Source organism: Citrobacter sp. L55, assembly GCF_002850715.1.
GTDB lineage: Bacteria > Pseudomonadota > Gammaproteobacteria > Enterobacterales > Enterobacteriaceae > Citrobacter > Citrobacter braakii.
Map to the genome: position 1 here is coordinate 230186 of NZ_KZ559401.1, position 57671 is coordinate 287856.

The following is a 57671-nucleotide window of genomic DNA, read 5'->3' on the forward strand; positions in this document are numbered from 1 at the left end:
TAAAACAACGTTTCACTTTTTCTGCATCTTATTATCAAAAGTGTAATTGCGATCACGCTAGCGCATATAAATCGCGGAAGTAATTTCAATAAAATCATTTAAAACAATTAGATAGATAAAAATAAACAAGAGTAATTCATGAAGGGTAGGGATAAGACATTGAAAATACAGCCAGCCTCACACGCCGTTCACACACCTTTTCTAACAAAGTGCGCTGTTAATCACATGAAATGAAACGCCGTTTTGATACGTTAGCAGAGTTTAGAGTGTATGTTTCTGTAACTGGCCTTGCCCTCCTGTTGGAGGGCTTTTTTATAGATGCAGGGGATATACAGCGGGAAAGGCGTTTAAGCAGAGAAAACTACGGGTGGTTAATCTCGTTCGATAGCGAGCGCCACGCCCTGACCACCGCCGATACATAACGTTGCCAGGCCCTTGTGCGCCCGACGCTTCACCATTTCATGCACCAGTGAAACCAGAATACGGCAGCCAGATGCGCCAATCGGATGACCAAGCGCAATGGCTCCGCCGTTCACATTCACCCGCCGTTCATCCCACTCCAGCATTTTCCCAACGGACAATGCCTGTGCGGCAAAGGCTTCGTTGGCCTCGATAAGATCAACATCAGCCAGTTGCCAGCCCACACGCTCAAGGCAACGGCGCGTCGCATACACCGGCGCAATTCCCATGAGCGCGGGATCGACCCCGACGCTGGCAAAGGCGCGGATGCGGGCCAGCACCGGCAAATTCAGCTCCTGGGCCTTAGCCTCGCTCATCATCATCACCGCAGCGGCGCCATCGTTGATGGATGACGCGTTGCCCGCGGTTACTGAACCGAGCCTGTCGAAGGTCGGATCCAGACGCGCCAGCCCTTCTGCGCTGGCATCGGTGCGCGGCTGTTCGTCGGTATCCACCACGAACGATTGCCCATTACGCTGCGTTACCACCGGCACGATTTCATCTTTAAAGCGCCCGGCGTCAATTGCCATCCGCGCCTTGTGCTGCGAATGCAGTGCGTAGGCATCCTGCAGTTCACGGCTGATGCCATATTCCCGCGCCAGATTTTCCGCGGTAACGCCCATATGGTAATCGTTGAAAGCGTCCCACAGGCCGTCATGCACCAGGCTGTCGACCAGTTGACTGTTGCCCAACTGCGCGCCGGTACGGCTATCAGTAAGGACATGCGGCGCACGGCTCATATTCTCTTGTCCGCCCGCAATCACAATGTCGGCTTCGCCGCACTGGATAGCCTGGGTCGCCAGATGCAGCGCTTTCAGACCCGAGCCGCAGACATCGTTAATGGTGATGGCGGAGACGGTATTGGGTAGCCCACCATTGATGGCGGACTGACGCGCCGGGTTTTGCCCGGCACCTGCGGTAAGCACCTGCCCGAGGATCACTTCATCCACAGCGTGAACGTCCACGCCCGTGCGCTCCAGTAACGCCCTGACTACCATGCTACCTAATTCAACGGCAGAGTGGCGCGCCAGCGTCCCCTGGAAGCAGCCGATTGGTGTCCGTAACGCCCCGACTATCACAACCTCTTTCATCACCACCTCAGCGCAAAATAACACCGCAATAGTAGATGATTGTTAAAAAGAGTTATCAAGGTTGTTTAAAAACGGTGATTTTTATCACAAAGGAAATTCGTATCATTTATTGGTCATCTGAACGCCACTCTGCTGTAAATGGTCGCGCAGCCAACTTCCCGCCACGCCAGGCGGTGATTTCTTATTCCACAGCAGATCGATAGAGATAGCCTTTGGCCAGCCGGGCAGCATCAATTGGACCAGCGGTTTTTCTGCCGCAAACTCCTCCACCAGCGCACAAGGGAGCGCGCACCAGCCGAATCCCTGCACCGCCATACTCAGCAGCAACAAATAGTTAGGCGCCGACCAGACGGGGCCGCGCGCCACGTTGGTGCCGCTCTCCAGATAGGTATTCAGCCGCAGCTCTCGCCAGGTATGTAGCTGTTCCCACTGCAGTTTTTCTTGAGTCGCCAGTGGATGTGATGCCGCAACGTATAATCCCATCCAGGTTTGCATCGGCAGACGCGTGACGCCCATGTCGGTCGGGTAATCCTCCCGCGCTTCGATCAACCCAACCTGAGCACGTCCTTTTTGCAGCAGATCGATAACGTCTTCATCTTCGCCAATCAGACATTCAAACTCGGTATGGGGAAACTTGTGGTCAAACTGCACCATCAATTCTTCCAGCACATCCGGGTGCAGCGTGTCAGACAAAACGAAGGTCAGACGCGCTTCCGTTTCACCCGACAGCGAAATCGCTGCCTCATCAAGACGTTCGCTGGCCGTCAAAATTGCCTGCACATAGCCCAGCACCCGCTTACCTTCTTCGGTTAGCGTCGGCTGACGTGATGAGCGGTCAAATAGCGCAAAACCAAGATCGGCTTCCAGATGCGCAATGGCCGTGCTGATGGTGGACTGACTTTTACGCAGCCGCCGGGCCGCAGCAGAAAATGAGCCGCAGGAAACGGTCTCCACAAATGCCGTTAACGCTTCAGGGGAGTAACGCATGAACTATCTACTTTATCGATGGATACTATCTTTTAGATATCACATAAAACGATAAAATTGCCACCATTCCGTTATCCGGGCATCAAAGAAGGTTTTAGATTATGCAACACGATACAGTCCAACGCCGCTCGTTACTGGAGCGAATTTTTCATGCCGTCTGCTTTGAAGGCATTGCCACCGCGATCCTCGCACCAACCACCGCATGGTTGATGCAGCGCTCGGTGCTGGAAATGGGCGGACTGACCATTCTTCTCGCCACGACGGCGATGATCTGGAATATCATTTATAACGCCCTGTTTGACCGACTGTGGCCGTCGCACCTGGTAAAACGTACGGCTAAAGTGCGGGCATTCCACGCCTTAGGCTTCGAGAGCGGTTTTATTGTCATCGGGGTGAGCATCGTGGCGTATGTGCTGAACGTCAGCCTGCTCCAGGCATTCACGTTGGAAATAGGTTTCTTCCTGTTCTTCCTGCCATACACCATGTTCTATAACTGGGCTTATGACACTTTACGCGAGCGCGTTATGAAGCGTCGCCAGCAGCGCGTTACTGCCTGATAATTCAAACAATAGCCGGAATCTTCTCGGTTCCGGCTTTTGATCCATTCACTCGCCCGCTTGTTGACACCTCCCCCAGCCCCTGCCATTTGTGGTAAATTGCGCTTCTTTTTGTTTATTTTATAGTTGATACGTTCAAATAATGTCGAAATTTTGGTCAAAAGAAGAGACTCTCTGGAGCTTCGCACTATATGGGACTGCCGTCGGCGCAGGAACCCTCTTCCTCCCCATACAGCTGGGTTCTGCAGGCGCGGTGGTACTGTTTATCACCGCACTCGTCGCCTGGCCTTTAACCTACTGGCCGCACAAGGCGCTGTGCCAGTTTATCCTGTCCTCAAAAACCTCGGCAGGTGAAGGGATCACTGGTGCAGTTACGCACTACTACGGCAAAAAGATAGGCAGCCTGATCACGACCCTCTATTTTATTGCCTTCTTTGTGGTGGTGCTGATCTACGCCGTGGCGATAACCAATTCACTCACTGAACAACTGGCAAAACATATCGCCATCGATCTGCGTGTTCGCATGCTGGTCAGTCTTGGCGTGGTGCTGGTGCTGAACCTGATTTTTCTGATGGGCCGACAAGCAACCATTCGGGTAATGGGCTTTCTGGTGTTCCCGCTCATCGCGTACTTTTTGTTCCTTTCGCTCTACCTGACCGGAAGCTGGCAGCCAACGCTACTCACCGGCCAGATGTCTTTCGATCAGCACACGCTTCATCAGGTTTGGATATCTATTCCCGTGATGGTTTTCGCTTTTAGCCATACGCCAATTATCTCGACGTTCGCCATCGACCGACGTGAGAAATATGGCGAGCAGGCCATGGGTAAATGCAAAAAAATCATGAAGGTAGCCTACATCATCATCTGCCTGAGCGTGCTGTTTTTCGTCTTCAGCTGTTTGCTTTCGATTCCGACAAACTATATCGAGGACGCGAAAAATGAAGGGGTGACCATTCTGTCAGCGCTATCGATGATGCCAAACGCACCAGCATGGCTGTCGATTTCTGGGATCATTGTCGCCGTCGTGGCGATGTCAAAATCGTTCCTCGGCACCTACTTTGGCGTGATTGAAGGGGCAACGGAGGTGGTAAAAACATCGTTGCATCAGGTGGGAGTGAAGAAAAGCCGGGCCTTTAACCGCGCCCTGTCCATTATGCTGGTTTCGACCATTACGTTTATCATTTGCTGCATTAACCCTAATGCAATTTCAATGATTTACGCGATTAGCGGGCCGCTGATTGCCATGATTCTGTTTATCATGCCGACATTATCTACCTATCTGATCCCGGCGCTAAAGCCGTACCGTTCAGTGGGTAATCTGATCACACTGATTGTCGGTCTGCTGTGCGTATCTGTGATGTTTTTTGGCTAGAACGTGTTTTTAACGGCTCATTCATCAGTATGTGGATGAGCCGTTAAACTGACTTATTTGATGTACGAATCGAGTACTTTCAAAACCACATCCAAATCTTCTTCGCGCTTAATTTCATCGCCCTGATGCACAATGTGCTCGGTCAGATGACCTTTAATCACCTCGCGCATTAACCCGTTTACCGCACCGCGGATCGCCGCTATTTGCTGCAATACCGCCGCGCATTCATGCGGTTCATCCAGCATGGTTTTCAACGCCGCTACTTGCCCCTGAATCTTGCTGGCTCGGGCTTTCAGCTTTTGTTTGTCGCGGATCGTATGTGACATAGCAATACCTTTTCAACGTCTGGCTGTAGCGACAATACCATCGTCATTCTACTGGGGGGTAGTATTTAATACTGGGGGGGAGTAGAATCTGGCAAAATTAAACAACTAAGAATCATTCTCATGGGTGAGTTTTCTACGCTTCTTCAGCAAGGCAACGCCTGGTTTTTCATTCCCAGCGCGATTCTATTAGGAGTGTTACACGGTCTGGAACCGGGGCATTCCAAGACGATGATGGCGGCCTTTATTATTGCCATTAAGGGGACCATCAAACAGGCGGTGATGCTGGGGCTGGCGGCAACGCTGTCGCATACCGCAGTGGTATGGCTGATTGCGCTCGGCGGGATGTATATCAGCAAAGCCTTTACTGCCCAGGCCGTTGAGCCCTGGCTGCAGTTTGTCTCGGCGATTATTATTCTCGGGACCGCATTCTGGATGTTCTGGCGAACCTGGCAGGGAGAACAGAACTGGCTGACCCAGACGCATCATGACCACGATCATGAGCATCACCATGATCATGATGACCATCACCACCATCATAACCACGGTGAAGCTCACCATCATCATCACGAACACGACTACGATCATAACCATGCTGCGTTAGCAGGGCTGAGCGAGGGTTCGAAAGCGTATCAGGACGCGCACGAGCGGGCACATGCTAACGATATTCAGCGCCGCTTTGCAGGCAAAGAGGTCACCAACGGCCAAATATTATTGTTTGGTCTGACCGGCGGGTTGATCCCCTGCCCTGCCGCCATTACGGTACTGCTGATTTGCATCCAGCTCAAAGCCTTCACGCTGGGTGCCACCATGGTGCTGTGCTTCAGCCTCGGGCTGGCGCTAACGCTGGTAACGGTGGGCGTGGGAGCGGCAATCAGCGTGCAGCAGGCGGCCAAACGCTGGAGCGGATTTAACACACTGGCACGCAAAGCGCCCTATTTTTCCAGCGCGCTTATCGCGATGGTCGGCTTATATATGGGGATTCACGGCTATATGGGGATCGTTGGTTAACGAGCAGAGAGCGCAGCAGCGATTGCTGCGCATCAAACCAGGCTAGCTTGCGACGTTCCCCCACACCAGTTGGCCTTTATGGAAGGTCGCGGTGCGTGGGGAGATTCGCGCGACCGCTTCCGCTGAGCAGGAGGCATCCACCAGTACAAAGCTGGCTTCATCCTGCGCCTTCGGCCAGACGCGCTCACCTTTATCGTTAAGCGGCAGCACATCGCCGGTGGCGAGGAACAGCGCTCGCGACAGGTTGAGTTCATTGGGACGAATATAGAGCTGCGCGTACAGATTCGCCTTCTCCAGCATGTCTCCAAGCCCGTACGGCGACCAATGGTCAATCACACTGTCGGTCCCGGTAATCACTTCCACACCTTTGTCACGCAGCTGCTTGAGCGGCATATGCAAGGTACCGATCGGCACCGTCGAGGCAATGGTAATCTGCTGCGCCGCCATGCGGCTCGCCAGCGCATCCACCTGTTGTTCGTTCAGGGTTGCCAGCGCAAATGCGTGACTGATGGTCAGTTTGCCCTTCAACTGCGGCGTTTTCTCCACCGTTTCCACCATGTAATTCACCGCCGCAACGCCCGCCGGGCTGGTTTCATGCAGATGGATATCCACGCCTTTATCGTAATCCAGCGCAATCTGGAACATGGTGTCGAGGGATTTTTCCATCGCCCCGTCCACGCTGGTTGGGTCCAGACCGCCGACGTAATGCGCCCCCGCCTGCATTGCTTCACGCATCAACGGTTCAGACTTCGATAACAGCAGGCCATGCTGCGGAAACGCCACGATTTCACAGGCAAAACCCGGCTGGCGACGCGCCAGCACCGCCTGCAGATTTTCCAGGTTTTTCAGCCCGGAAACCGGTTCGATATTGCAGTGGCTGCGGGCGATCGAGGTGCCTTTTGATTGCAGCAGATCGATGAGCTTTTCCGCGCGCTCCTGCGTGTAAGGCTGGAGTTCAGGCAGCAGCTTTTGCTCAAGGCGGATCATATCCTGAATGGTGGTGCCAGCCGGGCGATTCAGCGAACGCCAGGGACCGCCGTAAAAGGTTTTATCCAGATGGATGTGCATGTCGCGCATGGCGGGCAGCATCAGCTTTCCACCCGCATCGTAGTGCGGCAGCGTCGCATCCGGATGCTGCTTATTCTCACGCAGTGCAACAATTTTCCCGTCCTGAATTTCAACGGTTTGCAGCGCGGTATGGGTATGCACCACCACCGAGTTTTCGTAATCAAAACCCGCTTCCAGCAGGACGTTATCCAGGTAATAGTGCTTATCGTTAATCGTCATTGTGCTCTTCGCCCCGCAGGTGTTCCCGACAGGATTAGCAGCATACGCGACTGGAGCCACTGCGCCAAACAGCGCGGCAGCGGTGACCATTTTTCCGCTCTGACTTAAAAATTCACGGCGGCTGTTACTTTCCTTCATTCACATTTCCTCTCAGGAATGGACAATATGGGTGCCCGTTTCGCCGCGCAGTGCGGCCGGCAGGCATTCCGGCGTGGTGATGATCACTCGCTTACCGCCACGCGCCAGGAACGCCAGACTGGCAACGATTTTGGGTAACATGCTCCCCGGCGGGAAATGTCCCTCCTGCATGTAACGGGTCATCGTTGCGACATCCACCTTATCCAGCGCCTGCTGGTTGGGTTTGCCAAAATGAATACAGACCTGCTCGACGCCGGTGGTGATCACCAGAATGTCAGCGCGGATCTCCTGCGCCAGCAGAGCCGTGGAGAGATCTTTATCAATCACCGCATCCACGCTCTGATAATCCCCCTGATCGCTACGCACCACCGGGATCCCACCGCCACCCGCGCCAATCACCACAAAACCTTGCTGGGTCAGCGTTTTGATCGCCTCAGCCTCGACAATACGCTTCGGTTCCGGAGAGGCGACGACCCGGCGGTAGCCGCGTCCCGAATCTTCAACAAAGCGCCAGCCCGGATTGACCCGCTGCAGTTCATCGCGCTGCGCTTCGCTAAAGAACGCGCCGATAGGCTTGGTCGGGTTAGCGAAGCCCGGATCGTTTTTGTCGACCTCCACCTGCGTGACCACCGTAACCGCCTTCTGTTCACCGCGCCGCGCCAGGCGGTTGTTCAGCGCCTGTTGGATCAGATAGCCGATCCCGCCCTGCGTATCGGCGACGCAGTTTGCCAGCGGGGTGAGCGGCAACCCTTCACGCTCATGCGCGATTTCCGCACGCCGTAGATCCAGCCCCACCTGCGGCCCGTTTCCGTGCGTCAGCACAATGTTGTAGTCCGATGCCAACATCTCCAGCACCGTATCCGCCACAGCTTTCACCGCTTCAGCCTGGTGCTCAATCGACTGGCTGGCGTTATCTTTGATAATGCTGTTGCCGCCAATGGCAACGACCACAAGTTCTTTCATAGTGTTATCTTCCGCTTACAGGCGATTCAGGTCGTTTTCGTCGGTTCCTGCTCAGGCGCAGTCACCGCTTCACGGCTATCAAGAACATGCTTGAGGACAAACATGCCGCTCATCATCAGGTAGGCCACAACAAACATCATCGAACTGCCTTCTGCAAAGCCAACCGCCGGAGAGTGAATCACACCAAACAGCGATAACAGCGCGCCAAAAGCTGCGGCAATCGCCCCACGCAGCGGCTTATTCATAATGGCGAAGATAGCGACGCAGCCCCACAGCATACTGGCCAGCGGCGCGCCGCTTCCCAGATGCACCAGCCCATCGTAATAGACACCTTTGCTGTGCAGCAGGTCGCTGCCCAGTTTCCCCGCGGATGTTCCGGCGGCGCCCATCACGCTGTTGACGATGGTCAACGCCCAGTTAGCGATCCACGGGAACAAGCAGATAAAGATAACGGGAACCTCAACTTTGGGCGTCTCTCGCACCACCTGGTTGGCGGTCACCACGCCGATAAACACCAGAATCGGCACTATCGCAGTCATCGGAATAATCGCGAGCATAAACGCCCCCAGTCCAAACAGCGGTACCAGGAACATGGTGATGCCTGAAGCGAGGGTATAACCGATGCTGGCCCCCATCGCTTTCCAGCCCGCATGCCCAACATATACGGTCACCGGGAATGGGTTGCCCAGCATGCAGCCGAGCATGGAGGCAAAACCGTTCGCCATCATGACTTTACGGGTGTTGTACTCATCCCCCGCCGCATGCGCACTTTCAATGTTCTCAAGGTCAAAAATGTAGTTCGCCAGACCCAGAGGAACCGCAGAAGCCAGGTACGGCAGCGCGTGCGGCAAACCCTGCAGGAAGCTGTCGACATGGATTTCCGGCGGGTTGAATCCAAAGGAAGACATCGAAGATTTAATGGCTTCCGGGCTTTGCAAACCGGAGATCCACGCCAACGCTGTACCGGCAATCAGCAGCAGCAAACCGGTGGGGATGCGGGCAAAAATCGGCTTCTTACCGAACCAGTTAATGAAGATCAACAACAAGACGATGAAAGAGACGGTCGGCGCTTCGAATGCCTGCAGCATCGGGTTCATCGCCAGCAGCAACAGTCCCAGACCGGACAGACAAGAAAGTAATACCGTACGCGGGATCATCTTGCGGATGGTCTCGCCCAGGAAGGAGCCGCCGACCAGGATCAACGCTTCTACAAAGCACCACACCAGGGCTATCTGGATAGCAAAGTTGGCATCTTTGGTTTGCTGATATACCGGCATTAGCACCAGGAAGGTCACGGTAAAAATTGACGGTGCGCTCGGCCCGGACGGTAGCGCTGTCACGTCTTTGCGCCCGGTGTGCTTTGCCATCTGCAGGCCAAACCAGGCGTAGCAGACGCTGGCCACCAGCACCGCCAGACCAAAGGCAGGCGCAATGCGACCATAGACAATTTCGGTAGGGATCCCGACGACAAAAATGAGCAGCCCCATCATTGTCAGCAGGTTAGTCAGGTTGTTGGTCATCAGCCCAAAGTAAGCAGCCCAGTCACCACGTTTCCATTCTAGTTTTATGCTGTTCATGGAATATCCTTAACAGGTTAAGCATCGTTTGCGATCCCGGGGATCGCCCAGCCCTGCAGGTAAGCAACGTTTTTCGCTTCGCTACTGTGGGGCTAACAGCGTTAGCCCCGATTGTTGTTATTGGCAGTAGCGGTGGCGCCAGTTGAGGATCGCCTTTTCAAAACAGGCGAACGGCGGATGGACTATTCCGGCGCCGATCATGCCGATCCCCGCATCTTTGTGCGCAATTGCGGTGTTAATCACCGGCAGAATGCCGGTGCTACCCACGCGCGTAATGTCGATAGCGGTCGGTACGCCCATAAAACCAAGTAACGGAATGGTAACGTTGGGGTTTTCGCCGAGAGTGATTTCACGCATCTGGCGAGAGAAATCGACCGCCTCTTCAACCGTACCGCCCACCAGCGCCACGATGGCCGGTGCCGTGGCCATGGCAAAACCGCCGATGCCGTAGGTTTCGGTAATTGCGCTATCACCGATATCACGTCCGGAATCTTCGGGCTTATAGCCCGCAAACATTGGACCAATCACCTGCTGCGCCGGACCGGTAAACCACTGACCCGGTAAGCCGCTGATGCGCAGACCGAATTCAACGCCGTTACGCGCCATCGTCGTGACTACGGTGCTGTATTCGATCCCGTGTGCGGCGTCCATTGCGGCTTTACACATCGCCATCCAGGTCGGTCCGGAGAAGTAATCGCTGCTGAGGACGAACTCGAATACCTCACGCTGCTGCTCAACCGGATAGCCGGTCTGAATAATCCACGGCGTCAGTGCCTGTATCAGTAGCGCCGTCCCGGCATTGTTGCGGTTATGACACTCATCGCCCATGTGCAGCGCCTGCGCCAGCATCAGGCGCAGATCGATTTCGCCCGCCAGCTTCATGGCGTCGCGCAGCATCGGTCCCATCACATCGCGCATCCAGTTCAGGCGATCGATAACGCTCTGATCGTTCGCGCCCATGCGCAGGATCTTCGCCATCTGCTCGCTCATATTGGTATATGCGCGGTTGCCGTAGGTTTTGTTCTCGACGATGTGCATAAACATCGACGCCGACGTCACACCCGCCATCGAACCGACACAGTCATGCTCGTGGCACGGTGAGAAGATGATTTCACCCGAGGCGGCCAGGTCGGCGGCTTCATCCAGATCTTTCGCCAGTCCTTCAAACACCAAAGCCCCGGTGACCGCGCCCTTCATTGCGCCGCACATTTTTTCCCAGCAGATGGGCGGTCCGGCGTGCAGGATGGTGTTGCGGGTCATGCCCGGCACGACGTTGATCGCCTGGTCATAGCCAATCAGCACCGGATGCGACTGGATAATGCGTTCCAGCGCCTGCTGGTTAGCGGCAGCGATTTTGTCAGCCAGCGGCGAATCGGCAATTTCGTCCAGTGCGGCCACGACCTGCATGTTGCCCTGGCCCGGCGGCGTCCAGTCGAGCTGGGTCACGGGAACATTCTGCTTTTTCAGGTCATCGCTGAACATCGCGATGCCGACGTTAATCACGTTCAGCGGCTGGTTAAACAGTGTCTGGCTCATCAGGCTTCCTCCCCTTTACAGATAAATTCACGCGCCAGCAATCCGGTATTGGTGCTACTGCTCGCCCAGATCACGCCTGCATCGGTCAGCATCTGGCACTGTTTTTCCAGCGACGGCGTATCGAGATCGGTTCCCAGCACGTAGCCGAGGATCTCAAGCGGACGCCCCTCTGCGGCGGCGATCGCTTTGGCTTCGACGATCGCCTCGATCATCACGCCAACCGGATCTTCATGTGATCCATATCCAAGAACGAAGTCCATAACGATCACGCCGACTTCAGGATCGCGTGCTTCCTGCAACAGACGACTAATGCGGTTGGTTGGATCGATCATCGGGTGCGGTTTACCGTTGGTAAAATCGTCATCTCCGAAATCAAGGAAGGTATGTCCCACGCTGCGGTTGAGATCTGTCAGGCGAAAAGCCGGATCCGGATGAATGTTGCTGTAAACCTCCGCATGTTTTTCCATGGCAGCAAACATCGCCTCATCGCACAGCGTGCCGCCACAGAACAAGCCGCGAATGTACTTTTGCTGCCGGGTCAGGCGGGCGCGGACCTCTTCAATCAGCGGCCAGTTGAGCGGATGCAGATCCAGACTCTCTTTTTTCACGCCAGTCAGCAGTACCGCTTTCAGCGCCGCCTCTTTAGTGCCGCGTGCAAACAGCAGACCGTTTTCATCCGCAGGCGCGGCTTCACGTCCGAGGAAACACACCACGACGGGCTTATGGCAGGCGCGCGCACGTTCCAGCACCTTGCGCGCCACTGTTGGCGCAGGAGGTTTGGAGATAAGCGCGATGATCTCGGTTTGCGGATCGGCCTCCAGCATACCAATCGCGTCAAGCATCATCAGGCCGCCAATCTTTTCGCTCAGATCGCGTCCACCGGTGCCAATCAGTTGGGAAATCCCGCCGCCAAACTCGTGAATGCGTACGCTCAGCTCCTGGCTACCGGTACCGGAGGCGCCAACAATTCCGATGTTGCCGCGACGCACCGCATTGCCAAAACACAGCGCCGCGCCGTTAATAATGGCGGTTCCGCAATCGGGCCCCATCATCAGCAGCCCTTTTTCATGCGCCAGTTGCTTGAGCGCCAGTTCGTCTTCAAGAGAGACGTTGTCAGAGAACAGCATCACGTTGAGGTTATTTTGCAGCGCCTGACGCGCTTCACGCGCGGCAAACAGACCATTGACCGAGATCACCGCCAGGTTGCTGTCAGGAACATGCTTCTTCGCACTGGCGAGCGTGGCATAGCGCGCTTCATGCTGCCCCCCTTGCTCTTTATGCGTAAACAAATCTTCAATCGCCACCAGCGTCTGATCGTTCGCCGCCTCGCTGGCACCTTTAATGACAATCATCAGGTCGCCACTTTTCGCCTCTTCAAGTTCAGGCGTGAGCAGACCGAGATTCTTCAGTACGCCCTTATTCATTTCTGTCGCCATAGCCACGAACGCCTGCTCAACGCCATCGAGCTTATTTGCGCGTGTGGAGATAGACATCAGTGAGACAGAATCAAAATACGTGTTCTTTTTAACAACTATCCTGATCGACATAATTCCCTCCGGACCTGTGGCTCAGGGCGCAGGCATCCGCCATGCCATACAGCATGTCGCAGCCAGAACTTGAGCCGATATTTTTAATGTCAGTAATATATTGCGTAGAAACGGGTTGTTGCTCAGTAATAATATGGTTCAGCAGCCGTCCGACGCTTTCCCGATAACGTTGATGAAAGGCTTCCTCTAGCGTTATTTTGCTGAGTAGCGTGGTATTATTTCCGGCACGTTGTAAGGCTGCTAAAAAATCATCACGATATTTCCCCAGCGGATGTCCCGGAATAAATAAAATAGTGCTTAAACCCACTAAATAATCATCAGATGAAGGCGTCAGACCAATCCCCAGACCAATTAAATGGCTGACCGCTGTAGAGATATTTTCTCCTGTATGCAACGCCGCCAGTAATGTTTGTCGGCGATTAAGTAATTGGCGGGTGATTTCCAGATAAAACGGGTTATCACCCTGGTACAGAAATAATGTGTCAGCGCTTCTTAGCTGTTGGCGGATAACCTCTTCCCAGCGCAGCCAGCGGATTGCAGCAAGGCTTATTGCATCAGGCCTCCACTGTGGTATGCGCCACGGCAGACAACCGGAAGTTTCTATCCATTTATCGTTGCCAACGGCTATCCCCGATTCGGTAAAACTGACTCTCTCACCGGGGTGAAACAGCTCTTCACAATGCGTCAGCGCCAGCCGACAGCTGTTAGGCGCGTTATCACAACCTTCACTCAGTAACGTCAGCAACCGCTGCTGTTCAGGTATCAACAGGTTTACCGCGCGGGAAAAAACCTGTTCAACCCGTCCCGTTCCCCGGAAAGCCAGAAACGCGCCGTCTGCGGTTAGCGCCCGTACGCATCGCCGTGATGGCGTAGCGATAGTAGCGCTCCTCTGTCAGGCTCCGGCCGCAATCAGCAGCTCGGCAATTTCGTGGTATCCTTTCTCCCGCGCCAGCTCCAGCGGGGTTTTACCGTATTTATCCGTCATGTGCGGGTTTGCGCCATGGTCGAGCAGCAGCTTGACGATTTCCTGCTGTTTCGCGCCGCCGTCATTAAGCACGATGGCTTCCAGTAACGGCGTCCAGCCGACAAAGTTGGTATGATTAACATTGATATCGGTACGCAGCAGCAGTTCGCGCACGATCTCTACATGACCTTTTTCGCTGGCTGGCGTAATACCGACGCCGCCAAAACGGCTCAGGCAATTAAGATCGGGGTTGGCCGGTAATACGGTACGCAGCAGCGTTAAATCGTTAGTCAGACAGCTAATCAGGAATGGATTAAAACAGGTTTGATCCTGTTTATTAATATCGGCACCGGCAGCAATCAATAAAGAAACACAGTCATAATGTTTATTCAGGCTGGCAATAATTATGGCAGTGCGCCCCTGGCGGTTAGTGGCATTAATATCCACATTTTTTGCCAGGCAGGATTTTAATCCATCGGCATCACCCTGCTCTGCCGCCAGCAGAAATTCAGTAATGAGTTCTTTCTCTGACATAATCGCTCTCCTGCAGTTTTTTAGACTTTTTAAATATCCGATAAGCTGAGAATAGCAACAGAGTGCAGAGAATAATATCCGCTTAAATTTCATTCATCGTAAGCGTGTCGATTATTGAATCAAATTTAACAATGAGAACAAAACGTGCTGTAGTGCAATCTTTTCCTTATGACAGAGCCGCTTTTAGCCATTAATCAGTTGTCAGGAAAATCAGGCGTGATGCTACACGGATAGCGGCCTGCAATTAATATACAGAAGTGTGATTGCCTTCAAATCAATTGTAAAACTAGTGTTAAATTCTGTTCAAAACTGATTGCTCTGCATAAGGATTACAAATACATTCAACAATCATCGCGTCGCGGATGTGCGTTTGTCGCCGGAGGGGAGGAAGATGAATTCAATTTTTACCGAGGAAAACCTGCTGGCATTTACGATGGCAGCCCGCTACAGCAGCTTCAGCAAGGCGGCTGAGGAACTTGGCTTAACCACATCAGCAATTAGTTACACCATTAAGCGCATGGAGCTGGGGCTCGACGTGGTGCTGTTTACCCGCAGTACCCGCAGCATTGAGCTGACCGAGTCCGGACGCTATCTGTTTCGCAAGGCGACCGACCTGCTCAACGATTTCCACGCCATCAAGCGCAGTATTGATACCATTGCTCAGGGCATTGAAGCCCGGGTACGCATCTGTATTAATCAACTGTTGTATACCCCTCAACATACGGCACGACTGCTGCAGGTACTCAAGAAACAGTTTCCAACCTGCCAGATAACCGTCACCACCGAGGTGTATAACGGCGTCTGGGATTCGATCATTAACAACCTCGCCAACATCGCTATCGGCGCGCCGGATACGTTACTGGACGGCGGGGGGATTGATTACACCGAGATCGGCGCGATCCGTTGGTCGTTTGCGATTGCCCCGGATCATCCGCTGGCTTTTATGCCTGAACCGATTTCTGAGAGCCAGCTGCGCCTGTACCCGAACATCATGGTGGAAGACACCGCCCACACCATCAACAAGAAGGTCGGCTGGCTGTTACACGGACAGGAGTCGATTCTGGTTCCTGATTTTAATACCAAATGCCAGTGCCAGATCCTGGGTGAGGGCATCGGTTTTCTGCCGGACTATATGGTGCGCGAGGCGATGGAAAAGTCGTTGCTGGTCACGCGGCAGATCCACAACCCGCGTCAGGATTCACGGATGCTGCTGGCGACCCAGCATTCGGCCACCGGTCGTGTAACCCAGTGGATTAAAAAAGAGTTTGGCCCACAAGGGGTGTTGACGGGAATTTATCAGGATTTGCTGCATCGGGAGTGATGCGCCGGACGGCGGTCATGCCTTCCGGCGCACGTAAGATTATCAGGCGCGAATATCGTCGTACTCGCGGGTTTTATCAAACTCATGTTTGGCAAACGGGCACAGCGGAATAACTTTGCGGTTTTCGGCGCGCATTTTCTCCACCACCTTCGCCACCAGCAGTTTACCGACCCCCTGGCCTTTCAGACTGGGGTCGACATCGGTATGTTCAATGATGCTCAGATGCTCACCCGTCGGCACGAAGACAATCTCGGCAACCTGATTGCCTTCGGCATCGTTAACATAAAATTTGTTGTGGCCTGCAAGAATTTCCATGGTCCCCTCACTCATTTCTGGCGATATTTCAGCGCACCGCTCGGACAGGTATCAATCACTTTAATGACCGTCGCGACATCCACTTCATCCGGAATGATCCACGGTTTACGCTTCAGGTTAAAAAGCGCTGCGCTTCCCCGCACGCAGTTGCCCGAATGTTGACATATCGCCGTATTGAAGTAGACGTCAATCTTCTCACCGGTATAGGCCCGGTAACCGGCATCCAGTAGTTCCTTATCCACGACATTGCCTCGCATTTTTTTATTGTCTGGGTCTAATCATAGACCTGTGCGAGGCTGAAGGAAGCAGCTGAAAGTAGAAATATCACTCAGGCCTTTTCTGCAACAACGGCTGCGGCTCTGGCGGCAAATACTCCAGCATCGCGGGCGTCGGCGGCGGTAGACGGTTATCGGCGATGTCCCTGTCCACATCGATATGACTGATTTCACCACTTTCATGATGGTGAACCGTCAGCACCCGCGCTTTGTTCAGCTCTGTCACCAGTTCCCGGGTAATACGTAAACTTTCCGCCAGCTCATGATCTTCCAGTCCGGGCCTGCGACTGCGACGTTCCACCCGAAAACGAAACTGGTTGTACTTCGCCCACCCAATCAGCACCAGTCCGTTGACCAGCGCGACAAGGATGTAAAACGTGACCGTATCCAGCGTGGTGAAAAAGGGTCGCACGCCTATATAAGGTGAGTGCGCCAGAGCGGTGATCAGCCCTTTATAGATCAAATATAAAAAGCCAACCCAGGCAAAAAGCGTTAACAACACGTCAATGATGCGCGGCAGCAAACGCTGCTCCGTAAAGATCAGCGGCTGGCTCATGATTCGATCCTCCCAATTCCACGATCGGGACTCACCCAACGCGCCCTGCCGCGTTTGCGTTTGAGCATTACTTTCGGGAAAGCGACCAGCGTGGTGAACAGGCTTAGCATCCAGTACACCACCGGGAACCAGATAATCCAGAACAACGACGCGCCAATGCCTTTTTCATAGCGCCGCTCAATCATCAGACTCACCGCAAACTGCAGCAAGCACACCACGCCGAGGATTAGCCCAGTAAAGGCCGGCGGGAACAGATGTTGTACATACAGCGAGTCCGGCATCGGGATCATCAGCCCTAACAGGAACAGCACGATACTGATCGCATAGGCAAACGCCCAGGTGGTAGAAAAACAGAACTCAAAAAACAGCGGCCACATACGGCGATATTCCCATGACCACAGGCGGCGCATGTTCACGATAAACACCTCCGCACCGCCTTGCGCCCAGCGCAGTCGTTGTTTCCATAACCCTCTTAACGTTTCAGGCATCAGGATCCAGCACAGTGCGCGCGGCTCAAAGAATATCGACCAGTGGCGCAATTGCAGCTTCCAACTGATATCGATGTCTTCGGTGATCATGTCCGGGCTCCAGTAACCGACCTCGGCCAGCGCGCGACGACGAAACGCAGCAACCACGCCGGAAACGGTAAAGATCTGCCCATAAACTCGCTGAGTGCGCTTAATCAAGCCGATAATGGAAGAAAACTCCCCGACCTGCACCCGACCGATTAAGGTGGAGCGGGTTCGAATACGTGGGTTCCCGGTCACCGCACCGACGCGCGGGAACTGGATCAGCGGCGCCACAATATAGGCAACGGCATCACGGTCCAGTAACGCATCGCCATCAATACACACCAGGTAATCACTGCGCGCCGCTGCTGCCCCGGTCTTGAGCGCCAGCGCTTTGCCCTGGTTTTCAGCCAGATGAATCACCCGCAGACTGGGGTATTCCACCGCCAGTTGTTCCAGCACGTCGTGGGTGTCATCCGTTGAACCATCGTTGATGGCAATCACTTCAATATTTTTATATCGCTGCGCCAGCGCGGCCTCAATGGTTTCGCGCGCATTGATCCCTTCGTTAAAACAGGGGATCAGAATGGAAACCAGCGGATTCCCCTCCAGCGTCGGTGGCGGTGTGTCATCTCCCCATTTCCAGTGACGCTCACGGTAGAACCAGAAATAGACCCCGCCGCTTATCCACAAAGCAGACATAAACAAGGGCCAGAAGAAGACGAAGTTCAACATCACTTCACCTGTAAAGATGACCGCCACGCCAAACGGCAGGCTGAACATCAGGCAAAGTATCAGGAAAGCAATTATGCGATCGGTCATTTTTGCGGGTACCAGTATGAGGAGAACGTCGAGCGAATCTCTGACATCTCAGGTTTGTCGCTGATGAAATCATCCGGGTAATAGCCGTAGTTACCTGCACCGCTTAATTTCAGCTGGCGCATCCATTCGGCTATTTGTTTTCCGCTGATTTCAGCCTCGTCCCCGGATTTACGCCAGTCTCGTGCCTGTAGTTCAAACACGGTTTTGTCCAGCGCGCCGGGCGTTTGTGCAACGGCATTCACTAATCTGTCGAGCCAGGCGTTGGCATCATTAGCCGGGATCTGCTCCATGAAAGGCATCGCCATTGGTGCCGTCCAGTCATAAGTATTGAGGAAATCATTCAGGTTCTGCGCAAACCAGGCTTCACTCTCCGGCTCCAGTACCGGCATCGCGTAAATATTGCGCGCCGTTTGCACCTGCGGACCGCGAATATTACGCACCGCCTGAGTCAGTTGTTTGGTGAAGTCGATCAGCATCTTACTTTTCAGTCGCGTCCAGCGCTCGAACGCCTGTGGATTGCTACGGATTTGCTCAATGCTTCCGGGAAGCCCTGCGGCGCGGTAGGCAGCCAATGCCTCCGGTGACGCGTCTTCAAAGTCCGTCAGGAAAGCATCGTCATGGAACAAAATCCCTTTGAAGCTGGCGTGTTTGGCCAGGTCTTCATAGATTTCAGTGATGCGCTGACGCGCTTCGCTGCTCCAGGGGGACAGACGGACATAGTTCTCGCGGTTGATCGCTGTACGTCCCGTTTTCGGATCCCAGGCGGTTACGCGTGGGATGGAAGCGTCGAGATCGAAAGCCAGAACCGGCATCCAGGCATACACCGTCACCCCTGCCCGCGTTTGTAACTGCCAGGAGATATAGTTAAAGAGGTCGGCACGCATCGGCAGCCAGCGGTTAGGGAAATAGAGCTCGCGAATATTTCCGTCACCCTGCGGATCGGCGTAGGCCTGCAGGAAGACATGAGAAATACGCATGTCATAAACGCGCTGGATAAGTTTGTCGATGTTTCGCTTCTGCTGAGCAGGGTCCTTGTCATACACGTAATCCAGATCGACATGCATCACGCGCATCGTCTGCGGTTCACGTACCTGAGCGACCTGGCTGGCAAAGCGCTTAAGAGAGGGGTTATCAGAGATTAGCACGCGCGGGATGTCATCAAGAAACGCGGCATTCGCCAACCCTTCGTTGAGCGTGAAGGCCATCTTATAGCCATGCTCTTTAGCCAGGTTTAACGTTGTGCCATTGGCCGCACCGTAAGGCCAGACCCACGCGCGCGGTGATTTCCCGGTCACCGATTTGATCTTGTTGGTGATGAGAGAGATATCCGCGTTTATACGGCGCGTGTACTGTTCATCCGTTTCGTAAGTGCCGGTTTTCTTATCATACAGGCGGTTCGCCACCGCCGGTTCTTTACTTCCCTGCGGGTTGGCTTGTGCACCGAAATGCGAATTCCAGGTGTGCGCACCGACTTCCACCAACGGTGATTTGCCCATCTCTTCGACCATTTTCCAGGTGGCGAATTTATCTCGCGCCGTCATTAAGCCGCCAAAATCGACTTTTTTGTTGGCGGGAGCATCAACCCAACTCCCCACCGGCGCCCAAAGCGCAGGCCAGTTGTAGGCTTTCAGCAGCGGCCAGACGCGGGTATAAAAACTGCTATATCCGTCATCAAAGGTGAGTAAGACCGCTTTTTCTGGCAACACGATTTTACCGTCATGGGCGTCCAGGATTTGCTGCACGCTGATCGGGTTATAGCCATTATCACGCAGCCAGGCCATTTGGTCGCTCAACGCGCTGGTCCGCACAGAAAGATAGCGCTGGTCGGCGGCACCATCCTCGACATCGTGGTAGCCGAGCACCAGGAAGCTATTTTTCGGCCACGGATGATCCGCCGTCAGCGGCGTTCTCTCTGCGGGAGGAACGTAGCGAGGCGTTGTATTGTGCGCGCTACTGCACGCGGTAATCATCAACCAGCCAGCGATTAATGCGCTAAGCCACAGGCATCTTTTCAGCATGAACAATCCTTAAAACCTGACATTTAAATCGAAAGCGAGGGAGATATTCCGCTCACGTTTACCGTCGTAGGGGCGTTTATCCCAAATCAGCATCACCCCGCCATCTACGACGTTGTTCCATTTGAGCCGTTGTCCGTATCCCACCTGAACGATGGCACCAGCGTCCTGGCCTTGCTGCCAATAGCCACCTACGCCAGCCAGACCTTGCTGCGTCCACACGGTGTCATAATGGCGGTAAAGAACCTGCTCCGCGCTCAGACCCGGTACCACGGAAAAATCACTCTTCGGGTTGTAATACGGCACATTCTCTTTGGTGTTGGTGCTCCCGCCGATGCCCGGGGTAAAGTCCAGGGTGAAGCGCGGCGTCGTCCACATACGCTCTTTTCCGCTGAGTCCGTATTCGATGCGATCGTTACCATCTGAGAAATGTGATGCGGCAAACGACAGTTGATATTCACGTCGTTCGTTTTGATACCAGCGAACAAACATATCGCCGCCGTTGGCATACACGCCGCTACGCAGCGCGCGCAGTGGCGTATTACGCGACAAGCGCTCGGCCGAACCGCCTACGCGCCAGTTGTCATTGAAGTCATGCCAGCCGGAAAGACGACCGCCAATTTTCTGACCATCGCCATAATTTCGGCCAGAGACTTCCATTTCTGCCCAGTAGTCGCGGGAAGTCCATTCCGCCCCCGCAGCCAGATCGCGGCTGATGCCTTTACCTTCCTCAAATTCGCCGGTAGCAAAGTTGAATCCAGTAAACAAGCGCCAGTTGTCGTTAATTGGCGGACTGTAAATGGCAGTATTGATGTTGAAGTCATTCTTACCACTGACCGGGCTATCGGACGAGATCCCTTGTGTGCCGCTAATGCGCACTTCCGACATTTTGTGGACATCACGAATACGCGCGAGGCGCAGCGTCGCTTCATCATCCGGGCTACGGGCGATGACGTCATCCGTCAGTTCATCGGCCTGCCTCCATTCCTGGAGATCCAACGCAACATAAGCCTGCTGACGCTCCAGTTCCAGGTTACTTGGCTCAATCACTTCCGCCAGCTTCAGCTCTTTCTCCGCCGCATGCGGCAAGCCACGTGCTTCAAGAACGGAGGCATAAGATATGCGCAGCCCCTGGTTACCTGAACCTGTTCGCGCCAGATGCTCTGCGAGCTTTTCAGCCTCAGGTAGTTCATTGGCAGCAATATAATATTGCGTCAGCATCGACTGTCCGAGCAGCCAGTTATCGTTAGGCTGCGGCGTTGGCGAACCATAGATGCGTCGCAGGTACGGACTCTCTTTGATTAGGTTTTCGGCCTGTTTTTTAGCGGCATCAAAGTTTTCATTATCGATATGCGCGTAGAACAGATCCTGTTGATCCTCAGGACCAAGCGGCGTAACGGGAATCGGTCCATTCGGGTAGTAGATGCTCATCAGCATCGCTTCGGTTTTTTCTGGCTGGCGTTCGCTTAACCATGCCGATGCTACCCAGCGTTTTGCGTAGTTTGGCACTTCGCCGCTCGCAGAAAGCGATTCGTATTCCTTAATCACTTCAGACGTTCGCTTACGAACCAGCAAAGCGCCCATGCGGTCAATTCTCGCCCGACGGACATCATTCTGCGCGGATGGCTCATCCTTCCAGGCAGCCAGCAACTGGTCATAACGAGCCAGCGCTTTATCCGCCACGATAAACCGCTCTTCTTCATTACGTGCGGACGTATAGGAGGAACGTACCATTTCGGCGGCCGCATCAAGCTCAAGGCGGCGCTTCACAGGATCTGCCGTAGGCACTACCTCCGCCATATTTAAGGCGGGCCCGGAAACACGGTTTGCTGACAGAGCAGACAGCAGCGTGGATTTTGCATTTTTGTTGCCAGGATCAACGTCATCCGCCTGGCTGGCAACCAACAGCGCGTCCCAGTTTTTCCCCTGAGAATGATATACGTAGGCAAGTAGCGCATCGGAGTCAGCCCCCGGATGTGCCTGTGCCCATTTATTCGCTTCAGTAAGGGCTTGCTGATTGTAGCGAGCATCTGCCAACGTCATTATCCAGCCGGTGCGTACGTCAACGTTGTCAGGCTCTTCCTGTAAAACGCTTTCCCATACCGCCAATGAATCATTCCAGTTTTTCTGGTTACGGTACGCACGTGCAGCGGCGACTTTGCCGCGTGCAGGCACATCCATCTGCCCACGATAGCGCTGCCAGATTTCAATAGTGGCTTTATCGTTGTTATCAACCCAACTGGAAACTTGCAGCCAGTCGGCAACCTGATTTGGCGTTAGCGCGCTTTGCTTTCCCTGATCCTCTAGATAACGCAATAACGGTGCACTATTACCACCCCGCGCTTCAATAACCAAAGCGTCATAATCTGATGTCGCTGCAGAGATTTGCATAGGGAAAAGAACGCTTGCCGTAAATAAACAGCTTAAAGACTTAAAACGTTTAATGAAGTTGGCATGTCGACGCATACTTAACATATCAGCCCTTATAACTTACATCAGAGTAAAAATAAGCGTTTTCAATATATTACAGTCGGTTACTAACGATACCCGACCATGTAAGATGTACTGCCGCTTATTTTGCAATAGGGTTATGAAGCAATTAACTCTTTCGTCTTATTGACTACCCGCGCCTCGCCCTCTAATCGTGGGAAAGCAGGCGTAAACTCGAAAATTTTATCACTCAGCGTAGTTCGTGGCTATGCGATACGAAAACTCTTAGACAAAAAAGTATTTTAGACTAAATAATCCTAATACTCTTGGGATTGAATTCTGGATTTAGATTAAGTTTGCATGACGAAACCTTGTGACGATGATAACTATTGCTGGTTGGCATAGCTACACCGCGCAACTGTTTGCATGGTAACTATTGTGTGCGGATAGAGAAAGTTCTGATAATAATGCCCCTGATAACAACAAAGATAACAATGTAAATAATATAACCTAATTTTAAGTTTCGAACAGGGTCGATAAAATGAAATTAAAGGTACAGTCATAAGCAGAACTAAGTACAGTAAAAAAAACAGTAAAAACTCAATAGAATCAAACAACTTCCTGAGCCTATCATTGCAATCTACCAAAATTGGTATTTTGGTATCCGCCATAATACGTGCGCGAAGAATTGTGCATTGCTCAACTCGCTAATGTATTTACCAACCTTGCGTATTATTGACAGTATCAACCCCACTCACTTTACCCTTACAATTTGAAAGCTTATTTACATTGAAAATAATTTATATACCCTAAATAATTCGAGTGACATGAAGCTGGCAAGTGAGTAAATCCCCAGGAGCATCGCGAACTATGTGACTGAGGCGAGCTAGCGTAGCCAAGGTACATGCAGCTTAAAGAATGACGGGTATAGACGCATAATTTTTTGCACTTACCTTCCCTCCAGCCTTTGAGGTAATTTGGACAAAGATGCCAATGGGAGCTGGTCAATGAAAATCGTTAACGCTGAAAAAAAACACATCCCCGCCATACGCGATATCTACGCCCATCATGTTATTCACGGTACCGGCAGCTTTGAAACTGACCCGCCGGATACCCGCGAGATGCAGGGTCGTCTGGAAAAAATCCGCAGTCTGGGACTGCCATGGGTTGTCGCATTGCAAGAAGATAAGGTCATCGGGTATTGCTATCTCACCCGTTACCGCGAGCGTTATGCCTATCGCTATACCCTCGAAGATTCGATTTATATTGACCCGACGGCACAGCGTCAGGGGGTGGGAAAAGCGTTGCTACGCCATGTAATTGAGTGGGCTGAAACGCAGGGTTATCGGCAGTTGATCGCTATCGTCGGCGACAGCAATAATCAGGGATCGCTGAAAGTCCATCAGCAGGCCGGATTTACGAAAATAGGTACGCTGACGAACATTGGATTCAAGCATGGGCTCTGGCTTGATACGGTATTAATGCAACGCAGCCTGGGCACAGGTAACAGTACGCTACCAGCGGATTTCGATGCCGCTATTTAACATCGCTAAGGGATGACTTCAGGATACTGTCTTCTGGTAACCCTCAGACAAACAGAACCACAATCAGGTATAACGTAGCTATTATATAATTCTCCGTTTTTCAGCTCGTTAGAACGAAAAAAGCACCCGAACGTTAATGAACGGATGCTTTCTAAATCGAATAACTCAGTTTTACTTAGCGGGCGGCCCCGCCTGGTGCGCCAAAGGCATCACGGGGCAAACGTCTTTTCAGCCCGAAGATGTTTCATCCCTGCGCGTGATATTTCGCCAAATCCCCCCCGACAGTCTCAGATTTTCAGGCCCGCTATTCAGGATTTGGGTTACACATTTCAGGTAATTGTCTTTCCAGCGCTCAATAAAAGAAGACTGGCTTTCGAACCTCTGCGGATCGACCATTTTCTCCAAAACAAAATGGATGCACCCGTCTCGCCACACCGGAACACCAAATACGGTGGGTAAGTGCATTTTCCAGGCAAGTCGAGAGCAAAAGGTGGAGTAGGTAATCTGCTGGCCGAAAAAGTCGATAGTCGGCGCGCTCAAATTCAGCGCGCCGTCGATCGCCACAACAAGCGACTGCCCACTATGCAAGGTCTGTATGCAGGCTCTGACCACGTCCGCTTCGCTTTTGTCACTAACCGAAATCAACCGCTCACCGTAGCCCCCTTTGAGCACGCCAGGCGTGGAAGCCACCCATTTACTGTTCATTTCCAGCAAGGAGAGGATCATCGGCCCGGCATACATTGCGCCCATATGAGCCGATACAACAATGCAACCACGCTTATCGAGCTGCAGCCGTTGGAAAAACTGCTCGACATGCGATATATCGGCCAACCGATACATCGGTTCGTCGGCCTGCTCTCCACGGCATTCAAGCCAGTCGAGGAGATAATTATCGGCAAGATACCCCCACTTCGCCCGGCGTTCCCATTCATCGCGCTCGATACCGGACTGTCTGCCGGCAACTTCCCATGCCCAGTCAAGGCGCTCAGGCGGTAGATTAACGGCAGATATTTGCCCATCAAGCGCCAGCAGCCCCTCTTCGAATGACTGAGGCAGATGGCTTGCTCTGGCCTGAATATAGTGCTCAAAGACGCTTTCCGCTTCGCTTGTTTTCCCCGCCTGTAACAACGCCGCCGCGGCATAACGGTTCCATTTACTGGTCGCCCCTTTTTCCCTTGCCAGTTGTACAAACTCATCGCTGGCAGCAGCGTATTGCCCAACCTGGCGCAGTGCTCGGGCATACATGGCTCTGACATAAGGAAGATCAGGATGAGTCGCGAGCGACTGCTGCAGTAACGGAATGGCTTTCTCATTCTGACCCGTTCTGATTAAGGCATCGGCATACAGGGTCACGATCCGTAAATTATCAGGGTTAAAATCCAGGGCATGACGCCAATGCTCAGCGGCTTGAAGCTTCGCTTCCCGGCTGCGGTCGGATTGATAGTAGGCAAGCCCCAGGCTACGACGCAGCGCCGCACCATCCAACCCACGGGCTAATGCAGACTCCCCAGTCTGAATGGCTTCCTGATATTTACCGACAGCGCACAGCGTATCAACCGCCAGCCCCGCCGACTCCTGGCTTTCTAACACGAAGAAAGGGAGCAATGCGCGGGCCAGGTCATGATCTTCTGGTAGGCGGCTTTTATTTAAGAAACGGAGGCAGGTCTCAATCATATCTCCCCGCGGGGGAGCTTCCTGCGCCTGTGTTCTGGCCAACGAAATTGCCTGTAACTCTTTATCCACCAGCGTCAGGCTGCGCAGATGGAGGGCAAAAATTTTGCTATTGCCCGAAAAAGCTAGCCATGCCCGCTCGGCTAAGTCAGCAACAGTCGCATATTGTTTACTCTTAAGCAGCACGCTTGCGACCAGCAGGACATCCTCCGGCTGGCACACATTCACCGCCAGCAGTTTGTTAACCACCTGTAGTACAGCGTCCCGATGATGTGATGCCAGCGGCGAAATAACCCAGCGTCGCAATAAATCACGGCTATTCTTTGCCGTCAGCACACGGTCTGACAACAAAGTCAGCGCGGCATCTGTTTCATCTTTACGCAAACACGCGATAGCGAAGAGAAGAATGTTTTGCTCATTTCCAGCACTATCTCGTACTTTTTCGGGATGCTGACCGAAATAGTGACATAGCCCCTCCCAATCCTCTTGTTTGAGCAGGGTGGTTGGCGATATTTTTTTACATGTAGAGTGCAAGTTCATCGTATTTCCTTACTCCGCCTTATTCACGCATCCGCCTGATGGTTATCAGGAGAGAAGTCACCAGGTACGCGATGCCCAGCAACACGAAGAACAGTAACCACTTTGTTCCATCGGCATAGCGAGTGGTGTCAGACACCACCATCGGTTGAGAAATGATCAGCAAATACCGTCTCTCACGTAGCGCTTGAAGCTTCCCTTGCTGTAAGGTCTGCAAGGCAGATTCCCAGCGTGTTTTGGCGATCTCACTCTGCAGGCGAAGATCTTCAAACAGGGACAGACTTTCTGAAGAACCTTGCGACCCTAACTTATTTGACAGGCGGTTACGTTGTTCGCCGATCTGCTTTTCCAGGACCTTGATTTTGGCCGACAGGCGAGGAATAAGGGGGTTCTGATCCAAACCATTAGCCATTAATTGCGCGTATTCCGCTTTCGCCTCCGCCAACTGCGTTTCAAAGCCAGCAATTAATTGATAAATCGCGGTCACGGTTTCCTGCGGTTCAATATCTTTCTGTATATGCTGTATTTTTAGCAATTCAAGCCGAGCGGCCCCCAGATTTTCCTGGGCCGATTTAACATCGTTTTCCAGCCATAAAATCCGTTCCTGCTGCATCCGCGCTGAAACGGTATTAACGTGCTGTTCAGCAAAAGCCAGAATGCGCTGGGCAAAAAACTCAGCCTGTTTCGCACTCCGCGCCTTGACGTTTAAACGCAGCATGCCCTGTTGAATATCGACAGCAACCGAGACTTTCGATAAATAGTAACGATAAGGATCATCATTAATACCCAGCGGCGCGTGGTAGCGGGAAAATAATGCGATATCGTCTTGCGCGAAATAAGATAAAAAACCGAGCTCTTTTTCCATCCGCTCCATCATTTCTTTCGAAAGTATAAACTCGCGAACCTGAAAGCCTTCCGACATCTCATTGCCTGCACCAAAGAAAGCTGTTCCAGAAAAATTATCCTGGCTGGCATCAGTTTGCACAATAAAGGTGGCATCCGCGCTATAAAAACGCGAAGTTAATAGCCACGACATAAGCATAATAACCAGCAGCGGCAAAGCAATATAAAGAAAGAGCCGACGTAGCGATTGTTTGGCTTGCTGAACACGTCGCTCTTTAATAACCAATGACGCTCTACGGACGGAATCAGCATCCGTCGCGGACCACCCGGCGTCTGGGCGATGATGACTTTTCGCATCGGCCGTTTTTTCCGTCTGGCGAAGGGAGCGTTCATTCTCTTTTTGTTGTAGTCGCGAGGCTCGGCTTTCTTCTGCTACCTTCGCCCTTTCCTCTTTCCATTTTTTAATACGTTCTGAATTTTCCACACTCTATCCGTATATTTTCTAATTATATATCAAAGGAATAATCATCAGTTTGAATCGTCGCCTGATTTGACTGATATTGTTCAAAAAGCGCAGATGCCTGTGCTAAATCTTCACACATCGTAATTTTTCCATGCAGCAGTACGCCAAACGCATGACAGTGTTCTTTAATAAGCCGAGGGTTGCGCGTTAGCACAATCAACCCTTTCTGTTGCAGCTCATAAGCTAGCGCCGCCTGCATACGCAACTGTGTAGCATTATCCCCGGTGTACAGCTTGTCATCGGCAATATAAAGGCGGCAGGGAAGCAGTAAATTAATGGCAAATGCCAGATGCGCTTTCATCGTGACAGAATATTCACTCACCCTGTCGGTATAGCGCTGTTCAAGCTGGGTCAATTGATAGCAGAAATGTGAAAATTCATCGCCATCCAGGCCATAAAGACTGGCCATCATGCGCGCATTCTCTTCGCCGGTTAACCCCGGCAGAACAAAAGCATTTGCCCCCAGTGGGAGCGCATCACCCCGTAGCCCAATAAAATCCCCTTCATCAGGAGCATCTATACCGCACAGCAATCGGGTTAGCGTCGTTTTGCCTGAACCAGGGGCCGCCAGAATACCGATATGCTCATGGTAATCCATGACAAAATCTGTTTTATCAAGGACCACCCGCGGGCCCTTATCAGACTCAAAATAGCGTGTACAACCTAATAAACCGAACACGAACGCGTCTCTCCTGAAGCTAAAGTCAGTGATTTTCAGTGTCACAAATCAGGTGAAAAATGATGCCCGCGAGGAATAACGTTGCGGAAAATGCCAGAGGGTAAAGAGGCTCAAGGTACAAGGAGTTATACCCCTCAAACATTCCTTCTCTGACTATCTCATTAGCATGAAGTAGAGGGTTCCAGCTGAATATGCTTAATAATGAATAGGGCAATTCATTCGCCGTATAAAAGACAGCTGAAATCAAAAACATCGGTCTTAGCACTACAGGAACGGCTTTGTAGACCAGCGGAAACCGTTCAGACAGTGCGTCACAAAAGTAACCAAACGATAATCCCAGAAGCCATGCGATAACCATCCCTTCAAAAATCAGGATCGGTTTCTGGGCTTCCCAACGGGAGAAGATAAGAAAGTTAATTAATGAAACAATAATATAAATGATAACCGCATTAACAAATTCGACTGCGGCAAGAGCAAAAATCACATGTCTTTTCTTAACCTGCGAGACAACCGCCAACGATGTAAAGAATGAACGGGTGCGCATGGTTGCGGTAATGGTATAACGAAATAACAGATACGGTAATATACCTGCAATAACAAAGCTGATATCGTCAGTGAATATTGGCACGGTGCGATTTAAATATTGAAAAGAAATAACGGTAATGGTTATCCATACCAATGGTACGGCCAGCACCATCATATAGTTTAGCAAATTACCGTTATAGCGTGTTTTGATATCGCGTGACATTAACAAAATGATTAACTCACAGACGGTAATGAGTTTCATAAAATAATAAGTATTATTTTTCAAAATATTCATATGGCGCGTTAGAAAGAATTAGAGCCGCGGATCAAAAAGCTATCGAATGCGGCTTTCACCTTAGCGAAATCAGTCAAGGAGGCGTTCGAGATATAGATAACATCGCCGTCTTCCACCCGCATGGCCTGTGCTAAAAACACCGAGTCAGGTTGGCTCATATCGACATGATAGATATTCAGCTTACGCATCTGCTGTTTCGCTTGCTCCGCTTCGTCATGCTTGTACAGAAAAACCGCCTGCGGATCGGCAAGATTGTCGTTTAATCCTTTCGCCAGCGCCAAAGCATCCACTACGCTGGAATGACGCTGAACCAGAGCATGTTTTCCCTGAACACCCGCCGCGCCGAGCACATTAACATACTCGGTCACTTGACGCAGAGTGATACGGTCATCCGGCTGTAAGACAATATCCAACCCGGGATACTGATAAATATCTGACAGTCGCGCGTTGAAATAATGCTGCTGGCGCGTCACGTGAACTTCCATCATATCTGCGCTGGTATTTTCTACTGCCGCCGCCGTTGCCAAAAAATGACTAAGACGATTCATACTCTGTTCGAGAGGGTAGCGACCCGTTTTCCCGCTGCCCTCGACCGTCACCATGGCTCCGGTGCGGGCGGTAAGCGTCACCAGCACCTGAGGATTCAGGACAACGCGCGAAAGTCGCTTTCTGATCTCTTCAGCCAGTTGTGTCACATCCAGCCCGGTAACCGGAATGATCCCGGCATAAGGCACCTGAACGATATTACCGTCAGTCACAAGAATATTTTCAAAATCCGCCCGGTCGCCGCTCACGTTATTGGATAAATACCCCGCCCCGCCCGAGGATAAAATAGTGATATGCAGCACATCGCCTTTAGCCAAAGATGTCCAGTGCCAGTTATTTTCGGCAAAGACCGGATCGACAATAGTTTTCGGCACAGTATCGGCATCACTCAGTTTTAATGTCGGCGTGACTTCGACCAGATGATAATGAGGATCGTCCTGATTAATCAGGCTGGATTTAAATACCGCCCTGGGAATAGTGCATCCCGAAAGCAGAAAAAACGTCGTTAATAATATAATAATTTTTTTCATAACTTATTTTATAAATGAAATAGCTGAAAAAATGCTGCCCATTAATTAACGAGGCTGAGAGGCAATGGTTTGTACAAACGTTCCCACCATATGTTCCACGGTGAAGCGTTCTTGTAAAAATGACTGCGTCTGTTGGCAAATACCGGTTCTGCTGCGCCATAAATTGACCAACTGTTCTGCATAGCGGCAAGCCTGGTCAAGATTGACCGTCTGTGCATCATCAAGAATGAAACCCGAAACACCCTCAATAAAGCATTCTGCCGATCCACCTGCAGGGGTTGAAATCACCGGCACCCCGACCATTTGTGCTTCAATGAGCACATTGGGTAGCCCTTCATAACGCGAAAACAAAATGAATACGTCCATTTTTTGCAGCCAATACCCCACGTCACGCGAGACGCCAACGAATAGTATTCTCTCCAGAATCCCCAACTGTTCGGCGCGTTTCTGCGCTTCAGCGCGCAAATCACCATCGCCTACCAGCACAAAGCGTGTGGCGGGGTGGTGCTGTAAATAGCGTGCTGCAAAATCAATCCATGCAAAAGGGTTCTTATCGCCTACAAAGCGGAAAACGCCACCAATAGTCGTGTCCGCATCCTGTGTTTTTTGCGTAAACTGCTGCCAGATTTTATGTGGCACCTCAGAAGAGGGTTCGGTAGATGGCGGTAAGACGCCGTTATATACAACCTGGAAGTGCTTCGCCTCCAACTTTAGCCAGTCGGCATAATGGCGGGTCACACAATGGTTGTTACTCATAAAATCAACGCCAGGCACGACCGCCAGCGCCTGGTAGAGAGGCTCATATTCCGGCTTGAACAGACGCTTTCTCACCACCGGCGGTAAGCCACGTAATCCCAGCTGAATTCTGGGCACGCCAGCAATCAGCGCTGCAAGCGCAATCATCAGACAAGCGCCATCCTGCCAAACGGAGAGATAATCCAGCTTGCGCTCGCATAAGTGGGGGACCAGATGCTTGATACCGTAGTTACACACCGGCGGCAGATGAGAGAGCAATAAGCGCAACTCCGGAGATTCTATTGTCGCATCGTCAAAGAAGTTTCCGGTAATCTTCGCGATTTCAAGCACCTCGACCTGTTCTTCCAGCACTTCTTTCAGGAAAAAGTCTTGCCTGAGTTCCGGTGCCAGGGAGCGAATAATGAGCTCTACCGGCTCTTCTACTTTCAGGCCGCCAATTTTCCCCTGTTGCCGATATTTTCTGGCGATCTCAATAGCCAGCCTGGAAATCTGACGCTCTGCACCGCCGCTACCTAGCGAGCCTGTACAGAGCGCAAGGCGACCAAAAGATCCGACGGGAAGCTGCCGCGGCTGACGATTTCGATAGAACAAGATGGCATGCTTCATTGCAATAATACGGGTGTTGGTTCCCACAGGGATCGCTTCCCCTTCAAGGCGTTCAAGCAAATCGCAGATCTTATTTATTTTGCCTAAATAATTGTTATATTTTTTCTGCACGCCGGTGCTAACCTTTTTAAGAATTAGCTGCGCATCTTTGGCTAGCCCCGTATTATATAAACGACGCGCATACTCATAACGAGCTTCATCATTGTTTTGTGCAATCAGCGTTTCGTAGAGCGCGTATGCACGGCCGTTTCATTGAAATCATGAAGAAATTCTGCTTTTTTTAGCATCGCTAATGAAGTTAAAGCCTCAGCCGGTAATTGACTGTCAATTAACGCAACAGCTTGCGCAAGCTTCTTCTCTTTTTTCAATGTTAAAAGCGTTTTCCCTAGCGCAGCTAAATTTTCTTCCTGCGTAATCATTACGACTTCCCTGATGTATTTTTTTGTAATGCGGTTATGCAGGTCGAGATCTGCCTTGTCACCGGCTCCGTTGGTCCATTCACTTTCTCCAGTCGCTGCCAATACTGCAAAGCCTGGGTGTAGTCGCGTAAATGCATTGCGTTTAATGCGGCATATTTCAAGGCATAGGCATTTTCGCTATCAAAAACGAGTAATTTTTTCGCATAATCTAGATGTTCATAAGACGCGATAGTGCTACCGCCATCCTTCAGTGACTCATTAAATAATCTGATAATTTGCTTATATTCACGCATCAGGCGAGAAACATCAGGATCAATTCGTTTCAGGCTAATCAATACAGACAATGCTTCATCCAGACGCCCTTCAGTTTTCTTCTGGCGTACATATTTAAGGGCTCTGGTTGCAACATTGCGACACTCTTTCTCAAACAACTCGTTCATCGAGGCATTCTGGAATGATGGAGAAATGCTCATGACGTTAGCAATCAAATCAATGAGGAACGGAATGTCGTTAATATGACGTATACTGCGTAACATAATCGACTGCAGGCTGGTAATATTCGAATTACGAATCAAGGTCATATGGGCCAACGTGCACGCGTCTTTCCAGGCACCAAGATTCACCAGCGTTCTTGCACAATATACGGTGCTAACGGGATCGAACTCCAGAAGCGGCCACACTATTTTCGCCCCTGCCAGGATATTTTCATAATCCTCACGCTCATACATTTCTCTTAATTTCTCGCGCCATGCCATTTTAACTTCATTATTAAAACGAGAAATACGTGCATGGGGATAAACCATAAATGCAGAGTAGCTGTAGACCAGCGAAGTACTCAGTGAGACAAAATCATCAACCGAATGTAGCGACAGCGCAGTATTGTTCCATGCCTCAAAAACGTCGTGGAGTTTATCTTTATACGAGGTGCTAAGCGCCTGATGATAGCTCATATTCTTGATACAGAAAGCTGTGCGGATAACGAGACCGGTATCATGAATCGTCGACAATACCGTCAGCGCAAATTCTGACTCATGGCGGAGTAGCTGCTCGAGCGCATGCATGAAAATCAATTCATCACTGAATTTGATTGCCAAAGATAACGCTGTTTCCATAAACGCATCATTTAGGCGCTGCGATTGAATGCCGGCATGGAAAGCTTCGGAGAATGCGTTGCCATCATTGAAATATTGCGTGCTGCTCAGGAAATTAACCCATCCGCTTTGGGTTTCAGGATTTAATAACAGTACACGTTTCCAGTATTGATATGACTTATCAAACAGATGTAAAGCATCGGCTGAGCCGGCGGCAACGGTAAGGACTTCTTCATCTTCAATTTCATTGGAAAGCATCATCTCGGCCGTCGATAAGGCTTCCCGCCAACGCGCTAATCCATGTAGAGACCTCAGCCGACAACGTAATGTACTGTCTGTCGTACCGATAATTTTCTCAACATCACTAATATCCTGATAAGCCTGTTCATAATAACCTAAACGGCTGAAGATTACGGACCGAAGTTGGATTAGAACAGGCTCTTGCTGCTGATTTCTTAATGTGGCAAAAAGTTGCTGTGATGCAGTAATAATGTCGCCATCGGCAAGCAGCTTAGTGATCGATAGGGTAATCTCACGTATTTGGTCCTGTTTCTCTTGTCGCCCCTCATCAAGATGATGATTAGTCTTATTGATCACTCCCTTAAAAATAGCCGCAACGATCGCGTCACCAAACATGTCGGTATAATGAGTAAGATCGTCGCCATTTTTTTCCAGGGCTCTTTTCTGTCCCCACTTTTCCATCAAATTTGTCGGATTAACGCAGGGAATATCCATCCTGGTGGCGATGGTCTCGACATTTTTAATCAATCGACTGCGGGACTGAATGACGGTTCCAGCACGAGTCACGGCATCAACATGGGTCATAAACATAACGCGATCGCGACCAAGCAGCTGAACGATTTCCATCATGTCCTGTTCGATAGCATGCTCATCCATCTGCTCAACATTGATATTGCTTAATAAGGCACGATCGTCTTCCGACATTCCGGCAAAACAGGGATCGTCTTTGAGATAGGCCAGCAGTTTGTGTTGATTTCCTTGCGTGGCCAGCGACCAGTACACACGCGCCCGCTCTGTTTGGCTAAAAAACTCATAGAAATGACGAGTTAAATAATTTATTTGTAAGCAGAACCCATAGGCCATAATCTTCTTCTGACTTGAAATCTCAACGATATAGAAATCAGAACGACTATGAACGTCGGTGTTTGAATAATTTACGGCAGGTCTAAAAATAAAAGGCCGGACCTTTTCAGGAATATCTATCAAGCCTAAAATAAAACGAACCTGCTGTAATGCCTCGCTGCTCGTATGCGTAAAACCATATATCCTTTTAAAATTAGCCTTGAAATTAAAATAAGGCTGAGCTCGTTTTACCGGACTCACAATACGGCAACTACCAATGGCTGTAAGCGTAAACATCCCTGACGATTTCATTAAATTCATCCACGTGAAAGGAAAGTGAGTAGTTTTACTCAGGAATACAAAGCAGTCTTTTTATCGATATACCATTTTAGAGTCTGCTTAAGTCCTTCTTTGATATCAAACTCAGGCTCATATGAAAGAAATGTTTTTATTCTGGTAATATCTGCCTGACTATGCTTAACGTCACCGTCACGAAAATCTTTATAAATTGGTTCAGCACTAATTTGTTCGTCCCGCCATAAATTCAACCCATCGCGGATGAGATAATAAAGCTCATTTAGCGAAGTTCTGTCTCCAACAGCCACATTATAGACTTTATTTTTTGAGGCTAAATCATTAGTCGTTGCTGATAATAAATTGGCCTGAATCACATTTTCTATATAGCAAAAATCCCGGCTTGTTGAACCATCGCCATTGATATAAATTGGTTCATCTTTAAGAAGCGATAGTATCCAGCGAGGAATGACTGCAGAGTATGCTCCGTTAGGGTTTTGGCGGCGGCCAAATACATTAAAGTAGCGCAGGCCAATAGTGTTAAAATCATAGCTGCGAGCAAACACCTCGGCGTACAATTCATTGACGTATTTTGTAACCGCATACGGGCTTAATGGCCGGCCGATCCGTTCCTCAATTTTAGGTAAATCGGGATGGTCACCATAAGTACTACTGCTTGCGGCATAGGTGAAACCAGATACATGTGCATCTCTCGCCGCCGTCAACATATTTAAAAAACCATCAATGTTAGCGCTATTTGTCGTGATAGGATCCTGCAAGGAACGTGGTACGCTTCCCAGAGCGGCCTGATGTAAAACGTAATCGACATTCTCACAAACAGCCTGACAATCGGCAAACGACCGGATATCCCCATGAACAAAGGTAAACCGCGACCATTGATCTTCGCTGACAGCGGCACGCACATCCTCTAAATTATGTTGATAGCCAGTTGAAAAGTTATCCAACCCAATTACTGTTTGATTTAAATAGAGTAGTTCTTCTAATAATCCAGAGCCGATAAAACCTGCTACGCCAGTAATAAGCCAACGTTTTGGTTCAAGAACGAGTTGTATTCTTAATTCATCATAGGCTGTCATGATTATAACCTCACATCTGACTGCTCAGGCGAAAGGATATACTTCAAATCATAAAGCACATGTTTATCTTTTCCAAAGCCACGAATATCAGTACTCCCCATCTTCTTAAACTGCTCATGGCCAACGGCAACAATAATGGCATCATAAGAAGCAGCCTTGATTTCCGATACAGGTATAATCCCATATTCCTCTTCGACTTCCTCAGCATCCACCCAAGGGTCAAAAATATCAACATTACAGCTGTAATTGCCCAACTCTTTTACAACATCGATAATGCGGGTATTCCTGATATCCGGGCAGTTTTCTTTAAAGGTGAACCCCAGAATCAGAACGTTAGAACCCTCAACATTAATTCCTTTTTTGATCATGGCTTTGATCAACTGTCCCGAAACATAGTTACCCATATTATCGTTCAGTCGACGACCCGCGAGGATAATTTCCGGATAGTAACCGATGCCCTGAGATTTATGAGTCAGATAATAGGGATCGACGCCAATGCAGTGACCACCAACCAGTCCCGGACGGAATGGCAGGAAGTTCCATTTACTTCCCGCTGCTCGCAGCACGGCTTCAGTGTCAATCTCTAATCGGTTAAAGATAATCGCCAATTCATTTACCAGCGCGATATTGAGATCGCGTTGGGTATTTTCAATCACCTTTGCCGCTTCCGCGATCTTAATGCTTTCCGTTTTGTACGTTCCTGCCGTGATGATCTGTCGATAGATCTCATCAACCAGACAGGCCGTTTCTGCAGTTGAACCTGAGGTAATTTTCTTGATAGTTGTCAGACGATATTTTTTATCGCCGGGATTGATGCGCTCTGGGCTATATCCGACAAAGAAGTCTTTGTTAAATGTCATCGCTGACATACGCTCAAGGATCGGCACGCATTCTTCTTCAGTACACCCTGGATATACCGTAGATTCATACACCACGATATCCCCCGGCCTCAGTACTTTGCCAACAGTTTCACTTGCCATAATCAAAGGGGTGAGATCTGGTTGCTTATAATCGTTGATCGGCGTCGGGACGGTAATGATGTAAAAATTGCATTCTCTGATTTCATCAATTGATGAGGTAAACGTCAGATGGCGAGCATCACGTAGCTCTTCTTCTGTGGTTTCGAGATTGACATCGATCCCTTCTTTTAGCTCGAGTATACGTTTATGATTAACATCAAAACCAACCACCTGACGAATTTTCCCAAATTCAGCAGCCAATGGTAAGCCAACATACCCGAGTCCAATAATGGCAATTTTTACATCATCTTTGCTGATCATTACTGATAAGTCCCTTATTTAATAATTATTAACTTTAAATAAATCCCAGATGTTTTCTGGAACGCTACCGCCCCTGACGTTCTTAGCCAGCGTATCTATTCTTATCGAAATCACGACAGTTTCTAGTCTAAGCAAGGCTAGAAATTTTATATTTCCTAATTTTAGTTAAATGGAAGTCGTATGCAGTATCCGTTCTAAAACAACAATTAAAGATCGGATCTTTAATTGTAATTCTTAATGAGAAAACGCATAGCATTTTATTCTGGCAATAGAAGATATCGAGGGTCTCGCACGCCAAATTTAAGGGCAATCTCTTTTCTCCAACGATACAATGTTGACGGCGAGTTCATAAATCTATCCTGAAGCTCCTCCATACCGCTTTCGGTTAAGAAGTACTTCATCTTCATGATATCTTTGTTGCTAATCTTAAAGTTACATTCCCTTCGCCCTGCCGTTATCTTGTCACCATTTCGTCGATACAGGCTTATTTTCTTAATCATCTCCGACACAGATGTTGAGGTATCGAAAACAGCAATAACATTTTTGATATTATCCAGCCAAAAAAGAGCCAAAGGCATCAACCGTGAGCTGGAAATGATGATTATGATTTTATTGATATTTTTATTCCGTGAGAAAAAAACCAAGGTGCTACGTAAGCTATATTGATTAAGATTCACGAATAAATAATTTCTTTCGTTTGTAATCAGTGACATTTCATCAATAACACTAGCGACACCACCCCCAAAGTAAATATCATTAGGTGGCCAGAAATGTTGATACTTCATGAAGCCTCCATAACCTCAAAAAACTCTATTTCATCCATGGAAAGGTAAGTGTGTACTTTTAAGCACACCGACCCTCTAAAAAATACCTAACAATCGAGTAATTGATTTTATTAATATTGCTAAATACATGAGATGAACTTTTACACAACAAGGATGTGATATCAACCCCTCGCCATTCATAGCTAAAAGCTATCAATCACTCATTCTTAGATTTGAATTACTAATGGATACCGGCATTTCAATACGATTATTGGTTGTATTATTAGCACCACCTGTGAAACCGCACTTTCATCTTTTATTCAAAATGAGAAAATTCTCAAAACACAATGAAACATTTTCTTACAAATTACCAGCATACATACTGTGGTTAAAGGTAGCCTGACTGAATTGTCACCCATATATCTACCTTTAAATTCGTAGCTATACCGTGTGAGATTTTAATCAGTACAACTGAAGTCTATCTAACTATATTTGCTATATTTTTCAACAACAATGACAGAATATACACAAGGCTAACGAGCTCCCCGGCATAGCAAGCATTCAAAATGGTACAAAGTACTAAACTAACTCGTATATTTTTGTGTATCTACATAATTTCGTGACCGGATAATGAGAACAAAACTAGTCACCTTAAGAAATTATTACTAATGATAAAACTACTGAAGATATTTTTAACAAAATAGATGTCCACCATGTTTATCCAGGTAAGATCCTACCAAGTCTAAACCATTTAAAACCTGTTACTACCGATTAGAGAAAATTGACCTACAAAAAGAATACATTACTTATTTATGAAGAATGACCAATCTTATATCGTGTTCAAAAAAGATAACTATTGAATTATAATCTAACAATTAACTACGTGACCTATATTAGCGTTGATATATTTTCAGACAGACAATCAAACATACTCCTTAAAATTTCTTAAATAAATTCAATTGATTGATAGTTGATTTTTTGTACCACGGGGGAAATGTGATATTTAAGACACCAGTATCGCGAATTGAAAGGATTAACCAGCATATACAAAGCTCTACTATCCGAGAGCGTCAAAGATTTCTCTTTGGCCCCTGTGGATAGTTAGTTTCATATGAGGTATCTGAGGTATCTCCCGCCAGGGGAGCCTATCGTCTCCCACAATCGCTTTAGCCTGCATAGTCGTGCATTGAGTCCGTATGACCGTTAAACAAAGAAACACATTGAGATTACGAAGAATAATTGAATCAGGAGAGTCTGTGAGAAGTAAGTCGTGGAGCGGGCGAAGGGAATCGAACCCTCGTATAGAGCTTGGGAAGCTCTCGTTCTACCATTGAACTACGCCCGCATTGGAGTGCGTAAGGGATTATAAACCTTACGCTCTTCTTGGCAAGGGACTAACTGACTGACTGGCGATTAATTCACCGTCAGCATTTTGGCTTACTGCCCTTTGGTGGCAAATAACGAAGCGGATCGATAGCCGTCGCCCGATAGCGGATCTGGAAATGCAGCCGCACCGTGGTCGCATCCGAGCTGCCCATCGTCGCGATTTTCTGCCCGGCTTTCACGTTTTGACCGTTGTTCACCAACATGGTGTCATTATGCGCATACGCAGTGATGTAGTCCTCACTGTGCTTAATCATAATGAGATTACCGTAACCCCGTAGCTGATTACCGACATAAACCACCTTCCCGGCTCCGGCGGCATAAATCGGCGTACCGCGCGCAGCTGAGATATCAATGCCTTTATTGCCGCCGTCCGCGGTTGAATAAGGCAGAATCACTTTACCGCTGGCAGGCCACTGCCAGCAGCGCTGTCCTACCGGTGGCCAGGAGGACTGCGGTACGGACGAAGATGGTCTGACCGCCGCCGTTTTGGTTGAGGATTTCGTCGTTGTTTTGCCAGAGCCTGAACTGGTTTTCGCGCCGCCGCTGACCTTCAGCTTTTGCCCCACTTCAATGGTATAGGGCGGTGAAATATTATTCAGGCGTGCAAGCTCTTTTACGCTGGTCCCGGTGGCGCGCGAAATACGGTATAGCGTATCTCCCCGCTTCACGGTATACACGGAGCCGGAATAACTTCCTGTATCAGACGACTTGCTCCCGGAACAGCCTGCTAACAGCAGACCGACACACAGCAGCATCGCGATACTCAGGCCATTTTTCTTCAGGCGTCCTGCACTCAAAACAATACCTCGCAACATTTTCAGACGCTTTATCATAGCAGCCAGAAACCGGATGCCAAATCATATCGCGCAACGAAGCGTCGACTCTGGCATTTCACACCCTCTGTTAATCATTCTGACTTAATACAGCATATAATGTGAATGCTTAAGATTGATGGTGGACGCTATGCGACAGGAACATGTCATTTTATTGAATGAGCAGGGCCAGCCCTGTGGAACACTGGAAAAATATGCGGCGCATACCGCCACAACCCCCCTGCACTCTGCTTTCTCATGCTGGATATTTAACGAGCAGGGTCAACTGCTGGTCACCCGCCGTTCGCTGCACAAAAAAGCCTGGCCAGGCGTCTGGACCAACTCTGTCTGCGGTCACCCGCAGTTGGGTGAAACCACCGAAGCCGCTATTAACCGCCGGGCTTGCTTCGAGCTGGGTGCAGACATCGACTTGCTCAGCCCCGTGTATACTGATTTTCGTTATTGCGCCACGGATCCGAGTGGAATAGTGGAAAACGAAGTATGCCCGGTTTATGCCGCACATATCGTCAGTGAGCTACAGCTAAACCCAGATGAAGTGATGGATTCCCAGTGGAGTAATCTTGAGGATGTATTGAGCGGGATTGACGCGACGCCGTGGGCTTTTAGCCCGTGGATGGTAATGCAGGTTTCAGACGTTAAGGCACGAGAGTTACTGCGCAAGTTTGCCAACGGGAATTGATTGCCTGACGGGTCTACGCCCATCAGGCCTACATAACGCATCGTAGGCCTGATAAGGCATCAGCCGCCATCCGGCATTTCACATCTTACTTAACCGGGCGCATTGCCGGGAACAGGATTACGTCGCGGATAGTATGGCTGTTTGTGAACAGCATAACCATACGGTCGATACCAATGCCCAGGCCCGCAGTCGGCGGCAGACCGTGTTCCAGAGCGGTAACATAGTCTTCGTCGTAGAACATCGCTTCGTCGTCACCTGCATCTTTGGCGTTAACCTGATCCTGGAAACGCTGCGCCTGATCTTCTGCATCGTTCAGCTCGCTGAAGCCGTTACCGATTTCACGTCCGCCAATGAAGAATTCGAAGCGATCGGTGATTTCCGGATTTTCATCATTACGACGCGCCAGCGGAGAAACTTCTGCCGGGTACTCGGTAATGAAGGTCGGTTGAATCAGGTGCGCTTCTGCAACTTCTTCAAAGATTTCGGTCACGATACGGCCCAGACCCCAGCTCTTCTCAACTTTGATGCCGATAGATTCCGCAATTGCTTTTGCAGAATCGAAGTTATCCAGATCGGCCATGTTGGTTTCCGGACGGTATTTCTGAATCGCTTCGCGCATCGTCAGTTTTTCGAACGGCTTACCAAAGTCAAAGACTTCTTCGCCGTAAGGCACTTCAGTCGTTCCCAGAACGTTCTGCGCCAGCGTACGGAACAGCGATTCGGTCAGTTCGATCAGATCTTTGTAGTCCGCATAAGCCATGTAGAGTTCCATCATGGTGAACTCTGGATTATGGCGAACAGAGATGCCTTCGTTACGGAAGTTACGGTTAATTTCGAATACGCGTTCGAAGCCGCCAACCACCAGGCGCTTGAGGTACAGTTCCGGCGCGATACGCAGGTACATGTCCAGATCCAGCGCGTTATGATGGGTGATAAACGGACGCGCTGCCGCCCCGCCAGGGATCACCTGCATCATCGGGGTTTCTACTTCCATAAAGCCACGACCAACCATGAACTGACGGATACCAGCCATAATCTGTGAACGCACTTTAAAGGTATTACGGGATTCATCGTTAGAGATGAGGTCCAGGTAGCGTTGACGATAGCGCGCTTCCTGATCCTGCAGACCGTGGAATTTATCCGGCAATGGACGCAACGCTTTCGTCAGCAGACGCAGCTCGGTGCAGTGGATAGACAGCTCACCGGTCTTGGTCTTGAACAACTTACCTTTCGCGCCGAGGATATCGCCCAGATCCCATTTTTTGAACTGCTCGTTGTAGACGCCTTCCGGCAGATCGTCGCGAGCAACGTACAGCTGAATACGGCCGCCAACATCCTGCAGCGTAACGAATGATGCTTTACCCATAATACGGCGGGTCATCATGCGGCCAGCAACGGATACCTCAATGTTCAGCGCTTCCAGCTCTTCGTTTTCTTTCGCGTCGAAGTCAGCATGCAGTTGGTCTGAGGTATGATCGCGACGGAAATCGTTCGGGAAGGGGATCCCCTGCTCGCGCAGGCTCGCCAGCTTCTCACGGCGCGTTTTCAGTTCATTGTTAAGGTCGGCTACCGCGTCAGCGCCCTGTACGTGTTGTTCAGACATGTTGGTTCCTCATAACCCTGCTTTCAAACTTGCTTCGATAAATTGATCCAGGCTGCCATCCAGCACCGCCTGCGTGTTGCGGGTTTCAACCCCGGTACGCAGATCTTTGATGCGGGAGTCATCAAGGACATAAGAACGAATCTGGCTACCCCAGCCGATATCTGATTTAGTATCTTCCATCGCCTGTTTCTCGGCATTCTTCTTCTGCATTTCCAGTTCATAAAGCTTCGCTTTCATCTGCTTCATGGCCTGGTCTTTGTTCTTGTGCTGGGAACGGTCGTTCTGACACTGCGTCACAATCCCGGTCGGGATGTGGGTGATACGCACCGCAGATTCGGTACGGTTAACGTGCTGACCGCCCGCACCAGAAGCGCGGTAAACGTCAATACGCAGGTCCGCCGGGTTGATATCGATATCAATATCATCGTCAACTTCCGGGTAGACAAACGCAGAGCTGAACGACGTATGGCGACGACCGCCGGAGTCGAATGGGCTTTTACGCACCAGGCGATGTACACCGGTTTCGGTACGCAACCAACCGTAAGCATATTCGCCAGCAATTCTGATGGTCACGGATTTAATACCCGCCACTTCACCTTCAGATTCTTCAATAATTTCAGTCTTAAAGCCGCGCGCTTCAGCCCAACGCAGGTACATACGCATCAGCATGCTTGCCCAGTCCTGTGCTTCCGTACCGCCTGAGCCAGCCTGAATATCGAGATAGCAATCTGCGCTATCATATTCACCGGAGAACATACGACGGAATTCCAGCTGGGCCAGCTTATCTTCCAGCGTATCAAGTTCTGCTACGGCTTCGTTAAAGGTTTCTTCGTCGTCGGCTTCTACAGCCAGTTCCAGCAGGCCGGAGACATCTTCCAGGCCCTGGCTCATCTGATCAAGCGTATCAACGATGGCCTCAAGGGAGGAACGCTCTTTACCCAGCGCCTGCGCGCGTTCGGGTTCGTTCCATACGTCCGGCTGTTCCAGCTCGGCGTTTACTTCTTCCAGACGCTCTTTCTTGGCATCATAGTCAAAGATACCCCCTAAGAACGTTAGAGCGCTCCGTGAGGTCCTGAATGCGGTTATTTACCGGATTAATTTCAAACATTGTCTGATTTCTTTTATTGGACTAGTCAAAATGCGGTTATAAGAGCGGGATTGTAACTAATCCACACCCTTTTTTATAGCGAATATACACATCATCCTTCAAGCTGCCTCTTTGTTGGCTGCGCGATTTCTCCCCGGTCACGTACTACTCGTACGCTCATGGAGACTCATCCACTTGCCGCCTCGATGCAGCTTGAATGATTTTGTGTAAAGTGACGCTAAAGTGGCCAGATATTATCGATTATAATCTGCAGGCTGCGGTTGCCGCGAAACTCATTGATATCCAGTTTGTAGGCAAGCTGAACTTCGCGAACACCGTTATCCGGCCAGCAGGTGGTATCAACGTTAAACGCAATACCGTCCAGCAACGGTCCACCACCGACGGGCTCCACCATCACCTTCAGATGACGCTCACCGACCAGACGCTGCTGAAGCAGACGGAAATGCCCGTCAAACAGCGGTTCCGGGAACATTTGTCCCCACGGTCCGGCATCACGCAGCATTTGCGCGACCTCCATGGTCATCTCCGCCGCGCTCAGAGCACCGTCTGACACCACTTCGCCTTGCAGTAAGGCAGGGTCCAGCCACTCGGTTACCAGTTCGCCGAAACGCTGCTGGAAACGCTCAAACTGCGCCTCTTGCAGCGACAACCCCGCCGCCATAGCGTGACCGCCAAACTTGAGGATCATACCTGGATGAAGAGTGTCCAGGCGCTCCAGCGCATCGCGCATGTGCAGCCCCTGAATCGAGCGCCCGGAGCCTTTCAGCGTACCGTCACCGGCCGGAGCAAACGCAATTACCGGACGGTGAAAGCGCTCTTTAATACGCGATGCCAGAATCCCCACCACTCCTTGATGCCACTCGGGATGGTACATCGCCAGACCGCCCGGTAGCGTATCGCTACTGCGCTCCAGCTTTTCACACAGAGTCAGCGCTTCCGCCTGCATACCCTGCTCGATCTCTTTACGCGTCTGGTTGAGTGCGTCCAGCTCATTGGCCAGCACGCGTGCTTCACCAATGTTGTCGCACAGCAACAGCGCCACGCCAACGGACATATCGTCCAGACGCCCCGCTGCATTCAGCCGTGGCCCGAGGGCAAAACCTAAATCACTGGCAGCCAATTTGAGTGGGTCGCGATTGGAAATCTCCAGCAGCGCTTTTATACCAGGGCGGCACTTTCCGGCACGAATACGGCTTAAGCCTTGCCACGTCAGAATGCGGTTATTGGCATCCAACGGAACCACGTCGGCCACCGTGCCAAGCGCAACCAGATCGAGCAAATCCGCCAGGTTCGGCGGCGCAATTCCTCGTTCATCAAACCAGCCTTTGTCACGCAGGAAGGTGCGCAGCGCCAGCATCAGATAGAAGGCCACGCCAACGCCAGCCAGCGATTTAGACGGGAATTCACAATCGTGCAGGTTAGGATTGATGATCGCTTCAGCGCCCGGCAGCGTGTCCCCAGGCAGATGGTGATCGGTCACAACGACCGGGATCTCCAGCGTTCTGGCATGTTCAACACCCGCGTGGGACGAGATGCCGTTGTCGACGGTGACAATCAACTGAGCGCCCCGGGCATGGGCCTGATCAACGACTTCCGGGCTTAAGCCATAACCGTCTTCAAAACGATTAGGCACCAGGTAGTCCACGTTACTGCAGCCCAATGCGCGCATCGCCAGAATGCTGAGCGCGGTGCTGGTCGCGCCATCGGCGTCAAAATCGCCGACCACGATGATTCGGGTTCCTTCGCGAAAAGCGTTATAGAGGATTTCAACCGCTTTTTCGACACCGTTCAAATGCTGCCACGGCAGCATGCCTTTCACACTACGCTCAAGCTCCTGCGCGCTGCGCACGCCACGGCTGGCGTATAAACGGCGCAGCAATGGCGGCAAGTCGGCAGGTAGCTCGGCGGTCTCGTCGGCTTCACGCCGACGAAGTTGTATCTGTTGTTTCACGCGAATTATTTACCGCTGGTTTGTTTTGCATGTGCGTCGAGGAATTCTTTCATCTCTTTCGGGCCCTGATAGCCAGGCACTACATAGCCATTGCTCAGCACAATCGCCGGCGTACCGCTGACGCCAAACTGTACGCCCAGCGCGTAGTGGTTAGCGATGTCCACATTACAGGTCGCAGGCTTCACATCTTTGCCAGCCATGGCGTCGTCAAAGGCTTTGTTTTTGTCCTTCGCACACCAGATAGATTTCATATCCTGCTCGGCCTGGCTTTCCAGTCCCTGACGAGGGAAGGCCAGATAGCGTACGGTAATCCCTAACGCATTGTAGTCTTTCATCTCTTCATGCAGCTTGTGGCAGTAGCCACAGGTGATGTCGGTGAAAACGGTAATGACGTGTTTTTCCTGCGGCGCTTTGTAGACGATCATCTCGTTTTCCAGCGCGTTCAAATGCTTCATCAGCAGTTGATTGGTGACGTTTACCGGGCTTGCACCGCTCACGTCATACATCGGTCCCTGAATAATATGTTTACCGTCTTCGGTAACGTACAACACGCCGCTATTGGTCAGTACAGTTTTCATGCCCGCAACCGGAGCAGACTGAATCTCGGTACTCTGAACCCCCAGCTTCGCTAATGACTGGCGAATCGCCGCATCGTCTGCATGTACCATGCCGGAAAACGCCGTCGCCAGCAGGGTGAACATCATAAAACGTTTTTTCATAACCTATCCTTTCCTGTCAGCACTCACGCTCGCGGGTGATGCTGTTGATGTAGTTGCCGCAAGCGCTCCGTTGCGACATGAGTATAAATCTGCGTTGTCGAGAGGTCGCTATGCCCCAGTAGCATCTGCACCACGCGCAGATCAGCGCCATGGTTGAGCAGATGCGTGGCAAACGCATGCCGCAGGACGTGCGGGGACAGCTTTTCGCTGTCGATTCCAGCCAACACAGCATAGTGTTTGATACGATGCCAGAAGGTTTGACGAGTCATCTGTTGCGCCCGCTGGCTGGGAAACAGCACATCTATTGATACACCGTTGAGCAACCACGGACGCCCATGCTCCAGGTACGTTTCCAGCCAGTACACCGCCTCCTCACCTAACGGGACAAGGCGCTCTTTATTACCTTTACCGATCACCCGAACCACGCCCTGACGCAGGCTGACGTCACTCATCGTCAGCCCCACCAGTTCAGACACGCGCAGGCCTGTGGCATACAATACTTCCAGCATGGCTTTGTCGCGAAGTTCCAGCGGTTGTTCTATCAGCGGCGCCTGCAGAAGTCGTTCGACCTGTGCTTCGCTGAGATCTTTGGGCAGACGCTGCGGAAGTTTAGGTGATGCAAGCGAGGCGCTGGGGTCATCTTCGCGATATTTTTCACGGTACAGATGCTGAAAAAAACGCCGCATTGCACTGAGCAAGCGTGCGGAACTGGTGGCTTTATATCCCCCATCCATCCGCTCAGCCAGCAATGCTTGCAGGTCATCACTCTGCGCGGTCGCAAGCGAGGCGCCGCGGTGATGTAGCCATTCAACAAGCATGGTCAGATCGCGACGATACGCACTTAGCGTGTTTTCCGCCAGATTTCGTTCCAGCCACAGGGCATCAAGAAACTGCTCGATGCGCGCCAGATCCTGTTCCACTCGCGCCCCTTATTTCACTCTCATTTTTGATGCATTATGCCTCATTGTGCCGAGAATGCGGCGATTCTGTTACACTACCCGCAACGCTACAGCAGAATTGAGATGTTTACGTCATGAACATGGGTCTTTTTTACGGTTCCAGCACCTGCTATACCGAAATGGCAGCAGAAAAAATCCGCGATATCCTGGGTCCCGAACTGGTGACACTGCACAACCTCAAAGATGATTCCCCGACCTTAATGGAGCAGTATGACGTGCTCATTTTAGGCATCCCAACCTGGGATTTCGGTGAAATCCAAGAGGACTGGGAAGCGGTCTGGGAGCAACTGGACGACCTCAACCTGGAAGGCAAAATTGTTGCGCTTTACGGTATGGGCGATCAGTTGGGATACGGTGAATGGTTCCTGGATGCGCTGGGTATGCTACACGATAAACTGGTCACCAAAGGCGTAAAATTTGTTGGTTACTGGCCAACCGAAGGGTATGAATTTACCAGCGATAAGCCCGTCATTGCCGATGGACAGCTGTTTGTTGGCCTGGCGCTGGATGAAACAAACCAGTACGATCTCAGCGATGAACGCATTCAGGCCTGGTGCGAGCAAATCCTTGGTGAAATGGCCGAACACTGGTCCTGATAACCATTTTGCCGGATGTAGGCGTAAACGCTATATCCGGCCTACATGCCGCACCGAACCGTAGACCTTAACGCTGCACGCCATCAGGCATTCATCAGCATTATCCCTGCTTCGCCTGTTGCAGTATTAACCGCCGCAAATCCCGCCACTCCGCGTCATCCATACTGTCTGCCGCCAGCCACAAATGCTGACGTTTTCCGGCATCGGAACGTAAACGCAGCATCATGCCTGTTTTGACCATCCAGGGTGCGCTAGCAATAGTCCACTCTTGCCCTTGCCAGCGCAGACGACCGTCCATCAACAGCCGAATCTCGCCCTGACAGGCATTGATTCGGCGCTGGCTACGGACGCTATCGAACACCACCAGAGAGAGCAGAACCAGCCATAATGGGGTGTAGCTCAATGGCCAGGGCATCAATAAAATAAATACCGCGACCAGCCCATGAATGAGCAGCGAAAGCCATTGCGCGCGCCATGAAACGCGTAAATCAGATTGCCACTGGACCACGTTCCCGATTCCGTGTCTGGATAAGTCGCACCATCTGCTCTAGCTGAGCATCAGCCGGTTTCCCATGATTCATCAACCAGTTAAATAAGTCTGGATCATCACATTCTAGCAGACGGATAAAGATACGTTTTTCTTCGTCACTTAAGCTGTCATATTCATGTTCGAAAAACGGCATGATCGAGATGTCCAGCTCACGCATACCGCGACGGCATGCCCAATGAATACGTGCTTTGTTGTTAATATCCATGTTCTTCTTCCTGTCTCGCGAAAACGAAGTATCCCGCTATTGTAACGTGTTTTTCCCTCATATTTACGGGAATATCAGTAAACGGAAGCGTGCTCGCTAAATAAAACCACATTAAGTCAAAGGATTCAGCATTTTTGGATGTCTCCTCGCAAAGCTTAATATATGGCACAAATAGCCCGTTTAAACCGCTTGCAATGGGCCATAGCTCTTTTACCATTAGTCATTATCACTGCGTTAAGCAAATCAGGACATTAATTATGGCTTTTATAGCTTTTCCTCCTCGCCAGCCTTTCGCGTCAACGCGCTTGCCTCTGACGCTAATGACGCTCGATGAATGGGCGCTCGCCACCATCACCGGTGTCGACAGTGAGAAGTATATTCAGGGTCAGGTCACAGCGGATGTCAGCCAGATGACCGAGCATCAGCACGTGTTGGCAGCACATTGTGACGCCAAAGGTAAAATGTGGAGCAACCTGCGTCTGTTCCGCCAGGGTGACGGTTTTGCATGGCTTGAGCGCCGTAATCTGCGCGATGCGCAGCTCACCGAACTGAAAAAATATGCGGTCTTCTCGAAGGTGGCGATTGCCCCGGACGACGAGCGCGTACTGCTGGGCGTCGCGGGATTCCAGGCGCGTGCTGCGCTGGCCAATCTCTTTAGCGAATTACCAAACAGCGATAAGCAGGTCATTACTGAAGGTTCTTCCACCATATTGTGGTTCGAACATCCCGCTGAGCGTTTCCTGCTGATCGTTGATGTTGCAACGGCGGAAACCCTGGTAGAGAAGCTGCGCGGTGAAGCGGAGTTAAATAACAGCCAACAGTGGCTGGCGCTGGATATCGAAGCAGGTATTCCGGTGATTGATACTGCCAACAGCGCGCAGTTTATTCCGCAAGCCACCAATCTGCAGGCTCTGGGCGGGATCAGCTTTAAAAAAGGCTGTTATACCGGTCAGGAAATGGTTGCTCGCGCAAAATTCCGCGGAGCCAACAAACGTGCCATGTGGACGCTGGCAGGTGCGGCCAGTCGGGTACCGGAAGCAGGTGAAGACCTGGAGCTGAAAATGGGCGAGAACTGGCGTCGTACCGGCACCGTACTCGCCGCGGTGCAACTGGCGGATGGACAGGTACTGGTGCAGGTTGTGATGAATAACGACATGGAAGCCGACAGCGTGTTCCGCGTTCGTGACGACGCGAAAACGCTGCATATCGTACCGCTGCCGTATTCGCTGGAAGAGTAAATCGCCGGGTGGTGACTTTATCTTACCGGGTCGCGCGTTTTAAAGACCCGGTAAGCTCAGCACTGCTGAGTAATGATAATTACGCCTGCCCCACGTACAGGTAGATCGCCAGGAAATGGCAAACGCTGCCACCCAGCACAAAGCCGTGCCAGATCGCATGGTTGTATGGAATGCGCTTACAGACGTAGAAAATAACGCCCAGCGAATACACCACACCACCAACTGCCAGCAACGTCACACCACCCACCGCCAGCTTAACCGCCAGTTGATACACCACAATCAGCGATAGCCAGCCCATCGCCAGGTAGGTTACCAGCGACAGGACCTTAAACCGGTGCGCAATGGTCAGTTTGAATAAAATACCGAGCAGCGCCAGGCTCCAGATAACAATCATCAGTCCACGTGCCAGCGGCGAATCCAGCCCCACCAGCAGAAATGGCGTGTAGGTCCCGGCAATCAGCAGATAAATCGCGCAGTGGTCGAACTTTTTCAGCCAGACTTTCGCTCTTTGATGGGGGATCGCGTGATATAAAGTTGAGGCGAGGAACAGCAGGATCATGCTGCCGCCATACAGGCTATAGCTGGTTATCGCCATGGCGCTGGCGTTGGTATCCACTGCCTGAACCAGCAACAATACCAGTCCGACAATCCCAAACACCAGCCCGATACCGTGACTGATGCTATTGGCTATTTCCTCTGCCAGCGAATATCCCTGCGCAATTAATGGCTTCTGAACCATATTTTACTCCCGAGAAACGAACACTATCGTGATTGCTCCTCTAGCGTAACTGAGAATGGTTCCAGTGAACACATGTTAGCTAAAATATTTGCCAACTAAATAACAATCCATAAAAATCATGATGTTATATTTTAATATTCAGCTAACATGCGTACCTTTAGAATCAAAGGCATTTAAAATCAATCACATAAAATTGTGTTTGATCCGGGTAAATCTCGGCAATCACGTGTTTAAGTTCTTCTAGTGTCATGTTTTCCTGGTGAGCATGTTTCTCTGTCAGCGTATCCAGCGTGACGGTTGAGGTGCCCACAACCTCAATCGTGCAGAAGTACCCCTCATCTTCGAAGCGCCCAACCCGTAGAATGTCACCGGCTTTGAAGTGTGATTCGGACTCGTCACGAATCGTAATGGTTTTGCGTCCGGCCAGAATGTCATCCTGGAAACGCTGAAAAAAAGTGATGTCATTTGGCTGCATGTTATTATTCCCTGTAGATGAAGTCTGATGAGTGAGTTTTGCCATTGTGAGTATGTTCTCCCACGCTGCCATCGCCAGTCTCAACAATCTTGAGATGCTGGTCTACAACTATGTCATCAAAAACCGTGACAAAGTCATGTACATGACCATTCGCGAACTGGCGGATGCCGTGGGCGTTTCCACCACCACCGTACTGCGCTTTTGCCGCAAGCTTAAGTGTGAAGGTTACTCAGAATTTCGCGTACGCTTCAAATTATATTTAGAGCAGAATGAACCGCAACAGGCTAATTTCGGTGCCAGCGAAATTATCAGCTTCTTTAAAGGCGTCAATAACGACGAGTTCGACAAATTACTCGATCAGGCTGTTGATATTATATTATCTTCCGAGCGTATTATATTCGTCGGGGCGGGAACATCCGGAGCTCTGGCAAAATATGGCGCTCGTTTTTTCTCAAACGTCGGAAAATTCAGTAACCACATCGATGACCCTTATTTCCCGGTAACTAATGATATGGCCAGAAACGCGCTGGCGATCGTACTTTCCGTTTCTGGAGAAACCGAAGAGATCCTACGCTTTGCCAGCCAGTTCAGTCTGCATAACTGTAAGGTTCTGTCGGTCACCAGCCATGAACATTCGCGCCTCGCGAAACTTGCCGACTTTAATCTCTCCTGGCACGTTCCACAGACACGCATTGCCGGGGTATACGATATAACCACGCAGATCCCCGTTATTTATATTCTGGAATCACTCGGTCGCAAGCTGGCGAAAAGAATAGCGTAAAAAAAACAATATGTTTTTTTGATGTAACAAATCACATTAATGCTATTTTGTTATATCGTGACATTTATCTTTCCTTTGTTAGACTCAAAATCAGATTGTATTAATTTGAGACTGAGCGCAGATGAAAAAACTTACCTTACCAAACGATTTTTTATGGGGCGGCGCGGTTGCGGCGCATCAGGTTGAAGGCGGCTGGAATAAAGGTGGCAAAGGGCCCAGCATTTGCGACGTACTGACCGGGGGGGCACACGGCGTTCCGCGAGAAATCACTCAGGACGTCGTGCCAGGTAAGTACTACCCCAACCACGAAGCCGTCGATTTTTACGGTCATTACAAAGAAGACATTAAGCTGTTTGCCGAGATGGGCTTCAAATGCTTCCGTACGTCAATTGCCTGGACCCGTATCTTCCCCAAAGGGGACGAAACCCAGCCAAACGAAGAAGGGCTAAAATTCTACGACGACATGTTTGATGAACTGCTGAAGTACAATATCGAACCGGTCATCACCCTTTCCCACTTCGAAATGCCGCTACACCTGGTTCAACAGTACGGTAGCTGGACCAATCGTAAAGTCGTTGATTTCTTTGTCCGTTTTGCTGAAGTGGTCTTTGAGCGCTACAAGCACAAGGTCAAATACTGGATGACCTTCAACGAGATCAACAACCAGCGTAACTGGCGTGCACCGCTGTTTGGCTATTGCTGCTCCGGCGTGGTGTATACCGAGCATGAAAACCCGGAAGAGACTATGTACCAGGTGCTGCACCACCAGTTCGTGGCCAGCGCTCTGGCGGTGAAAGCCGCACGTCGCATCAACCCTGAAATGAAAGTCGGCTGCATGCTGGCAATGGTCCCGCTATACCCGTACACCTGTAAGCCTGAAGATGTAATGTTCGCGCAGGAATCGATGCGTGAACGCTATGTATTCACCGACGTTCAACTGCGCGGCTACTATCCATCTTATGTACTGAACGAGTGGGAGCGCCGCGAATTCAATATTCGAATGGAAGCTGGCGATGAACAAATCCTGCGTGAAGGCACCTGCGACTATCTCGGATTTAGTTACTACATGACCAACGCGGTAAAAGCGGAAGGCGGTAGCGGCGATGCTATTTCCGGTTTTGAGGGCAGCGTGCCGAACCCGCACGTCAAAGCATCCGACTGGGGCTGGCAGATTGATCCGGTCGGCCTGCGTTACGCCTTATGCGAACTGTACGAACGTTATCAGAAGCCGTTGTTTATCGTTGAAAACGGATTTGGCGCTTACGACAAAGTTGAAGAAGACGGCAGCATCCACGATGACTACCGCATCGACTATCTACGCGCCCACGTCGAAGAGATGATGAAAGCGGTAACGTATGACGGCGTAGATCTGATGGGCTACACGCCGTGGGGCTGCATCGACTGCGTCTCGTTCACCACCGGCCAGTACAGCAAACGCTACGGTTTTATCTACGTGAACAAACACGACGACGGCACCGGCGATATGTCGCGTTCGCGTAAGAAAAGTTTTGAGTGGTATAAAGCGGTGATTGCCAGCAACGGCGAGAATCTGTAATTTTTTGCCGGATGGCGCTGCGCTTATCGGGTTTACGGGAACTGAACCTGTAGACCAGAGCAGACATTTACGCCGCCATCCGGCAAGCAACGCATTACTTCCCGCCGGCCAGCTCCAAAAAACTGCCCGTGACGTAAGACGCCTTCTCACTCAGCAGCCAGGTAATCGCCTGCGCGACCTCTTCCGGTTGTCCGCCGCGCTGCATAGGCAACATGGATTTCACGCGATCGACCCTTCCCGGCTCACCGCCTGACGCATGCATTTCCGTGTAGATAAGACCGGGTCGCACGCAGTTCACGCGTATCCCCTGCGCCGCAACCTCCAGCGCGAGGCCGGTGGTGAGCGTGTCCACCGCACCTTTTGAGGCTGCATAATCAACATATTCGAACGGGGCACCAAGCCGTGACGCCGCCGAAGAGACATTCACAATCGCCCCGCCCTGACCGCCGTGCTTAAACGACATGCGCTTTACCGCTTCCCGACAACACAGAAAATAGCCGGTAACATTAGTCGCCAGGACGCGATTAATACGCTCAGCGGTTAGACTTTCCACCGTGCTCTGTTCAAACAAAATCCCGGCATTGTTCACCAGAGCAGTCAGCGGCTCGCCCTCGCGGTCAATGGACTCAAACATCGCCCCGACCTGGCTTTCATCGCTGATATCTGCCCGCAGAGCAAACGCCTTTCCTCCCGCAGCGGCTATATTGTTCACCACCTCCGTTGCCGCACGAATATTGTGATGAAAGTTAACGGCGACCGTGTAACCCTCTAGCGCTAACTGCAGCGCGGTTGCTCGACCAATGCCGCGACTGCCCCCCGTAACCAGTGCTATAGCCATCACTATTCTCCCCAAAAATAAAGGCGCCGAAGCGCCTTTAAAAGATAGCTGAATCAGTCGATTACTGATAATCGCTCAGCGGCACGCAGGAGCAGAACAGGTTACGGTCACCGTAAACGTCATCAAGGCGTTTCACGGTCGGCCAGTATTTGTTCGCTACGCCCGCCGGGAAGACGGCGATTTCGCGGCTGTAACCGTGATTCCACTCCGCGACCAGCTCATTTTGCGTGTGCGGGGAGTTAACCAGCGGGTTATCTGTAAGCGACCATTCACCGGCTTTCACGCGATCGATCTCTGCGCGGATTGCCAGCATCGCATTGATAAAGCGATCCAGTTCCACTTTGCTTTCCGATTCAGTCGGTTCCACCATCAGCGTACCCGCTACCGGGAACGACATGGTCGGCGCATGGAAACCGTAATCGATCAGACGCTTGGCAATATCCAGTTCGCTGATGCCGGTCTCTTCTTTCAGTGGGCGAATGTCGAGAATACATTCATGTGCCACGCGACCATCGCGACCGGTATACAGCACCGGATAGGCATCTTTCAGACGGCTGGCAATGTAGTTAGCGTTCAGGATCGCCACCTGGCTTGCCTGCTTCAGACCTTCTGCGCCCATCATACGGATGTACATCCAGCTGATCGGCAGAATGGATGCGCTACCGAACGGTGCCGCAGAAACCGCGCCCTGACGGGTGAGCATCCCTTCAATCTGTACTACGCTATGACCCGGTACGAACGGCGCCAGATGCGATTTAACACCGATTGGTCCCATACCTGGGCCACCGCCGCCGTGCGGAATGCAGAATGTTTTATGCAGGTTAAGGTGAGAGACATCGGCACCGATAAAGCCCGGTGTGGTGATCCCAACCTGAGCATTCATGTTCGCGCCATCAAGATAAACCTGGCCGCCAAACTGGTGCACAACGTCGCACACTTCACGGATCGTTTCTTCATACACGCCATGAGTAGAGGGATAGGTCACCATGATACAGGAGAGGTTTTCACCCGCCTGCGCCGCTTTTTCACGCAGATCGCCAAGATCGATGTTGCCGTTTTTATCACAGGCGACAACCACTACCTGCATACCCGCCATCTGTGCGGAGGCCGGGTTGGTACCGTGGGCAGAGGCCGGGATCAGACAGATATCGCGATGGCCTTCGTTACGGCTTTCGTGATAATGGCGAATCGCCAGCAGACCCGCATACTCGCCCTGCGCGCCGGAGTTCGGCTGCATGCAGACTGCGTCATAACCGGTCAGTTTTACCAGCCATTCGGAAAGCTGGCCGATCATCTGGTGATAACCTTCTGCCTGCTCTGGCGGGCAGAACGGATGCAGTTCAGCGAATTCCGGCCAAGTGATAGGGATCATCTCGGCGGCAGCGTTCAGCTTCATGGTGCAAGACCCCAGCGGGATCATTGCCTGGTTCAGGGCCAGATCTTTGCGCTCCAGCGAGTGCATGTAACGCATCATCTCGGTTTCGCTGTGATAGCGATTAAACACTGGATGGCTGAGGATCGCATCGTCACGCAGCATGCTGTCCTGAATGGAACGGCTGTCGAGCGCCACGTCTTTGTCCAGCGTATCGATGTTCAGACCGTGGCTGTCTCCCAGCAGAACATTGAACAACTGCACCACGTTTTCACGGGTGGTGGTTTCATCGAGCGTAATACCTACCGCGTTATGGATATCGCTACGCAGGTTGATTTCTGCCGCTTCAGCACGCGCCAGTACCGCAGCCTTATCGGCCACTTCAACACACAAAGTGTCAAAGTAGTGCGCATGACGCAGCTTCAATCCTTTCTGTTGCAGACCGGCTGCCAGAATATCGGTCAGACGATGGATGCGATTAGCGATACGTTTCAGGCCAACCGGGCCATGATAAACGGCATACAGGCTGGCGATGTTGGCCAGCAGAACCTGCGAGGTACAAATGTTGGAGTTCGCTTTCTCGCGGCGGATATGCTGTTCGCGAGTCTGCATCGCCATGCGCAGGGCGGTATTACCCGCTGCATCTTTGGAGACGCCGATAATACGGCCTGGCATGGAGCGTTTGAATTCGTCTTTAGCGGCAAAGAATGCCGCGTGCGGGCCGCCGTAGCCCATCGGTACGCCGAAGCGTTGCGCAGAGCCGAAAACGATATCCGCGCCTTGTTTGCCCGGTGCAGTCAGCAGTACCAGCGCCATAAAGTCGGCAGCGACGCTGACCACTATTTTACGGGATTTCAGCTCAGTCATCAGGGCGCTGTAGTCGTGCACTTCACCGGTGGTGCCAACCTGCTGCAACAGCACGCCGAACACATCCTGATGATCCAATGCTTTTGCCGCGTCATCAACAATGACGTCAAAACCAAAAGTTTGCGCACGAGTACGCACTACGTCCAGCGTTTGCGGATGAACATCAGCCGCCACAAAGAAACGGTTGGCGTTTTTCAGTTTGCTGACGCGTTTGGCCATCGCCATGGCTTCAGCTGCAGCAGTAGCTTCATCCAGCAGAGAAGCGGAAGCCATGTCAAGGCCGGTCAGGTCCAGCGTCACCTGCTGGAAGTTCAGCAATGCTTCCAGACGGCCCTGGGAGACTTCCGGTTGATACGGGGTGTAGGCGGTGTACCAACCCGGGTTTTCCAGCATGTTACGCAGGATAACCGGTGGCAGCTGCACGGCGGTGTAGCCCATGCCAATGTAGGACGTGAAGCGCTTGTTACGCCCGGCGATGGCTTTTAATTCAGCCAGCGCAGCGTATTCGGTCGCCGCCTCGCCCACCTGTGGCGGGGTTGCGAGCTGAATGTCTTTCGGCACAATCTGGCCGATCAGCGCGTTTAACGACTCGGCGCCAACCGCATTCAGCATATCTTGCTGCTGCGCGGCGTCCGGTCCGATGTGGCGTTCAATGAAAGCGCCGCTATTTTCAAGCTGGCTTAACGTCTGTGTCATGGGCGATGGTTCCTGAAACGTGCAGTGAATCGTAGGTGTCTCTACTTACCTGAATACGCAAAAAATTCGCGTTGCAGGAAGGCGGCGACGCAGCACATCCCCAGGAGCTTACATCAGTAAGTAACTGAGGTGTGCAAGAAAGCCAACACACCTGCAACGTGAAGAATGAAGCGTATTTATTCGTCTTCTAACAAAGCTTCATATGCAGTCGCATCCAGCAGCGATTCAATTTCGCTTTCATCGCTGGCTTTGATTTTGAAGATCCAGCCCCCTGCATACGGCTCGCTGTTGACCAGTTCCGGGGAGTCGCTGAGCGCGTCGTTAACCGCAACAATCTCACCGCCTACTGGCGCATAAATATCGGATGCCGCTTTTACGGATTCCGCAACGGCGCAGTCATCGCCCGCGCTGACGGTTGCGCCAACTTCGGGCAGGTCAACGAAAACCATGTCACCTAACAGCTCCTGAGCATGTTCGGTGATCCCAACGGTGTAAGAGCCGTCAGCTTCTTTGCGCAGCCATTCGTGTTCTTTGCTGTATTTCAGTTCTGCAGGTACGTTGCTCATCAATCAATCTCCAAAAAAGGATGAATTACGCGACGGCTTTGCCGTTACGCACAAAAACAGGTTTAGTCACTTTTACCGGCATTTCGCGGTTACGGATCTGTACGATCGCATTCTCACCAATACCCGCAGGGACACGCGCCAGCGCGATGCTGTAACCCAGGGTTGGGGAGAATGTCCCGCTGGTGATAATGCCTTCCTGCTGATTGCCGGAAGCATCAGTGAAACGCACCGGCAGTTCATTACGCAGTACGCCTTTCTCGGTCATCACCAGTCCAACCAACTG

49 protein-coding genes, 1 tRNA gene and 1 pseudogene (1 of these 51 cut by a window edge) are annotated in these 57671 nt (G+C 51.0%); 10 read left to right on the top strand and 41 right to left on the bottom strand.

Going from position 1 to position 57671, the window contains the following annotated elements; translation table 11 throughout:
* Positions 1-371 precede the first annotated feature (371 nt).
* On the bottom strand, positions 372-1550 hold the full coding sequence (locus B9P82_RS08515) for an acetyl-CoA C-acetyltransferase (RefSeq protein WP_006686936.1): 1179 nt from the start codon (positions 1548-1550) through the stop codon (positions 372-374).
* Between the two features lie 102 nt (positions 1551-1652).
* Positions 1653-2537 (bottom strand): LysR family transcriptional regulator, encoded by an 885-nt coding sequence (locus B9P82_RS08520; RefSeq protein ID WP_016154289.1) that lies wholly within the window; start codon positions 2535-2537, stop codon positions 1653-1655.
* Positions 2538-2638: 101 nt separating this feature from the next.
* On the opposite strand from B9P82_RS08520, the gene B9P82_RS08525 reads away from it, so the two are divergent.
* Both B9P82_RS08525 and B9P82_RS08530 read left to right on the top strand, forming a co-directional pair.
* Positions 2639-3094: a multidrug/biocide efflux PACE transporter gene (locus B9P82_RS08525; protein WP_016154290.1), complete on the top strand. Its 456-nt coding sequence runs from the start codon at positions 2639-2641 to the stop codon at positions 3092-3094.
* A 142-nt stretch (positions 3095-3236) separates the two neighbouring features.
* A complete protein-coding gene (locus B9P82_RS08530) occupies positions 3237-4466 on the top strand; it encodes an amino acid permease (protein WP_049269331.1) in 1230 nt (409 codons plus the stop codon).
* Between the two features lie 53 nt (positions 4467-4519).
* Here B9P82_RS08530 and rcnR read toward each other — a convergent pair whose 3' ends face one another.
* The gene (gene rcnR / locus B9P82_RS08535; RefSeq protein ID WP_016154292.1) at positions 4520-4792 is read right to left on the bottom strand and encodes a Ni(II)/Co(II)-binding transcriptional repressor RcnR; all 273 of its coding nucleotides are present in this window, start codon (positions 4790-4792) and stop codon (positions 4520-4522) included.
* 120 nt (positions 4793-4912) lie between these two features.
* On the opposite strand from rcnR, the gene B9P82_RS08540 reads away from it, so the two are divergent.
* Positions 4913-5800 carry a nickel/cobalt efflux protein RcnA gene (locus B9P82_RS08540; protein WP_101700191.1) on the top strand — a complete coding sequence of 296 codons (888 nt, stop codon included), beginning with the start codon at positions 4913-4915 and terminating at the stop codon, positions 5798-5800.
* Between the two features lie 42 nt (positions 5801-5842).
* Here B9P82_RS08540 and B9P82_RS08545 read toward each other — a convergent pair whose 3' ends face one another.
* From B9P82_RS08545 to B9P82_RS08575, 7 genes are all read right to left on the bottom strand, one after another.
* Complete coding sequence (locus B9P82_RS08545) at positions 5843-7225, bottom strand: amidohydrolase family protein (protein WP_080859174.1); 1383 nt, start codon at positions 7223-7225, stop codon at positions 5843-5845.
* A 12-nt stretch (positions 7226-7237) separates the two neighbouring features.
* A complete protein-coding gene (locus B9P82_RS08550; protein ID WP_016154295.1) occupies positions 7238-8188 on the bottom strand; it encodes a carbamate kinase family protein in 951 nt (316 codons plus the stop codon).
* A 26-nt stretch (positions 8189-8214) separates the two neighbouring features.
* Positions 8215-9765, bottom strand: coding sequence for a permease family protein (locus B9P82_RS08555; protein WP_016154296.1), 1551 nt, complete (start codon positions 9763-9765; stop codon positions 8215-8217).
* Between the two features lie 117 nt (positions 9766-9882).
* Entirely contained in the window at positions 9883-11301 is a 1419-nt protein-coding gene (locus tag B9P82_RS08560) for a YlbE family protein (RefSeq protein WP_101700192.1), read from the bottom strand.
* Complete coding sequence (gene fdrA / locus B9P82_RS08565; RefSeq protein ID WP_016154298.1) at positions 11301-12848, bottom strand: acyl-CoA synthetase FdrA; 1548 nt, start codon at positions 12846-12848, stop codon at positions 11301-11303. The genes B9P82_RS08560 and fdrA overlap by 1 nt, the downstream gene beginning before the upstream one ends.
* Positions 12826-13614 carry an oxamate carbamoyltransferase subunit AllH family protein gene (locus B9P82_RS08570; protein WP_101700193.1) on the bottom strand — a complete coding sequence of 263 codons (789 nt, stop codon included), beginning with the start codon at positions 13612-13614 and terminating at the stop codon, positions 12826-12828. The genes fdrA and B9P82_RS08570 overlap by 23 nt, the downstream gene beginning before the upstream one ends.
* 126 nt (positions 13615-13740) lie before the next feature.
* Positions 13741-14346, bottom strand: coding sequence for an ankyrin repeat domain-containing protein (locus B9P82_RS08575; protein ID WP_016157395.1), 606 nt, complete (start codon positions 14344-14346; stop codon positions 13741-13743).
* 391 nt (positions 14347-14737) lie between these two features.
* On the opposite strand from B9P82_RS08575, the gene B9P82_RS08580 reads away from it, so the two are divergent.
* Positions 14738-15667, top strand: a complete 930-nt coding sequence (locus B9P82_RS08580; RefSeq protein ID WP_016154301.1) for a LysR substrate-binding domain-containing protein — start codon at positions 14738-14740, stop codon at positions 15665-15667.
* A 42-nt stretch (positions 15668-15709) separates the two neighbouring features.
* Here B9P82_RS08580 and B9P82_RS08585 read toward each other — a convergent pair whose 3' ends face one another.
* The 6 genes from B9P82_RS08585 to pgaA all read right to left on the bottom strand — a co-directional run bounded on the left by B9P82_RS08585 (position 15710) and on the right by pgaA (position 22634).
* Complete coding sequence (locus tag B9P82_RS08585) at positions 15710-15982, bottom strand: GNAT family N-acetyltransferase (RefSeq protein ID WP_016157396.1); 273 nt, start codon at positions 15980-15982, stop codon at positions 15710-15712.
* A gap of 11 nt (positions 15983-15993) precedes the next feature.
* Complete coding sequence (gene yjdI, locus B9P82_RS08590) at positions 15994-16224, bottom strand: 4Fe-4S mono-cluster protein YjdI (protein WP_016154303.1); 231 nt, start codon at positions 16222-16224, stop codon at positions 15994-15996.
* An 82-nt stretch (positions 16225-16306) separates the two neighbouring features.
* Complete coding sequence (gene pgaD, locus B9P82_RS08595; protein WP_016154304.1) at positions 16307-16813, bottom strand: poly-beta-1,6-N-acetyl-D-glucosamine biosynthesis protein PgaD; 507 nt, start codon at positions 16811-16813, stop codon at positions 16307-16309.
* Positions 16810-18144 carry a poly-beta-1,6-N-acetyl-D-glucosamine synthase gene (pgaC, locus tag B9P82_RS08600; protein ID WP_016154305.1) on the bottom strand — a complete coding sequence of 445 codons (1335 nt, stop codon included), beginning with the start codon at positions 18142-18144 and terminating at the stop codon, positions 16810-16812. Before pgaC ends, pgaD begins: the two co-directional genes overlap by 4 nt.
* Positions 18141-20162 carry a poly-beta-1,6-N-acetyl-D-glucosamine N-deacetylase PgaB gene (pgaB, locus tag B9P82_RS08605; protein ID WP_101700194.1) on the bottom strand — a complete coding sequence of 674 codons (2022 nt, stop codon included), beginning with the start codon at positions 20160-20162 and terminating at the stop codon, positions 18141-18143. The genes pgaC and pgaB overlap by 4 nt, the downstream gene beginning before the upstream one ends.
* 9 nt (positions 20163-20171) lie before the next feature.
* Positions 20172-22634 carry a poly-beta-1,6 N-acetyl-D-glucosamine export porin PgaA gene (gene pgaA / locus B9P82_RS08610; protein ID WP_016154307.1) on the bottom strand — a complete coding sequence of 821 codons (2463 nt, stop codon included), beginning with the start codon at positions 22632-22634 and terminating at the stop codon, positions 20172-20174.
* 962 nt (positions 22635-23596) lie between these two features.
* On the opposite strand from pgaA, the gene B9P82_RS08615 reads away from it, so the two are divergent.
* Positions 23597-24133, top strand: coding sequence for a GNAT family N-acetyltransferase (locus tag B9P82_RS08615; protein ID WP_101700195.1), 537 nt, complete (start codon positions 23597-23599; stop codon positions 24131-24133).
* Between the two features lie 228 nt (positions 24134-24361).
* Here the strand turns inward: B9P82_RS08615 and vexE are convergent, their stop codons facing one another.
* From vexE to actS, 12 genes and pseudogenes are all read right to left on the bottom strand, one after another.
* Positions 24362-26344: a Vi polysaccharide transport protein VexE gene (gene vexE, locus B9P82_RS08620; RefSeq protein WP_101700196.1), complete on the bottom strand. Its 1983-nt coding sequence runs from the start codon at positions 26342-26344 to the stop codon at positions 24362-24364.
* A gap of 19 nt (positions 26345-26363) precedes the next feature.
* Positions 26364-27668: a Vi polysaccharide ABC transporter inner membrane protein VexD gene (gene vexD, locus B9P82_RS08625; RefSeq protein WP_016154310.1), complete on the bottom strand. Its 1305-nt coding sequence runs from the start codon at positions 27666-27668 to the stop codon at positions 26364-26366.
* A 22-nt stretch (positions 27669-27690) separates the two neighbouring features.
* A complete protein-coding gene (vexC, locus tag B9P82_RS08630) occupies positions 27691-28386 on the bottom strand; it encodes a Vi polysaccharide ABC transporter ATP-binding protein VexC (protein ID WP_016157403.1) in 696 nt (231 codons plus the stop codon).
* 25 nt (positions 28387-28411) lie between these two features.
* Positions 28412-29206 (bottom strand): Vi polysaccharide ABC transporter inner membrane protein VexB, encoded by a 795-nt coding sequence (gene vexB / locus B9P82_RS08635; protein ID WP_016154312.1) that lies wholly within the window; start codon positions 29204-29206, stop codon positions 28412-28414.
* 8 nt (positions 29207-29214) lie between these two features.
* Positions 29215-30282: a Vi polysaccharide ABC transporter protein VexA gene (vexA, locus tag B9P82_RS08640; RefSeq protein ID WP_101700197.1), complete on the bottom strand. Its 1068-nt coding sequence runs from the start codon at positions 30280-30282 to the stop codon at positions 29215-29217.
* A 45-nt stretch (positions 30283-30327) separates the two neighbouring features.
* Positions 30328-32063, bottom strand: a pseudogene (gene tviE / locus B9P82_RS08645) (Vi polysaccharide biosynthesis glycosyltransferase TviE).
* The gene (tviD, locus tag B9P82_RS08650; protein WP_101700198.1) at positions 32063-34558 is read right to left on the bottom strand and encodes a Vi polysaccharide biosynthesis protein TviD; all 2496 of its coding nucleotides are present in this window, start codon (positions 34556-34558) and stop codon (positions 32063-32065) included. The pseudogene tviE and the gene tviD overlap by 1 nt, the downstream one beginning before the upstream one ends.
* Before the next feature lie 29 nt (positions 34559-34587).
* The gene (gene tviC, locus B9P82_RS08655; protein WP_101700199.1) at positions 34588-35628 is read right to left on the bottom strand and encodes a Vi polysaccharide biosynthesis UDP-N-acetylglucosaminuronic acid C-4 epimerase TviC; all 1041 of its coding nucleotides are present in this window, start codon (positions 35626-35628) and stop codon (positions 34588-34590) included.
* A gap of 2 nt (positions 35629-35630) precedes the next feature.
* Positions 35631-36908, bottom strand: a complete 1278-nt coding sequence (gene tviB / locus B9P82_RS08660) for a Vi polysaccharide biosynthesis UDP-N-acetylglucosamine C-6 dehydrogenase TviB (protein WP_016157409.1) — start codon at positions 36906-36908, stop codon at positions 35631-35633.
* A gap of 257 nt (positions 36909-37165) precedes the next feature.
* A complete protein-coding gene (locus B9P82_RS08665) occupies positions 37166-37693 on the bottom strand; it encodes a Vi polysaccharide biosynthesis protein TviA (protein ID WP_046274927.1) in 528 nt (175 codons plus the stop codon).
* A gap of 1250 nt (positions 37694-38943) precedes the next feature.
* Positions 38944-39017: transfer RNA gene (locus tag B9P82_RS08670), tRNA-Gly, on the bottom strand.
* Between the two features lie 79 nt (positions 39018-39096).
* Entirely contained in the window at positions 39097-39855 is a 759-nt protein-coding gene (actS, locus tag B9P82_RS08675) for an amidase activator ActS (RefSeq protein WP_046274955.1), read from the bottom strand.
* Between the two features lie 166 nt (positions 39856-40021).
* On the opposite strand from actS, the gene idi reads away from it, so the two are divergent.
* Positions 40022-40570: an isopentenyl-diphosphate Delta-isomerase gene (gene idi, locus B9P82_RS08680; RefSeq protein ID WP_101700200.1), complete on the top strand. Its 549-nt coding sequence runs from the start codon at positions 40022-40024 to the stop codon at positions 40568-40570.
* A gap of 85 nt (positions 40571-40655) precedes the next feature.
* Here idi and lysS read toward each other — a convergent pair whose 3' ends face one another.
* From lysS to xerD, 5 genes are all read right to left on the bottom strand, one after another.
* Positions 40656-42173: a lysine--tRNA ligase gene (lysS, locus tag B9P82_RS08685; protein ID WP_005123357.1), complete on the bottom strand. Its 1518-nt coding sequence runs from the start codon at positions 42171-42173 to the stop codon at positions 40656-40658.
* A 9-nt stretch (positions 42174-42182) separates the two neighbouring features.
* Positions 42183-43281, bottom strand: a protein-coding gene (prfB, locus tag B9P82_RS08690) for a peptide chain release factor 2 (RefSeq protein WP_100250065.1) whose coding sequence is annotated in 2 segments (ribosomal slippage) — positions 42183-43205 and positions 43207-43281 — 1098 coding nt in all. Because the reading frame shifts where the segments join, the coding sequence is not laid out codon by codon here.
* A 217-nt stretch (positions 43282-43498) separates the two neighbouring features.
* Positions 43499-45232, bottom strand: coding sequence for a single-stranded-DNA-specific exonuclease RecJ (gene recJ, locus B9P82_RS08695; protein WP_101700201.1), 1734 nt, complete (start codon positions 45230-45232; stop codon positions 43499-43501).
* A 5-nt stretch (positions 45233-45237) separates the two neighbouring features.
* Complete coding sequence (gene dsbC, locus B9P82_RS08700; RefSeq protein ID WP_016154345.1) at positions 45238-45951, bottom strand: bifunctional protein-disulfide isomerase/oxidoreductase DsbC; 714 nt, start codon at positions 45949-45951, stop codon at positions 45238-45240.
* 23 nt (positions 45952-45974) lie between these two features.
* Positions 45975-46871, bottom strand: a complete 897-nt coding sequence (gene xerD / locus B9P82_RS08705; protein WP_016154346.1) for a site-specific tyrosine recombinase XerD — start codon at positions 46869-46871, stop codon at positions 45975-45977.
* Between the two features lie 113 nt (positions 46872-46984).
* Here xerD and fldB point away from each other — a divergent pair, with 113 nt between their 5' ends.
* Positions 46985-47506, top strand: a complete 522-nt coding sequence (gene fldB / locus B9P82_RS08710; RefSeq protein ID WP_016154347.1) for a flavodoxin FldB — start codon at positions 46985-46987, stop codon at positions 47504-47506.
* A 100-nt stretch (positions 47507-47606) separates the two neighbouring features.
* Here the strand turns inward: fldB and B9P82_RS08715 are convergent, their stop codons facing one another.
* Together B9P82_RS08715 and sdhE are read right to left on the bottom strand one after the other, a co-directional pair.
* On the bottom strand, positions 47607-48014 hold the full coding sequence (locus tag B9P82_RS08715; protein ID WP_016154348.1) for a protein YgfX: 408 nt from the start codon (positions 48012-48014) through the stop codon (positions 47607-47609).
* On the bottom strand, positions 47995-48261 hold the full coding sequence (sdhE, locus tag B9P82_RS08720) for an FAD assembly factor SdhE (protein ID WP_016154349.1): 267 nt from the start codon (positions 48259-48261) through the stop codon (positions 47995-47997). The genes B9P82_RS08715 and sdhE overlap by 20 nt, the downstream gene beginning before the upstream one ends.
* A gap of 257 nt (positions 48262-48518) precedes the next feature.
* Here sdhE and ygfZ point away from each other — a divergent pair, with 257 nt between their 5' ends.
* Positions 48519-49499, top strand: a complete 981-nt coding sequence (gene ygfZ, locus B9P82_RS08730) for a tRNA-modifying protein YgfZ (RefSeq protein ID WP_101700203.1) — start codon at positions 48519-48521, stop codon at positions 49497-49499.
* A gap of 79 nt (positions 49500-49578) precedes the next feature.
* Here the strand turns inward: ygfZ and B9P82_RS08735 are convergent, their stop codons facing one another.
* Together B9P82_RS08735 and yqfB are read right to left on the bottom strand one after the other, a co-directional pair.
* Positions 49579-50238 (bottom strand): PAQR family membrane homeostasis protein TrhA, encoded by a 660-nt coding sequence (locus tag B9P82_RS08735; RefSeq protein WP_016154351.1) that lies wholly within the window; start codon positions 50236-50238, stop codon positions 49579-49581.
* 163 nt (positions 50239-50401) lie between these two features.
* Positions 50402-50713, bottom strand: a complete 312-nt coding sequence (yqfB, locus tag B9P82_RS08740; protein ID WP_101700204.1) for a N(4)-acetylcytidine aminohydrolase — start codon at positions 50711-50713, stop codon at positions 50402-50404.
* Positions 50714-50765: 52 nt separating this feature from the next.
* Between yqfB and B9P82_RS08745 the strand changes: the two genes are divergently transcribed.
* Together B9P82_RS08745 and bglA are read left to right on the top strand one after the other, a co-directional pair.
* Positions 50766-51494: a MurR/RpiR family transcriptional regulator gene (locus B9P82_RS08745; RefSeq protein ID WP_003838265.1), complete on the top strand. Its 729-nt coding sequence runs from the start codon at positions 50766-50768 to the stop codon at positions 51492-51494.
* 121 nt (positions 51495-51615) lie between these two features.
* Positions 51616-53049 (top strand): 6-phospho-beta-glucosidase BglA, encoded by a 1434-nt coding sequence (gene bglA, locus B9P82_RS08750; RefSeq protein ID WP_095716013.1) that lies wholly within the window; start codon positions 51616-51618, stop codon positions 53047-53049.
* 94 nt (positions 53050-53143) lie between these two features.
* Here the strand turns inward: bglA and B9P82_RS08755 are convergent, their stop codons facing one another.
* From B9P82_RS08755 to gcvT, 4 genes are all read right to left on the bottom strand, one after another.
* The gene (locus B9P82_RS08755; RefSeq protein WP_016154354.1) at positions 53144-53887 is read right to left on the bottom strand and encodes an SDR family oxidoreductase; all 744 of its coding nucleotides are present in this window, start codon (positions 53885-53887) and stop codon (positions 53144-53146) included.
* A 61-nt stretch (positions 53888-53948) separates the two neighbouring features.
* Complete coding sequence (gene gcvP / locus B9P82_RS08760; RefSeq protein WP_101700205.1) at positions 53949-56822, bottom strand: aminomethyl-transferring glycine dehydrogenase; 2874 nt, start codon at positions 56820-56822, stop codon at positions 53949-53951.
* A gap of 176 nt (positions 56823-56998) precedes the next feature.
* A complete protein-coding gene (gene gcvH, locus B9P82_RS08765; RefSeq protein WP_003026965.1) occupies positions 56999-57388 on the bottom strand; it encodes a glycine cleavage system protein GcvH in 390 nt (129 codons plus the stop codon).
* A gap of 25 nt (positions 57389-57413) precedes the next feature.
* Positions 57414-57671, bottom strand: the end of a protein-coding gene (gene gcvT / locus B9P82_RS08770; RefSeq protein WP_101700206.1) for a glycine cleavage system aminomethyltransferase GcvT. The gene runs 837 nt beyond the window's last position; the window shows 258 of its 1095 coding nt (coding positions 838-1095); its start codon lies off the right edge, out of view — the gene reads right to left on this strand; its stop codon occupies positions 57414-57416.

Excerpts from the sequence above, each read along its gene's own strand:
- B9P82_RS08515 (WP_006686936.1), bottom strand. The coding sequence starts at position 1,550 with ATGAAAGAGGTTGTGATAGTCGGGGCGTTACGGACACCAATCGGCTGC.
- B9P82_RS08520 (WP_016154289.1), bottom strand. The coding sequence starts at position 2,537 with ATGCGTTACTCCCCTGAAGCGTTAACGGCATTTGTGGAGACCGTTTCC.
- B9P82_RS08525 (WP_016154290.1), top strand. The coding sequence starts at position 2,639 with ATGCAACACGATACAGTCCAACGCCGCTCGTTACTGGAGCGAATTTTT.
- B9P82_RS08530 (WP_049269331.1), top strand. The coding sequence starts at position 3,237 with ATGTCGAAATTTTGGTCAAAAGAAGAGACTCTCTGGAGCTTCGCACTA.
- rcnR (WP_016154292.1), bottom strand. The coding sequence starts at position 4,792 with ATGTCACATACGATCCGCGACAAACAAAAGCTGAAAGCCCGAGCCAGC.
- B9P82_RS08540 (WP_101700191.1), top strand. The coding sequence starts at position 4,913 with ATGGGTGAGTTTTCTACGCTTCTTCAGCAAGGCAACGCCTGGTTTTTC.
- B9P82_RS08545 (WP_080859174.1), bottom strand. The coding sequence starts at position 7,225 with ATGAAGGAAAGTAACAGCCGCCGTGAATTTTTAAGTCAGAGCGGAAAA.
- B9P82_RS08550 (WP_016154295.1), bottom strand. The coding sequence starts at position 8,188 with ATGAAAGAACTTGTGGTCGTTGCCATTGGCGGCAACAGCATTATCAAA.
- B9P82_RS08555 (WP_016154296.1), bottom strand. The coding sequence starts at position 9,765 with ATGAACAGCATAAAACTAGAATGGAAACGTGGTGACTGGGCTGCTTAC.
- B9P82_RS08560 (WP_101700192.1), bottom strand. The coding sequence starts at position 11,301 with ATGAGCCAGACACTGTTTAACCAGCCGCTGAACGTGATTAACGTCGGC.
- fdrA (WP_016154298.1), bottom strand. The coding sequence starts at position 12,848 with ATGTCGATCAGGATAGTTGTTAAAAAGAACACGTATTTTGATTCTGTC.
- B9P82_RS08575 (WP_016157395.1), bottom strand. The coding sequence starts at position 14,346 with ATGTCAGAGAAAGAACTCATTACTGAATTTCTGCTGGCGGCAGAGCAG.
- B9P82_RS08580 (WP_016154301.1), top strand. The coding sequence starts at position 14,738 with ATGAATTCAATTTTTACCGAGGAAAACCTGCTGGCATTTACGATGGCA.
- B9P82_RS08585 (WP_016157396.1), bottom strand. The coding sequence starts at position 15,982 with ATGGAAATTCTTGCAGGCCACAACAAATTTTATGTTAACGATGCCGAA.
- pgaD (WP_016154304.1), bottom strand. The coding sequence starts at position 16,813 with ATGAGCCAGCCGCTGATCTTTACGGAGCAGCGTTTGCTGCCGCGCATC.
- pgaC (WP_016154305.1), bottom strand. The coding sequence starts at position 18,144 with ATGACCGATCGCATAATTGCTTTCCTGATACTTTGCCTGATGTTCAGC.
- pgaB (WP_101700194.1), bottom strand. The coding sequence starts at position 20,162 with ATGCTGAAAAGATGCCTGTGGCTTAGCGCATTAATCGCTGGCTGGTTG.
- pgaA (WP_016154307.1), bottom strand. The coding sequence starts at position 22,634 with ATGTTAAGTATGCGTCGACATGCCAACTTCATTAAACGTTTTAAGTCT.
- B9P82_RS08615 (WP_101700195.1), top strand. The coding sequence starts at position 23,597 with ATGAAAATCGTTAACGCTGAAAAAAAACACATCCCCGCCATACGCGAT.
- vexE (WP_101700196.1), bottom strand. The coding sequence starts at position 26,344 with ATGAACTTGCACTCTACATGTAAAAAAATATCGCCAACCACCCTGCTC.
- vexB (WP_016154312.1), bottom strand. The coding sequence starts at position 29,206 with ATGAATATTTTGAAAAATAATACTTATTATTTTATGAAACTCATTACC.
- vexA (WP_101700197.1), bottom strand. The coding sequence starts at position 30,282 with ATGAAAAAAATTATTATATTATTAACGACGTTTTTTCTGCTTTCGGGA.
- tviD (WP_101700198.1), bottom strand. The coding sequence starts at position 34,558 with ATGAATTTAATGAAATCGTCAGGGATGTTTACGCTTACAGCCATTGGT.
- tviC (WP_101700199.1), bottom strand. The coding sequence starts at position 35,628 with ATGACAGCCTATGATGAATTAAGAATACAACTCGTTCTTGAACCAAAA.
- tviB (WP_016157409.1), bottom strand. The coding sequence starts at position 36,908 with ATGATCAGCAAAGATGATGTAAAAATTGCCATTATTGGACTCGGGTAT.
- B9P82_RS08665 (WP_046274927.1), bottom strand. The coding sequence starts at position 37,693 with ATGAAGTATCAACATTTCTGGCCACCTAATGATATTTACTTTGGGGGT.
- idi (WP_101700200.1), top strand. The coding sequence starts at position 40,022 with ATGCGACAGGAACATGTCATTTTATTGAATGAGCAGGGCCAGCCCTGT.
- lysS (WP_005123357.1), bottom strand. The coding sequence starts at position 42,173 with ATGTCTGAACAACACGTACAGGGCGCTGACGCGGTAGCCGACCTTAAC.
- dsbC (WP_016154345.1), bottom strand. The coding sequence starts at position 45,951 with ATGAAAAAACGTTTTATGATGTTCACCCTGCTGGCGACGGCGTTTTCC.
- fldB (WP_016154347.1), top strand. The coding sequence starts at position 46,985 with ATGAACATGGGTCTTTTTTACGGTTCCAGCACCTGCTATACCGAAATG.
- sdhE (WP_016154349.1), bottom strand. The coding sequence starts at position 48,261 with ATGGATATTAACAACAAAGCACGTATTCATTGGGCATGCCGTCGCGGT.
- ygfZ (WP_101700203.1), top strand. The coding sequence starts at position 48,519 with ATGGCTTTTATAGCTTTTCCTCCTCGCCAGCCTTTCGCGTCAACGCGC.
- B9P82_RS08735 (WP_016154351.1), bottom strand. The coding sequence starts at position 50,238 with ATGGTTCAGAAGCCATTAATTGCGCAGGGATATTCGCTGGCAGAGGAA.
- yqfB (WP_101700204.1), bottom strand. The coding sequence starts at position 50,713 with ATGCAGCCAAATGACATCACTTTTTTTCAGCGTTTCCAGGATGACATT.
- B9P82_RS08745 (WP_003838265.1), top strand. The coding sequence starts at position 50,766 with ATGTTCTCCCACGCTGCCATCGCCAGTCTCAACAATCTTGAGATGCTG.
- bglA (WP_095716013.1), top strand. The coding sequence starts at position 51,616 with ATGAAAAAACTTACCTTACCAAACGATTTTTTATGGGGCGGCGCGGTT.
- B9P82_RS08755 (WP_016154354.1), bottom strand. The coding sequence starts at position 53,887 with ATGGCTATAGCACTGGTTACGGGGGGCAGTCGCGGCATTGGTCGAGCA.
- gcvP (WP_101700205.1), bottom strand. The coding sequence starts at position 56,822 with ATGACACAGACGTTAAGCCAGCTTGAAAATAGCGGCGCTTTCATTGAA.
- gcvH (WP_003026965.1), bottom strand. The coding sequence starts at position 57,388 with ATGAGCAACGTACCTGCAGAACTGAAATACAGCAAAGAACACGAATGG.